Consider the following 57,487-nt stretch of genomic DNA (forward strand, 5'->3'; position numbering starts at 1 on the left):
AACCCGGACCGCCCGCCATGCACATAAATATGCGGTACAGAATGCCCACCCCGGAGGCCCCGCCCCCGGCCCACCCAACGGACAGAGCGCAGACCCGCACCAACCGTCCCCGGGGCAATCGGGCGGGCGGCGGGAAACCGCCCGCCGCAGGCGCAAACGACCCGCACACGACAACCGACCCGCACGAACAACTACCGCAGGCGCCCCAGCGCCCCCCGCACGCGCCGCACATCCCGCAGACGGCGCTCATACGTCGCCCCCACCCCCAGCAGGAGGACGCCCGCCAGGGCGAGCGGCACCCAGCGGGGGACCGCGCCGAGGGCCTGGGCGATGTAGGGCGCCAGTTCGTGCAGCGCGTCGAGCGCGAGCACGCCCGCCCCCAGCAGGAGCGGCGCCGCCAACCGGTGGCGGGCACCGACCAGCAGCACGGCGAGGGCGGACGCCCCCAGGGCGAGGGGCCGGACCCAGCCGGGGTCGCCCCAGGCGGCGGCGAGGCTGGGGAGGAGGGTCGCGGCGAGCCCGGGGGCGTAGGCGGCCCAGGACGAGAACGCGGGGTCGCGGCGCCGCCGCAGCGCGCCGACGGTGAGGGCGGCGACCGTGACGGGGAGCGTGTACGCCTCCGGTGCGTCGACGTCGGACGCCGCGAGGCGCACCCAACTGGCCGCGATCATCAGGCAGGTCGCGACGTACCCGAGCCACCGCCGGTCCGTGCGGAGCGCGGCGACGGCCGCGGCGAGGACGCCCGCGAGGGCGAGCGCCAGGGCGAGCAGTGCGGGGTCGTCGGCGGCGAGGGCGATCCCGAGGAGGGCGGCGGCGTGGCCGGGGTGCTCGAAGGGGCGTCCGGGGGTGCGGAGGGCGGCGGCCTGGGCGGCCGCGGCGATCGCGAGGAGGGCGAACGCGGCGGCGTGGACGGGCAGTCCGGTCCAGACGAGGCCCGCCGCGCAGGCGACCACGGCGGAGGCGGTCACCACGCGGGTGCGGGACGCCGCGGCGTACAGCGCGCCGAAGCAGGCCAGCAGCACGGCGAGCACGGTGAGCGTCGTCGTGCGCTCCGGGTGGGCCCAGGCGACGGCCGTCGCGGCGAGCCCGCACGCGGTCACCAGGGCGGTCCAGGTGAGCGCCCGGGCCGACAGCGCGAGCAGGGCGGCCACGACGACGAGCCGTACGGGCAGCGGACCGGGCACGCAGACGGCGACCGCGGCCTGCACCAGGGCGGCGGAGGCGGCGAGCGGGGCGTACGGGGTGCCGCGGTGCAGCCGTGCTGCCGCGGCCAGTTCGGCGGCGAGCAGGGCGGCCACCGCGACCGCGCTGTACGGGCCCTCCCACACGTCGGGCGCGACGACGCCCACGGTCAGCGAGGGCAGCGCCCACAGCAGAGCGAGGGCGTGCGCCGCGGCGGCTCCGGCCGCGAGTCCCGCGGCCACCGGGCGAGAACGGTCCGGGACGGCGAAGGCCGCGGCAGCCAGCACGACCGCCGCGCACACCAGGTACCCCGGCACGATCCAGTCGCCGGTGACACCGGTCCGGACGACCCCGCCCGCGGCGCCCACGACGGCGAGCGCCGCGACCCCGGAGAGCATCCCGGACACGGCGGCGGGCACGGCGGGGCGGAGCGCGACGGCGAGCGCCACCGCCGCGGCGCCCAGCAGCAGCGCGCCGGCGCGCAGTGCCGCTCCGCCGTCGCCGGCCGATACGGAGAGTCCGCCCGCGGTGAGCAGTCCGGCCGCCCCGACGGCCGTGCCGGCGACGGCGGCGGTGATCCGCGTCCCGCGCCCGCCGGTCAGGAGGGCGGCCGCCGCGTCGAGCGCGGCTGTGACGAGCAGGGCGGCCGCGATGCCGTACGCCGACTCCGCGGCCGACGCCCAGAGCACCAGGGGGAGCTGACCGATCGCCACGGCGAAGGGCACCGGCAGCACGAGCCGCCCGAGCGCCTTCCCGTACCCGGCCCAGAGCGCGGCGACGACGGCCAGGGACACGGCGGCGTAGCGCAGTCCGTCGGCGCCGGCGAAAGCGACGCGGTGCAGCGCGTACGCGTCGAGCAGCAGCAGGACGAGGCCGAGGCAGGCGACCACCTCGGCCGTGGCGGCCAGCGTGCGGCGCATCAGCAGCGCGGGGACGCCGGTCGCGGCGAGCGTCAGGGCGCCCAGGACGGCGGCCCGGCCGCCGATGCCCAGCCGGCCCCAGCTGATGACGGTGAACGCGACGGCGGCGACCGCCAGCAAGGCACCACCCAGGGCGAGCAGCAGGTTCTGCACCGCGCGCGGCGACGTCTCGCGCCGCGGCGGGGCACCCCACGGCGCGCCCGGCCCGGCGCCCCACGGCGCGGGCGGGTACGGCGGGCGCAGCTGGGCCAGCAACTGCCCGCGCCGCACCAGGAGGCGGCCGCGTTCGGCGTCCAGCCGCAGGAGCGCGCGGTCGGTCTCGCGCAGTTCCTCGGCGACCGCCCCGACGAGGGGCAGCGCGCAACGCGGGCACGCGGGCGGCACCGTCGCGGGCAGGTGGGCGCCGCACGCGGGGCAGCGGTCGTGCGGCGGGGGCATCGTCTCCATGGCTCGGAGTGTGGCGCGGCCCACGTGGCCGGGCATGCGCGCCGGTACTCAGATCCGGCCTGAGTACGCACACTGGCCTCATGGACTGGAGCCGTTACCGCTTCCGCAGTCTGTGGCGGATCGCCGCCCCGCCCGAGGTCGTGTACGGCCTCCTGGAGCGTCCGCACGAGTACCCGGCCTGGTGGCCCCAGGTCCGCGAGGTGCGGCAGACCGGCGAGACCGCCGGCGTCCTGCGCTTCCGCTCGGTCCTGCCGTACGACCTGTTCGTCACCGCGCACCAGACCCGCCGCGATCCGCGGGCCCGGGTCCTGGAGGCGGCGATGTACGGGGACCTGGAGGGGTGGGTGCGCTGGACGGTCGGCGCGGACGGCGCGGGCGGCGGCACCCGGCTCCTCTTCGAGGAGGACGTGGTCGTCAACAAGCCGCTGATGCGGCGGCTGGCCGTGCCGTGCCGGCCGCTGTTCCGGGCGAACCACGCCCTGATGATGCGGCAGGGGCGACGCGGCATGGCCGCCCGGCTGCGCGCGGAGGACGCACCCGGCCGGGAAGCCGTTTGAACGCAGCCGCCCGTGCCCTGTATTGTTCAGGTCGTCCCGGGCGATTAGCTCAGCGGGAGAGCACTTCGTTCACACCGAAGGGGTCACTGGTTCGATCCCAGTATCGCCCACCCTCACGAAGGGCCGGTCCATCACGGACCGGCCCTTCGTCGTGCGGCTATGCCGCCGGCTCCTCGGGGGCCCGCAGCGGCGACGGCCGCAGCGGCCAGGCCGGGTCGACGCGGTCGTCCGTGCCGCTGCGGGCGAACCACGCCTGCAGCCCCCGGGCCTGGCCCGCGTGCCAGACGGCCTGCCGGGCGTGCAGTTCGGCGGGCGGCAACCCGCCGATCCGCGCCGCGAAGCGGTGTCCCAGCGTCCGTACGAGGGCGAGCGCGGCGAGCGCGTCCGCCGCGGCGTCGTGGGCGTCGGTCAGCACCACGCCGTAGTGGGCGCACAGGTCGGTCAGGGTGCGGCGGCCCTTGCGGTAGCGGTCGAGGTGCTTGTCCAGGACCCGGGGATCGAGGACGCGCAGCGGGCCGCGGACCAGGTATGCGTCGAGCGCCATGCCGCGGTGGCGCCTCAACTCCCGGTCGAGCAGCGTCAGGTCGAAGGGCGCGTTCATCACCACCAGCGGCACGCCGGCCGCGGCCTGGTCGGCCAGGGCGCGTGCCAGTTCCTCCACCACCGGGCCGGGACGGCGTCCGTTGGCCCGGAGGTAGTCGTCGTCCAGCCCGTGCACCGCGCGGGCCCCTTCGGGCACCGGGACCCCCGGGTCCACCAGCCAGCGCGTCGTCCTGGCGGGTGTGCCGGGGGCGTCCTCGACCACCAACGCGGCCGAGACGACCCGGTCGTGCTCCACGTCGACCCCCGTGGTCTCCGTGTCGAAGGCGGCCAGCGGGCCGTCGTACCAGTGCGGCATGGCGCACCTCCCGTGCGGATCGCAGGATTTGGCGGCCGGCAGGCCGCCCTTACGGTACGTACCCGTGACCGCACGTCACCGAACCGCAACGGTTTGCGACTTGTCGCTGGTGGGGATGAAGATGGCAACGGGGATCACCAGGATTCCCGGGCCCGGAAAGGCACGGAGAGCGATGGCGCTCGAGCAGCCCGGCCCGGGTGGGCTGCTGTCCGAGCGGAACGCACCGCTGCGCGGCGGACTCGCCACCACCAGCTGCATGGAAACCCTCCAGGTGGGATACCTGCACGCGGTGGCCGCCGCCGCCGGTTGTTCGCTCGCCCAGCCCTTCCCGGACAACGGCATCGACTGGCACATAAGCCACAGTTCACACGGCCACGCCGTGGACGACGAGGTCACGATCAAGGTTCAGCTCAAGTGCACCTACCAGGTCGCCCCGCGGCCTCCCGGTCCGACCTTCGGGTTCACCCTCGAGAACGAGCACCTGGTGAAGCTGGCCCGGAACCCGGTCTCGGTGCACAAGATCCTCGTGGTGATGCTCGTGCCGCGCACCCAGGAGGAGTGGCTGCGCGCCAGCCACGACCGGCTGGAGCTGCGGCACTGCTGCTACTGGACGAACCTGGCCGGCCAGGCGGTGACCGGCCGGCGCAAGACCACCGTGCGGATACCCACCGCGCGGATCTTCGACGACCGGGCCCTGTGCGAGATCATGACGCGGGTCGGGGCGGGAGGGAGGCCCTGATGAGCCGGACGGCCGACGACGCACTCGTCCCGCCCGACCCCGAGCGGGTCGACCCCGGCGTCCTCGTCGCGCTGCTCGCCCGCCACGGCTGGCGGCTGCGCGGCGGCGCCCCGGGGCGCTACACGCGCTGGACGCCCCCCGGCGAGCCCGGGTCCGCCGCCCGGACCAGCCTCCTGGTGCCCGAGCGGCACGGCGCGGGTGCCCGCTACGCCGACCACGCCGAACTGCTGGGCGAGGCCCTGGACGCCCTCGCCCGCTGCGGCGAGCCCTCGGCGCGCGAGGTGCTGACGGCGCTGGCCGTCCCGGGCGACGAGATCCGCTGGCACCGCGAGCGGCCGCCGGCCGCGGGCGCGGCCGTGCCGTGGACGGCGGCGGAGCAGTTGCGCGCCGCCGCCCGCGCCATGCTCATGTCCGCGGCCCGCGCCGAACGCGACCGCTTCGGCTACTTCGGCGCGCGCCACACCGGGCACGCCGACGCCTTCCTGGAGCGGGTGCTGGTCGGTGACGCGCCGGGGCACCAGCTGACCGCGTACGTGCCGGTCCCCGAGGGCCGCCGCACCGTGGGCACGCTGCTGCGCGCCCTGCAGGCCACCCGGGACGCGGTGGACTACCAGCGGACCACCGGGGGCATGGAGGCCTTCGACGCGGCCGTCGGCCTCGGTGTCTGCCACGAACTGGCCGAGTCGCTGATCCGGATGGTCCGCGGCACCGAGGGCGTGGCGGTCACCCTCGCCTGGGCCCCGGCGGCCGGTCCGCCCGCGGGGTTCGCGACCGTGCCCGAGCCGGTCGAGTTCTCCCCTGGCGACCTCCCCGCGCTGGAGGCCGCCAGTGATCGTTACGTGCGCGAGGAACCCTCGGTCGACGTGCGTGTCACCGGCACCGTCACCCGGCTGCGACGGCCGCGTCCCTCCGGGGGAGGCACCATCCGGCTGCGCGTCCTGGCCGGTGCCGACGTCCGCCACGTACGCGTCCGCCTGCCGGAGGAGGGGTACCGGATCGCCGCCCAGGCGCACCTGGTCGGGTTGCCCGTCCGGCTCTCCGGCCGGCTGGAGCGGCGGACCGGGTTCCGCCATCTCACCCACCCGTCCGCGCCGGCCCCCGTCCACGTCGACGAGGCCGACCGCGACCGGCTGATGAAGGCCCTGCACGGCGGCGTCGACACTTTCGAGGACTCCTTCGGGGGCTGACCGGGCACCCGCCGGCCGGCGGCCGCGACCGCCCGGCGCTATCGCTTCGCGGGGCACCGGTGCGGCTCGGTAGGATTCAGCGGTGCAGCTTTCCGCTGCCGGACCCAGTGGGACATACGTCAGGAGAGACCGGTGTCAGACGTCCGTGTGATCATCAAACGCGATTCCGAGGAGCAGGAAGAGCGGCTGGTCACGACGGGCACGACGGCGGCCGAGCTTTTCGACGGCGACCGCACCGTCGTCGCCGCCCGCGTCGGGGGCCAGCTGAAGGACCTCGCGTACGAGGTCGCCGACGGTGACGAGGTCGAGCCCGTCGGGATCGCCAGCGAGGACGGCCTCAACATCCTGCGCCACTCCACCGCGCACGTGATGGCCCAGGCCGTGCAGGAGCTCTTCCCGGAGGCCAAGCTCGGCATCGGCCCGCCGATCAAGGACGGCTTCTACTACGACTTCGACGTCGAGAAGCCGTTCCACCCCGACGACCTCAAGCGCATCGAGAAGAAGATGCAGGAGATCGTCAAGCGCGGCCAGCGCTTCTCCCGCCGTGCCGTCGACGACGACGCGGCCCGCGAGGAACTCGCCGACGAGCCCTACAAGCTGGAGCTGATCGGCCTCAAGGGCTCCGCCGCCGAGGCCGCCGAGGGCGCCTCCGCGGAGGTCGGCGCCGGCGAACTGACCATCTACGACAACCTGGACGCCAAGACCGGCGAGCTGTGCTGGAAGGACCTCTGCCGCGGTCCCCACCTGCCCAGCACGCGGATCATCCCGGCGTTCAAGCTGATGCGCTCGGCCGCCGCCTACTGGCGCGGCAGCGAGAAGAACAAGCAGCTCCAGCGCATCTACGGCACCGCCTGGCCGTCCAGGGACGAGCTGAAGGAGTACCTGGACTTCCTCGTCGAGGCCGAGAAGCGCGACCACCGCAAGCTCGGCGCGGAGCTCGACCTGTTCTCCATCCCGGAGCAGATCGGCTCGGGCCTGGCGGTCTTCCACCCCAAGGGCGGGATCGTCCGCCGGGTCATGGAGGACTACTCGCGCCGCCGGCACGAGGAGGAGGGCTACGAGTTCGTCTACACCCCGCACGCCACCAAGGGGAAGCTCTTCGAGACCTCGGGCCACCTGGACTGGTACGCCGACGGCATGTACCCGCCCATGCAGCTCGACGAGGGCGTGGACTACTACCTCAAGCCCATGAACTGCCCGATGCACAACCTGGTCTTCGACGCGCGCGGCCGCTCGTACCGTGAACTGCCGCTGCGTCTGTTCGAGTTCGGCACCGTGTACCGCTACGAGAAGTCGGGCGTCGTGCACGGCCTCACCCGTGCCCGCGGCTTCACCCAGGACGACGCGCACATCTACTGCACCAAGGAGCAGATGGCGGACGAGCTCGACAAGACGCTCACCTTCGTCCTCAACCTGCTGCGCGACTACGGCCTGACCGACTTCTACCTGGAGCTGTCCACCAAGGACCCGGAGAAGTTCGTCGGTTCCGACGAGATCTGGGAGGAGGCCACCGAGACGCTGCGGCAGGTGGCCGAGAAGCAGGGCCTCCCGCTCGTTCCCGACCCGGGCGGCGCCGCGTTCTACGGCCCGAAGATCTCCGTCCAGGCCAAGGACGCCATCGGCCGCACCTGGCAGATGTCGACCGTACAGCTCGACTTCAACCTGCCGGAGCGCTTCGACCTGGAGTACACGGCGGCCGACGGCACCAAGCAGCGCCCGGTCATGATCCACCGTGCGCTCTTCGGTTCCATCGAGCGCTTCTTCGCGGTGCTGCTGGAGCACTACGCGGGCGCCTTCCCGGCGTGGCTGGCCCCCGTCCAGGCGGTCGGCATCCCGATCGGCGACGCGCACGTGTCCTACCTGCAGGACTTCGCCGCCGAGGCGAAGAAGAAGGGCCTGCGGGTCGAGGTGGACGCCTCCGCCGACCGGATGCAGAAGAAGATCCGCAACGCGCAGCGGAGCAAGGTGCCCTTCATGGTCATCGTCGGTGACGAGGACATGGCGGCCGGCTCGGTCTCCTTCCGCTACCGGGACGGCTCGCAGAAGAACGGCATCCCGCGCGACGAGGCGATCGCCGAGATCGCCAAGGCCGTCGAGGACCGCGTCCAGGTCTGAGCCGCCGGCACGACGCACGGCGACGGGCCCCCGGAGGTCAGCCCTCCGGGGGCCCGCCCGCGTCCGGCCGCTCGTCGGCGCGGCGGAAGCTCTTGGTGAGCCAGGCCGAGAAGGATCCGACGACCGCGCCGATCAGGACGACGCCCAGGAACATCACGCCGACCGCGATGACCCGCCCGCGCACCGTCACCGGCACCAGGTCGCCGTAGCCGGTCGTGGTGATCGTGGAGCACAACCACCACACCGACTCGCCGTAGGTGCGGATCTGCCCGCCAGGAGCGTCGTGCTCGTCCGCGTAGACCTGCAGGCTCGCGACGAAGCCGAGGAGCAGCGCGCTCAGCCCCGCGTAGGACATGACCCGGGCCTCCAGGGAGATCCGCGGCTGCATGTGACGGTCCTGGACCCTCCCGTAGATCTGCAGCAGGCGCAGCGGGCGCAGCAGCGGCAGGACGACCACGACCAGGTCGAGCCAGTGCCGGCGGACCCAACTCCAGCGGTGCGGTGCGACGGCCACCCGCACCAGGTAGTCCAGTACGAAGAACCCCCAGGTCACGACGGTGAGCAGGAGCAGCAGGTCGGACCAGCCGGGGGGCAGGTCCGGGGCGAGCACGCGCACCGCGTACGTGACGAGGAACACCAGGGACGCGATGGACAGCGGCACGCTGCCCCGGCGTTCCCACTCCCGCAGCCGCCGCTCCTCATCCATGGGCATGGGGCCAGCATCGTGCCCCGCGGCCGGGAGTGCCCCCGGCGACACGCAGGGCCGTGACGACGCCATATGCTGCAAGGCATGACGAGTGAGCCGGAACTGCAGAACGGAGTGGGGACGCAGGACGCGTTCCAGCGCCTGTGGACGCCGCACCGCATGGCGTACATCCAGGGCGAGAACAAGCCGACCGGCCCCGGGGCCGGGGACGGCTGCCCCTTCTGCGTGATTCCGGAGATGAGCGACGAGGACGGGCTGGTCATCGCGCGCGGCGACGCCGTGTACGCGGTCCTCAACCTCTACCCGTACAACGGCGGCCACCTGATGGTGGTGCCCTACCGCCACGTCGCGGACTACACCGACCTCGACGGACCGGAGACCACCGAGCTCGCCGAGTTCACCAAGCGCGCCATGGTCGCGCTGCGCTCGGCCTCGGGCGCGCACGGCTTCAACATCGGCATGAACCAGGGCACCGTGGCGGGCGCCGGGATCGCCGCGCACCTGCACCAGCACGTGGTGCCGCGCTGGGGCGGGGACACCAACTTCATGCCGGTGGTCGGCCACACCAAGGTCCTGCCGCAGCTCCTCGCCGACACCCGCAAGATGCTCGCCGACGCCTGGCCGGCCGGCTGACCCGGCCGGCAGATCCGGGCGGCAGATCCGGGCGGTCCGCCCGGGGCGCGTCAGTAGACGTCGGCCTCGCTGGGCGAGGCGTCCTGCACCACGTTGCTCAAGATGGACGAGCGGTTGTCGAACTTCGTGACGTCCACGCCGTTCTCCCTCATGACCGAGATGGCCGCGGAGTGCACCGCGCGCAGGATCGGGGTGGCTGCACGCAGCGCGTCGTCGGCCATGAAACGGTGCGTCCACGGGGTCGAGACCCAGGTGTGCCGGAGCCCGAAGGGCTCGGGCAGGGTGATCTTGCCGCCGAGGTGGTCGAGTATCTGGGGGAAGCGGGTCAGGGGGGCGCGGGCGGCGAGCCGCACCACCTCGTCGCTCGCCACGAGCGGCAGCTGGACCTTCTTCTTCTCCCAGAACTTGTAGGGGTGGGCCACCTCCTTCTCCTTGGCCTCCGGAGCGGTGGTGAACAGGGAGTGCACGGGTCCGAGGACGTGTCCGGTCACCTCGACGCGCAGGGTGCTCGCCAGCACGGTCACGGTGACCATCATGGTGATCACCAGCTGGCCGTCCCAGACCACGAACTGCACGCCCAGGTAGTGCCGGTCGCCCTTGTCGAACTGCTGCTCGTTGCAGATGCGCTGGACCTCGAAGTCCCGGACGGTGTAGCCGTCGACGTTCGAGCCGGTGGGCCGGGTGATCTTCTTGGCGCCCGCGCCGACGTGGGAGACGATCCAGTGCTGCACCAGGGGCTTGGGGAAGCCGCCGGTGTGCAGCGGGCCGCGCTGCAGGTCGCGCAGCTTGCCGTGGATCGCCTTGATGACGTCCCAGCTGCGGAACGGGTGGATCTCGCTCAGGCCCTCGCGCGGGGCCAGTTCCTCGGCCATGCGCCACGCGCCCCAGCGGGCCCCCATGCCGAGCACGCCCTTGGGGCCGGCGTAGAACACCACGTTGCTCCGCTGCTCGGCGGAGAGCTTGGCGAGGTTCTGGCGCAGGGTCTCGGCCTTGGTCTGGTTGGGGTTGCGCGGCACGGCCTCGGGGATCTTGGCGCCGACGCCGCTGCCGGAGACCAGGCCCGCCCAGCGGTCGCGCAGGTCCTTGGCGGTCTGCTCGCAGATCCGCTTCGCCCAGAACCAGCCGAGGATCGGCGCCACCATCATCACCCGCAGGTACTGCGACCAGAAACCGGTCAGCGGCGGGTTGAGGACGAACAGGACGGCGAAGAAGCCGACCACGACCAGCACCACCGAGCCGAGCAGCCCCGCCCGGGAGCCCTCGGACTTCCTCACGACGGCGCGGAGTTGGAAGGCGCCCAGCCAGACCAGCACGCCGGGCAGGAAGAGCAGGCCGAACACGGCCATGACCGCCGTCAGTCTGTTGTCGCGCTCCTGGCGGATCCGGTTGGCGGCCAGGCAGTGCTCGACCACCGTCTGCGGCTCCGCGCCGAAGGACTGCACCAGCTCGTTGCGCCCGGCGCCGAGCATCCGGTTCTGCACGGCGCGGGCGAAGGCCTCGCCCAGGTTCGCCCGCAGCAGCTTGACCTTGGCCTCCTTGACCGAGGACATGCCCTCGTCGGCCGCCGAAAGGGTCTGCAGAGGGCTGTCCCGGTACGCGGCGGACGCGAGCGCCTGGGTGGCCCCCGTCTGGCCGTCGACACCGCTCAGCGGTATCTGCGCGCCCGGGCTCAGGAAGTCGAAACCGTCGGTCACTGCCGCCCCCTTCTGGTCCCCGCCCGCGCGGAAGTGAACCCGCCCGGCCCTTTCCCCGGCCGCGGCACCGGCACACCTGCGACGCCGCCCACCCAGCGTATACGGGGCGTGTGACGTGCGTCATCGGCCCGGCGGAAGAAGATCGTCCGCCGGGCCGTCAACCTCCCCCGTCAGGGGGTCACTTACCGGACTCCTGCGCGTGCTGCTCCCTCAGCTTCTGCGCCAGCTGAGGCGGCATCGGCTCGTGCCGGGCGTAGCTGCGGCCGTACCGTCCGGTGCCGTGCGACAGCGACCGCAGGTCGACCGCGTAGCGTCCGATCTCGATCTCCGGTACCTCGGCCCGCACCAATGTGCGTCCCAGGCCGACCGGTTCGGTGCCCAGCACCCGGCCGCGGCGCCCGGACAGGTCGCTCATGACCGGACCGACGTACTCGTCCGGCACCATCACCCGGATCTCGCTGACCGGTTCCAGCAGGTGGATGCGGCACTGTGTGGCCGCCTCGCGCAGGGCGAGCGCGCCCGCCGTCTGGAAGGCGGCGTCGGAGGAGTCCACCGAGTGCGCCTTGCCGTCGACCAGGGTGATGCGGATGTCCTCGACCGGGAAGCCGAGGGCCACGCCCCTGGCGGCCTGGGCGCGGACGCCCTTCTCCACCGAGGGGATGAACTGCCGCGGTACCGCCCCGCCGACGACCTTGTCGACGAACTCGATGCCGGAGCCGACCGGCAGCGGCTCGACCTCGATGTCGCAGATGGCGTACTGGCCGTGCCCGCCGGACTGTTTGACGTGCCGTCCGCGCGCCGTCGACCGCTCGCCGAAGGTCTCGCGCAGCGCCACCTTGTGCGGCACCGCGTCGACCTGCACGCCGTAGCGCGTGCGCAGCCGCTCCAGCGCCACGTCCATGTGTGCCTCGCCCAGGCACCACAGCACGACCTGCCGGGTGTCGGGGTTCTGCTCCAGCCGCATCGTGGGGTCCTCGGCGACGAGCCGGGACAGGCCGACGGACAGCTTGTCCTCGTCGGCCTTGCTGTGCGCCTGGATCGCGACCGGCAGCAGGGGGTCCGGCATCAGCCAGGGCTCCATGAGCAGCGGGTCGTCCTTGGCGGAGAGGGTGTCGCCGGTCTCCGCCCGGGTCAGTTTGGCGACGCAGGCCAGGTCGCCCGCGACGCAGTGCGGAACCGTCCGCTGCTGCTTGCCGAACGGCGAGGACAGGGCGCCCACGCGCTCGTCGACGTCGTGGTCCTCGTGGCCGCGGTCCTCCAGGCCGTGACCGGAGACGTGGACCGTCTCGTCGGGGCGCAGGGTGCCGGAGAAGACCCGCACGAGGCTGATCCGCCCCACGTACGGGTCGGAGGAGGTCTTCACGACCTCGGCGGCCAGCGGCCCGTCCGGGTCGCAGGTGAGCTGCGTGTGCGAGGTGCCCTGGGGCGTGGTGACCTGCGGGACCTCGCGTTCCAGCGGCGTCGGGAAGCCACCGGTGACCAGCTCCAGCAGCTCCACGGTGCCGATGCCCTGCTTGCAGCCCTCGGCGGCCGGCGCGGCGGCCAGCACGGGGTGGAAGGAGCCGCGTGCCACGGCCCGCTCCAGGTCCTGGACCAGCGTCTTGAGGTCGAGCTCCTCGCCGCCGAGGTAGCGGTCCATGAGGGTCTCGTCCTCGCTCTCGGCGATGATCCCCTCGATCAGCCGGGCGCGTGCCTCGTCCAGCTCCGGCAGCTGCCCGTCGTCCGGCGGGCGCTCCTCGCGCTTGCCGGAGGAGTAGTCGTAGACCCGCTGCGACAGCAGGCCGATGAGTCCGGTCACGGGTGCGTGGCCGTCCGCGGTCTCCTCGCCGTGCAGCGGGAGGTACAGCGGCAGCACCGAGTCGGCGGAGTCGCCCCCGAAGGCCTCACGGCAGGTCTCGGTCATCTCGTCGAAGTCGGCCCGCGCCGCCTCCAGGTGCGTGACGACGACCGCGCGCGGCATGCCGACCGCCGCGCACTCCTCCCAGACCATGCGGGTGGCGCCGTCGACGCCGTCGGCCGCCGAGACGACGAAGAGGGCCGCGTCCGCTGCCCGCAGACCGGCCCTGAGCTCCCCCACGAAGTCGGCGTACCCGGGGGTGTCCAGCAGATTGACCTTGATCCCGTCCCACTCCACCGGTACCAGCGAGAGCTGTACCGAGCGTTGCTGACGGTGCTCGATCTCGTCGTGGTCGGAGACGGTAGCGCCGTCGGCCACGTGCCCGGCGCGGTTCACCGCCCCTGTCGCCAGGGCGAGCGCCTCGACCAGTGTCGTCTTCCCGGAGCCACTGTGGCCGACCAGCACCACGTTGCGCACGTCCTCGGGCCGGCCGGCCGCCAATGCCCTTCCGGCGGCTCCCGGACCTGCATCTCTCCTGTCGCCCATGTGCCTCGCCTCCCGGTCCGTCACGGCATGGGGACTGGCGCCACGGGAGACCACCCGCCCAGGGCGGTCTGCAGTGACGCCCGCGGTAATTCGACCTTCCCACGCCCGTCACGGTGCGTCCATACGTCGTACGTGCCGCGGCAGGACGGGAGCCACGGAGCCGTGCCGGATCGCGCCTGGCTACGATGGGCCAGCCGGGCGGCCGACGGGGCCGCGCCGGGGCACCCTCGAACCCCTCCGGGAAGGCCATGCTGAACAAGTACGCGCGTGCTTTCTTCACGCGTGTCCTCACACCGTTCGCCGCGTTCCTGCTGCGCCGGGGCGTCAGCCCCGACACGGTCACGCTGATCGGCACGGGAGGCGTGGTCGCGGGAGCGCTGGTCTTTTACCCCAGGGGCGAGTTCTTCTGGGGCACGGTCGTCATCACGCTCTTCGTCTTCTCCGACCTGGTCGACGGCAACATGGCCCGCCAGGCGGGCGTCTCCAGCCGCTGGGGCGCCTTCCTGGACTCCACCCTGGACCGGGTCGCCGACGCGGCCATCTTCGGCGGGCTGGCGCTGTGGTACGCCGGGGGCGGGAACGACCTCGTGCTGTGCGCGGTGACGATCTTCTGCCTGGCCAGCGGCCAGGTGGTCTCGTACACCAAGGCGCGCGGTGAGAGCATCGGACTGCCGGTCGCGGTGAACGGCCTGGTCGAGCGGGCCGAGCGACTGGTGATCTCACTGGTGGCCTGCGGTTTCGCCGGGCTCCACAAGTTCGGCGTCCCCGGCATCCAGTGGCTGCTGCCGATCGCCCTGTGGATCGTGGCCGTCGGCAGCCTGGTGACGCTGGTGCAGCGGGTGATCACCGTGCGCCGCGAGGCCTTCGAGGCCGACGCGGCGGCGCACGAAGGGAGCGGGACGGCGTGAAGGACGGGCTGACCGACGCGCTGTACGGACTGGGCTGGGGCGCGGTCAAACGACTGCCGGAACCCGTCGCCGCACGCCTCGGGCGGTCCATCGCCGACCTGGCCTGGAGCAGGCGGGGCAAGGGCGTGCAGCGCCTGGAGTCCAATCTCGCCAGGGTCGTGCCCGGCGCCGACGAGGCGCGGCTGCGCGAGCTGTCCAAGGCCGGCATGCGCTCGTACCTGCGCTACTGGATGGAGTCCTTCCGGCTGCCGGCCTGGAGCAAGGAGCGTGTCCGCACCGCGTTCGAACCCAAGGACCTGCACAACCTGGAGGACGGCCTGGCCTCCGGCCGCGGTGTCGTCCTCGCCCTGCCGCACATGGCCAACTGGGATCTCGCGGGCGCCTGGGTCACCACCCGGCTCGGGGTGCCCTTCGCCACGGTCGCCGAGCGGCTGAAGCCCGAGAGCCTGTACGACCGCTTCGTCGCCTACCGCGAGGGCCTGGGCATGGAGGTGCTGCCGCACACCGGCGGCGCCGCCTTCGGCGCGCTGGCCCGGCGGCTGCGCGGCGGCGGCCTGGTGTGCCTGGTCGCCGACCGGGACCTGTCCTCCTCCGGCGTCGAGGTGGAGTTCTTCGGCGAGGCCACGCGGATGCCCGCGGGTCCCGCCCTCCTCGCCCAGCAGACCGGGGCACTGCTGCTGCCGGTCACCCTCTGGTACGACGACTCGCCCAACCTCCAGGGCCAGGTGCATGCCCCGATCGAGGTGCCGGAGGACGGCACGCGGGCGGAGCGGACCGCCGTCATGACGCAGCGCCTGGCGGACGTCTTCGCCGCCGGCATCGCCGAGCACCCCGAGGACTGGCACATGCTGCAGCGCCTGTGGCTCGCCGACCTCGAACCGCGGCCGGACGCGTCGGCCGGGCAACCCGGGGGGCGCGGCGCGGCGTCCTCCCCGGAGTCCGGCGACCCCATCGACCGCTCCGGAACGGAGAAGCCTTGAGGATCGGGATCGTCAGCCCGTACTCGTGGGACGTCCCCGGCGGCGTCCAGTTCCACATCCGCGACCTCGCCGAGCACCTCATCGCGCTCGGCCACGAGGTCTCCGTCCTGGCGCCGGCCGACGACGACACCCCGCTGCCGCCGTACGTCGTCTCCTCCGGACGCGCCGTGCCCGTGCCGTACAACGGCTCGGTCGCGCGGCTCAACTTCGGCTTCCTGTCGGCCGCGCGGGTGCGCCGCTGGCTCCACGAGGGCGCCTTCAACGTCATCCACGTCCACGAACCCTCCTCGCCCTCGCTCGGCCTGCTGACCTGCTGGGCGGCGCAGGGGCCGATCGTGGCCACCTTCCACACCTCCAACCCGCGCTCCCGGGCGATGATCGCCGCCTACCCGATCCTGCAGGCCGCGCTGGAGAAGATCAGCGCCCGGATCGCGGTCAGCGAGTACGCCCGCCGCACCCTGGTCGAGCACCTGGGCGGCGACGCCGTCGTCATCCCGAACGGCGTCGACGTGGGCTTCTTCGCCGGCGCCGAGCCCAAGACGGAGTGGCAGGGCGGGGACGACCCCGGTGCGGAAGGTGAGCGGACCATCGGCTTCATCGGGCGCATCGACGAGCCCCGCAAGGGCCTGCCCGTGCTGATGAGGGCCCTGCCGAAGATCCTCGCCGAGCGGCCGCGCACCCGGCTGCTGGTCGCCGGACGGGGCGACGAGGCCGAGGCCGTGGAGGACCTGCCCGAGGAGATGCGCGACCGGGTCGAGTTCCTCGGCATGGTCAGCGACGAGGACAAGGCGCGGCTGCTGCGCAGCGTCGACCTGTACGTGGCGCCCAACACCGGCGGCGAGAGCTTCGGGATCATCCTGGTCGAGGCCATGTCGGCGGGGGCGCCGGTGCTCGCCAGCGACCTGGACGCCTTCCGCCAGGTGCTCGACGGGGGCGCGGCCGGTGAGCTCTTCCCCAACGAGGACCCGGACGCGCTGGCGGCCTCCGCCGTGCGGCTGCTGGGCGACACCGAGCGCCGAGCGCAGCTGCGCGAGCTGGGCTCGCGGCACGTCCGGCGCTTCGACTGGTCGGTCGTGGCCGCCGACATCCTCGCGGTGTACGAGACCGTCACCGCGGGCGCCGCGTCGGTCGCCGCCGACGAGCGGGTGGGCCTGCGGGCCCGATTCGGCTTCGCCCGCGACTGAGGCCCCCGGCGGTACGCGCCGGGTGCCGCGGCGGTTCCGGTGCGCCCGGTGCGTGCGGGTGCCCCGGTTGCGTGGCGGTCCGTGGTTCGGGCTGTGACCCGCCCAATGGGTGCGGCGGGCGCGCAGGCTGCCCTGCGGTTCGTGGCTGCACCGGTGATCGTGGCGCCGCAGTGGTCCGGTGCTCGCACGGCGGTCCCAATGGTCCGACCCCGCTTGGGCTGGGTGGTCCGGTGCCCGGTCGGCCCGGCCCGTGGTGCTCCGGTGCCCTGCGGTCCGTGACCGCGGCGGTGCCCGCGCGGCGGGCCGTCGTTCCCGTGCCCCGTGGACCGGCGACCGCGAGGGTGCCCCGCGCAGCGGTCCGGCGGCGGCCGGGGGACCGTACCGCGCGCACCGGTAGCCTTGCGGCCCGTGACCACCTTCATCTGGGTCGCCGTGGCGCTGGTCGCCGTCGGCCTCTACCTGAGCTGGACCGCGGGGCGGCTGGACCGCCTGCACGCCCGCATCGACGCCGCCCGGGCCGCGCTGGACGCGCAGCTGCTGCGCAGGGCCTCCGTGGCGCAGGAGCTGGCCACCGCGGGGGTGCTGGACCCGGCCGCGAGCATCGTGCTCTACGAGGCGGCACACTCCGCCCGGCAGGCGCAGGACGAGCAGCGCGAGGTGGCCGAGAGCGAACTGAGCCAGGCGCTGCGCGCCGTCTTCGCCGAGTCCGACGCGGTCGACGCCGTCCGGGCCGCGCCCGGTGGCCAGGAGGCCGCCCACGAGCTCACCCAGGCGGTGCGCCGGGTGCCGATGGCACGGCGCTTCCACAACGACGCCGTACGTGCCGCCAGGGCGCTGCGCGCGCACCGCAAGGTGCGCTGGTTCCGGCTCGCCGGGCACGCGCCGCGGCCGATGACCTTCGAGATGGACGACGAGCCCCCGGTCGTGCTGACCGTCGAGGGCGTGGCAGGCCACTGAGGATCGATTGGCCCTTTTGCGGTGCACTTCGTGCGGTCCACCATGAAACACAGAGCAGCCATCGGTGTTCCGCCGGTCACCCGTGAGGAGGCCGGCGGACGCCGCGGGCCGCCGCCAACCCGCAGTTGAGTCTCCGAGTGAGGTCCCCGTGTCCACCACGCTTCCCAGCACCCCCGAGTCCCCCGAGACCGGCACCGCCCGCGTCAAGCGCGGCATGGCCGAGCAGCTCAAGGGCGGCGTGATCATGGACGTCGTCACCCCCGAGCAGGCCAAGATCGCCGAGGACGCGGGCGCCGTCGCGGTCATGGCGCTGGAGCGGGTCCCGGCCGACATCCGCAAGGACGGCGGCGTGGCCCGCATGTCCGACCCGGACATGATCGAGGGCATCATCGACGCCGTCTCGATCCCGGTCATGGCCAAGTCCCGCATCGGCCACTTCGTCGAGGCCCAGGTCCTGCAGTCGCTCGGCGTCGACTACATCGACGAGTCCGAGGTCCTCACCCCGGCCGACGAGGTCAACCACTCCGACAAGTGGTCCTTCACCACCCCGTTCGTCTGCGGCGCCACCAACCTGGGCGAGGCCCTGCGCCGCATCGCCGAGGGCGCGGCCATGATCCGCTCCAAGGGCGAGGCCGGTACCGGCAACGTGGTCGAGGCCGTCCGCCACCTGCGCCAGATCAAGAACGAGATCGCCCGCCTGCGCGGCTACGACAACCACGAGCTGTACGCCGCCGCCAAGGAGCTGCGCGCCCCGTACGAGCTCGTCAAGGAGGTCGCCGAGCTCGGCAAGCTGCCCGTGGTGCTGTTCTCCGCCGGTGGTGTCGCCACCCCGGCCGACGCCGCGCTGATGCGCCAGCTCGGCGCCGAGGGCGTCTTCGTCGGCTCCGGCATCTTCAAGTCCGGCGACCCGGCCAAGCGCGCCGCCGCCATCGTGAAGGCCACCACCTTCTACGACGACCCCAAGATCATCGCGGACGCCTCCCGCAACCTGGGCGAGGCCATGGTCGGCATCAACTGCGACACCCTCCCCGAGGCCGAGCGCTACGCCAACCGCGGCTGGTAAGCGCCCCGAGCCCCCGATGGGCAGGCCGGCGACGGCCTGCCCGTCGTCCGTCGCCCCACCCACGTTCCGGAAGGTCCCGCACCGTGTCCAGCAGCACCCCGACCATCGGAGTCCTCGCCCTCCAGGGCGACGTCCGCGAGCACTTGGTCGCACTCGCCGAGGCCGACGCCCTGGCCCGCCCCGTGCGGCGGCCCGAGGAACTGGCCGAGGTGGACGGCCTGGTGGTCCCCGGCGGCGAGTCGACCACGATGTCCAAGCTCGCCACGCTCTTCGGCCTGATGGAACCGCTGCGCGACCGCATCCGGGACGGGCTGCCGGTCTACGGCACCTGCGCCGGCATGATCATGCTCGCCGACAAGATCCTGGACGGCCGGGACGACCAGGAGACCTTCGGCGGGATCGACATGATCGTGCGCCGCAACGCCTTCGGCCGGCAGAACGAGTCCTTCGAGACCACGGTCGAGGTCGAGGGCGTCGAAGGCGGCCCGGTCGAGGGCGTCTTCATCCGCGCCCCCTGGGTCGAGTCCACCGGCAGCGCGGTCGCCACGCTGGCCCGTCTCGACGACGGAACGATCGTCGCCGTCCGCCAGGGCAACCTGCTGGCCACCTCGTTCCACCCCGAACTGACCGGGGACCACCGCGTGCACCGCTACTTCGTGGACATGGTGCGCGCCGCCCGGTGACGTGATCCCGGTAGGATCGCAGTGTTCGTGAAGCAATCGGTGACGTGAAGGAGACAGGCTGATGTCCGGCCACTCTAAATGGGCTACGACGAAGCACAAGAAGGCCGTGATTGACGCCAAGCGCGGCAAGCTCTTCGCGAAGCTGATCAAGAACATCGAGGTCGCCGCCCGTGCCGGCGGTGCCGACGTGTCCGGCAACCCGACCCTCTTCGACGCCATCCAGAAGGCCAAGAAGAGCTCGGTGCCCAACAAGAACATCGACAGCGCGGTCAAGCGCGGCGCCGGTCTCGAGGCGGGCGGCGCCGACTACGAGACGATCATGTACGAGGGTTACGGCCCCAACGGTGTCGCGGTGCTCATCGAGTGCCTCACCGACAACCGCAACCGCGCCGCCTCCGACGTGCGCGTCGCCATGACCCGCAACGGCGGCTCCATGGCCGACCCGGGCTCGGTGTCGTACCTGTTCAACCGCAAGGGCGTCGTGATCGTCCCCAAGGGCGAGCTCGGCGAGGACGACGTGCTCGGTGCCGTCCTGGAGGCCGGCGCGGAGGAGGTCAACGACCTCGGCGAGTCCTTCGAGGTGCTCAGCGAGGCCACCGACCTCGTCGCGGTGCGCTCGGCGCTGCAGGAGGCCGGCATCGACTACGACTCCGCGGAGGCCAACTTCGTGCCCACCATGCAGGTGGAGCTCGACGAGGAGGGCGCCCGCAAGATCTTCAAGCTCATCGACGCGCTCGAGGACAGCGACGACGTGCAGAACGTCTTCGCCAACTTCGACGTCTCCGACGAGATCATGGAGAAGGTCGAGGCCTGATCCGTCCGACAGGACGCACGGCAGGACGGCGGCCCGTGGGGATGACACACCCCCACCGGGCCGCCGTCGTTGTCGGTGGCACCCGATAGCCTCCAGGAACCCGCTGAACGGCTGTCCGAGGGAGGGAGGGGCGCGGTGCGTGTGCTGGGCGTGGACCCGGGGCTGACCCGGTGCGGCGTCGGTGTGGTGGACGGGACTCCGGGCAGGCCGCTGCGCATGGCGGGGGTCGGCGTCGTCCGTACCCCGGCGGAGGCCGACATCGGCCACCGCCTCGTGCTGGTCGAGCGCGGCATCGAGGCCTGGCTGGACGAGTACGCGCCCCAGGCGGTCGCCGTGGAACGGGTGTTCAGCCAGCACAACGTGCGCACCGTGATGGGCACCGCCCAGGCCAGCGCGGTCGCCATCCTGTGCGCGTCCCGCCGCGGGCTGCCGGTGCACCTGCACACCCCCAGCGAGGTCAAGGCCGCCGTCACCGGCAGCGGCCGGGCCGACAAGGCCCAGGTGGGCGCCATGGTCACCCGGCTGCTGCGGCTCGACGCCCCGCCGAAACCCGCCGACGCCGCCGACGCGCTGGCGCTCGCCATCTGTCACATCTGGCGCGGCACCGCGACCAACCGCCTCCAGCAGGCCGTCGCCCGAGCACGAACCCAGGAGCCCAGCACATGATCGCCTTCGTCAGCGGGCCGGTGGCCGCCCTCGCCCCCGACACGGCCGTGATCGAGGTCGGCGGCATCGGGATGGCCGTCCAGTGCTCCCCGGGCACCCTTGCCGCACTGCGCGTGGGGGAGCCGGCCCGGCTCGCCACCTCCCTCGTCGTCCGCGAGGACTCCCTCACCCTGTACGGCTTCGCCGACGACGACGAGCGCCAGGTCTTCGAACTGCTCCAGACCGCCAGCGGGGTGGGCCCCCGGCTCGCCCAGGCCATGCTCGCCGTGCACAGCCCGGACGCGCTGCGCATGGCCGTCGCCACCGGTGACGAGAAGGCGCTCACCGCCGTCCCGGGCATCGGCAAGAAGGGGGCCCAGCGGCTGCTGCTGGAACTCAAGGACCGCCTCGGCGCCCCCGTCGGCGGGGCGGGCGCCGCACGCCCCGCGGTGGCCGCCGGACCCGCTTCGTGGCGCGAGCAGCTGCACGCCGCGCTCATCAGCCTGGGCTACCAGCCGCGCGAGGCCGAGGAGGCCGTCGCCGCCGTGGCCCCGCAGGCCGAGGCGAGCACCGATCCGCAGGTCGGGGCCCTCCTGCGGGCCGCCCTGCAGACCCTGAACCGAGCCCGCTGACCGTAGCCCGCCGACCGTAAGGCGCACCGAAGTGAACTGGGACGACGAGTCCGTACCGACCACCGCCGACCGTCTCGTCGGCGCCGCCGCCGACGGCGAGGACCAGGCCGTCGAGGCGGCGCTGCGGCCCAAGGCGCTGGAGGAGTTCGTCGGTCAGGAGCGGGTGCGCGAGCAGCTCGACCTGGTGCTGAAGGCCGCACGCCAGCGCGGCGGCACCGCGGACCACGTACTGCTCTCCGGGGCCCCCGGACTCGGCAAGACGACCCTGTCGATGATCATCGCGGCCGAGATGGGCGCCCCGATCCGCATCACCTCCGGCCCCGCGATCCAGCACGCCGGGGACCTCGCGGCGATCCTCTCCTCACTCGCCGAGGGGGAAGTGCTCTTCCTCGACGAGATCCACCGGATGTCCCGGCCCGCCGAGGAGATGCTCTACATGGCGATGGAGGACTTCCGGGTCGACGTCATCGTCGGCAAGGGGCCCGGAGCCACCGCCATCCCCCTCGAACTGCCACCGTTCACCCTGGTCGGCGCCACCACCAGGGCGGGCCTGCTGCCGCCGCCGCTGCGCGACCGCTTCGGCTTCACCGGCCACATGGAGTTCTACGCACCGGCCGAGTTGGAGCGGGTCATCCACCGGTCCGCGCGGCTGCTGGACGTCGACATCGAGTCCGAGGGCGCCGCGGAGATCGCCGGCCGCTCCCGCGGCACCCCGCGCATCGCCAACCGACTCCTGCGCCGCGTACGGGACTTCGCGCAGGTGAAGGCCGACGGCGTGATCACGCGCGAGGTCGCCGCGCAGGCACTGGACGTGTACGAGGTCGACGGCCGCGGGCTGGACCGGCTCGACCGCGCCGTGCTGCGGGCCCTGCTGGGGCTCTTCGGCGGCGGCCCGGTGGGGCTGTCGACACTGGCGGTGGCCGTGGGGGAGGAGCGGGAGACGGTGGAGGAGGTGGCCGAGCCGTTCCTGGTGCGCGAGGGGCTCCTGGCGCGCACGCCCCGCGGCCGGGTGGCCACTCCCGCCGCGTGGGCACACCTCGGACTCGTGCCGCCACAGGGCGGCGGACCCGGGCAAGACGGGCTGTTCGGCCCTTGACGGCGGGGAGACTCGCCGCCGCAGGAACCTCGGTGTAATGCTTGGCGTTGTTCCACCGGCGAACGAACGCTTAGACTCCGCCGACGTCGTACCTCCGGGAGCGACGCCCACAATCCCGTAGACCAGGCCCCAGCGGCCGTGCGAAGGATCGTCAAGACACCATGAATCTGGTTCAAATCCTGCCTTTCGTCCTGATCATCGGTGTCATGCTGCTGATGACCCGCTCCGCGAAGAACCGGCAGCGCCAGGCCACGCAGATGCGTGACCAGATGGCCCCCGGTTCGGGCGTCCGGACGATCGGCGGCATGTACGCCGTCGTCAAGGAGGTCAACGAGGACACGGTCCTGCTGGAGCTGGCCGACGGCGTCCACGCGCACTTCGCGAAGAACGCCATCGCCGCGGTCCTCGACCAGGCCGAGTACGACCGCATCGTCCACGGCATCGACCCGGAGCCCGAGCTCGAGGCGCACGGCGCCGAGGACGTCGAGGACGCCGGGAAGGACGACGAAGCCGTCGACCTGAGCAAGTCCGCCGACGAGGCCGCGGCCGCGGACGCCCCCAAGACGGACGGCACCGACAAGAAGTAACGGCCCGCCCGGTACTTTTCCAGGGTCGGCAAGTCCGTACTACTCATCGTGCCGCCCCGCTGCGCGCAGGTCGCAGGGCGGTTGGACAGGGAGAATCGAGAAGGTGGCAGCACCGAAGAGGGGCCGTAGGCCCTCGGGGAGCCAGGGATACCCCGGGCGGGCGCTGGCAGTGATCCTGCTGGCCATCGTGGCGCTCACCGGAGGGATGTTCCTCTCCGGCCACACCACCCCCCGGCTGGGCATCGACCTCGCCGGCGGTACGAGCATCACGCTGACGGCCAAGAGCGACCAGGCCGGCGCGATCAACAAGACCAACATGGAGACCGCCAAGTCGATCATCGACCGGCGTGTCAACGGTCTTGGTGTCTCGGAAGCCGAAAGCCAGATCCAGGGCGACCGGAACATCATCGTCAACATCCCCAAGGGCACCAACGCCGCGCAGGCCGAGCAGCAGGTCGGCACCACCGCCCAGCTCTACTTCCGGCCCGTGCTCGCCGAGGTGGCCAACACCCCGCCGGCCCCGGCCTCGCCCAGCGGCAGCCCCTCGGGTTCGCCCTCGTCGCCGGCCTCGCCGTCCGCGAGCGCCTCGACCGGCGCCAAGGTCTCCGGCTCCCCGTCCGCCAGCGCCTCGACGCAGGGCCGCGCCGTCACCGACGCGCTGAAGGCCTCGCCGACGCCGTCCGCCCCCGCCTCGGGCGCTCCCGCGCCGAGCCCGTCGCCCTCGGCCGCGGCCCCGGGCAGCGCGCTGGACACCTCGATCCCCGAGGACCTGCAGGCGAAGCTCGCCGCGCTGGACTGCTCCGACGCGAAGACGCGCGCCAACCTGAACCTCAAGGCCAAGCCGACCGACAAGATCGTCGCGTGCAGCCAGGACGGCAACGCCAAGTACGCCCTCGGCCCCGCCGCGGTCGACGGCAAGAACGTCAGCAAGGCCGCCGCGCAGTTCGACACCCAGGGCGGCAACGGCTGGGTCGTCACCCTGAACTTCGACGGCACCGGCTCCAAGGCCTTCTCGAAGATCACCTCGCAGCTATCCCAGCAGCAGCCGCCGAACAACCAGTTCGCGATCGTGCTGGACAACGAGGTCGTCTCCGCCCCCTCGGTGAACCAGACCCTGAGCGGCAGCGCCGAGATCTACGGCAGCTTCACCCAGGAGAGCTCCGAGGAACTGGCGAACGTCCTGTCCTACGGCTCCCTGCCGCTGACCTTCGACAAGTCGGACGTCACCAAGGTGTCGGCGGCGGTCGGCGGCGAGCAGCTGCACGGCGGCCTCATCGCCGGCGGCGTCGGCCTCGCCCTGGTCGTGCTCTACCTGGTCGCGTACTACCGCGGCCTGAGCTTCGTGGCGATCCTGAGCCTCATCGTCTCGGCGATCCTCACCTACGAGATCATGACGCTGCTCGGCCCGGCCATCGGCTTCGCGCTGAACCTGCCGGCGGTCTGCGGCGCCATCGTCGCCATCGGCATCACCGCCGACTCGTTCATCGTCTTCTTCGAACGCATCCGTGACGAGCTGCGCGAGGGCCGCTCCCTGCAGCCGGCCGTGGCCCGCGGCTGGCCGCGCGCCCGCCGCACGATCCTCGTCTCGGACTTCGTGTCGTTCCTGTCCGCCGCCGTGCTCTTCGTGGTCTCGGTCGGCAAGGTCCAGGGCTTCGCGTTCACCCTCGGCCTGACGACGCTGCTCGACGTGGCCGTGGTGTTCCTCTTCACCAAGCCGCTGATGACGATCCTGGCCCGCAAGAAGTTCTACGCCAGCGGACACCCCTGGTCCGGGCTCGACCCGCGCGCCCTGGGCGTCAACCCCCCGCTGCGCCGCACCCGCCGCCCCGCGGCCCGTACCGACGTCAAGGAGGCCTGATGTCCCGGCTCGGCAACCTCGGGCACCGCCTGCACCGAGGCGAGATCGCCTACGACTTCGTCGGCCACCGCAAGCTCTGGTACGGCGTCTCGGTCCTCATCACCGTGGCGGCGATCATCGGTCTCGCCGTGAACGGCCTCAAGCTCGGCATCGAGTTCTCCGGCGGCGCGGTCTTCACCACCCCGAAGACCGAGATGTCGGTCAGCCAGGTCCAGGACAAGGTCGCCGACAACACCGGCGGGCACCAGGCCATCGTGCAGAAGCTCGGCTCCGGCGCCGTCCGCATCCAGATCAGCGACATCTCGCTCAACGAGGCGAAGGAGATCCAGGGCGAGATCGCCACGGATCTGAACGTCAAGGCGAACGACATCGACCCGCAGATCATCGGGCCGAGCTGGGGCGACGAGATCTCCAAGAAGGCCTTCCAGGGCCTGGTGATCTTCATGGTCCTGGTGACGATCTACCTGGCGATCGCCTTCGAGTGGCGCAAGGCCGTGGCCGCCCTGATCGCCCTCATCCACGACCTCACGATCACCATCGGCGTCTACGCGATCGTGGGCTTCGAGGTCACCCCGGGCACGGTGATCGGTCTGCTGACCGTCCTCGGCTACTCCCTCTACGACACCGTCGTCGTCTTCGACGGTCTGAAGGAGTCCACCAAGGACATCACCAAGCAGAACCGCTACACGTACAGCGAGCTGGCCAACCGCAGCCTCAACCAGACCCTGGTGCGTTCCATCAACACCACGGTCGTGGCGCTGCTGCCGGTGGCGGGCCTGCTCTTCGTCGGTGGCGGCCTGCTCGGCGCGGGCATGCTCAACGACATCGCCCTGTCGCTCTTCGTCGGCCTCACCGCCGGTGCGTACTCCTCGATCTTCATCGCGACCCCGCTGGTCGCAGACCTCAAGGAGCGCGACCCGGAGATGAAGGCGCTGCGCAAGCGGGTGCTCGCCAAGCGCGCCGCCGACGCCCGCCGCGGCGGCGACGCCGCGGACGAGCCGCAGGACGCGTCCCCCGCGGACGAGGGCGACCCCGAGGAGGACGACGCCCACGCGGGCGCCGTCGTCGGCAGCCAGCGCACCCAGCCGGCCCGCAACAACCGCGGCCGCAACCGTCCCTCCGGCAAGCGCCGCTGAGGACGGGGCGGACGACGGACGACACGCAGCGACGAAGCACCGAGGAACACAGTCGATGACCACGACGGACGCCACCCCGGAGGGGCTGCGCAGCCTGCTGCTCAGCCGCATCCGGGACGTGCCCGACCACCCGCAGCCGGGCGTGATGTTCAAGGACATCACCCCGCTGCTGGCCGACCCCGCGGCGTTCAACGCGCTGATCGACGCACTGGCCGGGCTCTGCGTCCGGCACGGCGCCGACAAGGTCGTCGGCCTCGAGGCGCGCGGGTTCATCCTCGCCGCCCCGGCGGCCGCCCGCGCCGGCCTCGGGTTCGTGCCCGTGCGCAAGGCGGGCAAGCTGCCCGGTGCGACGCTGGGCCAGGCGTACGAGCTGGAGTACGGCACCGCCGAGATCGAGGTCCACCAGGACGCCTTCTCGGCCGGCGACCGGGTCCTGGTCATCGACGACGTGCTCGCCACCGGCGGCACGGCCGAGGCGTCCCTGGAGCTGATCCGCCGCACCGGTGCCGAGGTCGCGGGTCTCGCGGTCCTCCTGGAACTGGGCTTCCTCGGCGGGCGTGCCCGCCTGGCCCCGTCCCTGGCCGGCGCGCCCCTGGAGGCGCTGATCGCCGTCTGAGCCCCTGGCTCGCCGGAGGCGGGCTCCCGGCCGCGCAAGCGGTGCGGGAGCCCGCCTCCGTACGTTGCGGGGGGCCACGGGGCGGACGGGACGCGGTTCACCCGATCAGATCGCTACCATGGTGTCTCGGAACCTCCCTCCTCGCCCGTCTCCGGCCGGGAGGGGACCAGAAGGAGTGCCCTTGCAAGAAGAGGCCAGGCAGGCTCAGCCGATGACCGCCGCAGACGGGAAGCAGGCGGCTTCCCTCTCCGCGGCTCCTCCCGTCGCGCCCGCCGCACCCCCCGCAGCCGCGGAGGGCAAGGCCGCCAAGCCCGCTCCCGCCGCCCCGGCGGCTCCCGCCCGGCCCGTACGCACTCCCGGCAGCGTGGCCCCGAACCGGCCGGCCACCTCGTCCAACCGTGTCCGCGCCCGCCTCGCCCGGCTCGGTGTGCAGCGGTCCAGCCCGTACAACCCCGTCCTGGAGCCCCTGCTGCGCATAGTCCGCAGCAACGACCCCAAGGGCGACCCGTCGCAGCTGCGCCAGATCGAGCGCGCCTACCAGGTCGCCGAGCGGTGGCACCGGGGCCAGAAGCGCAAGAGCGGCGACCCCTACATCACGCACCCGCTCGCGGTCACCACGATCCTGGCCGAGCTCGGCATGGACCCGGCGACGCTGATGGCCGGGCTGCTGCACGACACCGTCGAGGACACCGAGTACGGTCTCGACGCGCTGCGCCGCGACTTCGGCGACTCCGTCGCCCTGCTGGTGGACGGCGTCACCAAGCTGGACAAGGTCAAGTTCGGCGAGGCCGCGCAGGCCGAGACGGTGCGCAAGATGGTCGTCGCCATGGCGAAGGACCCGCGGGTGCTGGTCATCAAGCTCGCCGACCGCCTGCACAACATGCGCACCATGCGTTACCTGAAGCGGGAGAAGCAGGAGAAGAAGGCCCGCGAGACGCTGGAGATCTACGCCCCGCTGGCGCACCGGCTGGGCATGAACACCATCAAGTGGGAGCTGGAGGACCTCGCCTTCGCGATCCTCTACCCCAAGATGTACGACGAGATCGTCCGGCTCGTCGCCGAGCGCGCCCCCAAGCGGGACGAGTACCTGGCGGTCGTCACCGACCAGGTGCAGCAGGACCTGCGGGCCGCCCGGATCAAGGCGACCGTCACCGGGCGCCCGAAGCACTACTACAGCGTCTACCAGAAGATGATCGTGCGGGGCCGCGACTTCGCCGAGATCTACGACCTGGTGGGGATCCGCGTCCTCGTCGACACCGTCCGCGACTGCTACGCGGCGCTGGGCACCATCCACGCGCGGTGGAACCCGGTGCCGGGGCGGTTCAAGGACTACATCGCGATGCCCAAGTTCAACATGTACCAGTCGCTCCACACGACGGTCATCGGGCCCAGCGGCAAGCCGGTCGAGATCCAGATCCGCACCTTCGACATGCACCGCCGCGCCGAGTACGGCATCGCGGCGCACTGGAAGTACAAGCAGGAGGCCGTCGCCGGCGCTTCCAAGGTGCGCACCGACAGCCCCAAGTCCGCGAAGAAGGACGACGCCGTCAACGACATGGCGTGGCTGCGGCAGTTGCTCGACTGGCAGAAGGAGACCGAGGACCCGGGCGAGTTCCTGGAGTCGCTGCGCTTCGACCTGTCCCGCAACGAGGTCTTCGTCTTCACCCCCAAGGGCGATGTCATCGCACTGCCCGCCGGTGCGACCCCCGTCGACTTCGCGTACGCCGTCCACACCGAGGTCGGCCACCGCACGATAGGGGCGCGGGTCAACGGCCGCCTGGTGCCGCTGGAGTCGACCCTCGACAACGGCGACACGGTGGAGGTCTTCACCTCCAAGGCGGCGGGCGCCGGCCCGTCCCGCGACTGGCTCGGCTTCGTCAAGTCCCCGCGCGCCCGCAACAAGATCCGCGCCTGGTTCTCCAAGGAGCGCCGCGAGGAGGCCGTCGAGCAGGGCAAGGAAGCCATCGCCCGCGCGATGCGCAAGCAGAACCTGCCGATCCAGCGCGTGCTCACCGGCGACTCGCTGGTCACGCTCGCGCACGAGATGCGCTACCCCGACATCTCCGCGCTCTACGCGGCGATCGGCGAGGGGCACATCACCGCGCAGTCCGTCGTGCACAAGCTCGTCGAGGCCCTGGGCGGGGAGGAGGGCGCGACCGAGGACATCGCCGAGGTCACGACCCCGTCGCGCAGCCGCACCAAGCGCCGCTCGGCCGCCGATCCGGGCGTGATCGTCAAGGGCGAGAAGGACGTCTGGGTCAAGCTGTCCCGCTGCTGCACCCCGGTGCCGGGCGACCCGATCATCGGCTTCGTCACCCGCGGCAACGGCGTCTCCGTGCACCGGGCCGACTGCGTGAACGTCGAGTCGCTCTCGCAGCAGCCCGAGCGGATCATCGACGTCGAGTGGGCGCCGACCCAGTCCTCGGTCTTCCTGGTCGCCATCCAGGTCGAGGCACTGGACCGGTCCCGCCTGCTGTCGGACGTCACACGCGTCCTGTCCGACCAGCACGTCAACATCCTGTCCGCCGCCGTGCAGACCTCCCGCGACCGGGTGGCCACCTCGCGCTTCACCTTCGAGATGGGCGACCCCAAGCACCTCGGACACGTCCTGAAGGCCGTCCGCGGCGTCGAGGGCGTCTACGACGTGTACCGCGTGACGTCGGCGCGCCAGCGCTGACGCAGTCACGGCGAAGGGCCCGTACGCCTCGCGTACGGGCCCTTCGCGATGCTCCGGGCCGTGCCCGGCGGAGCCTCAGCCGCCGAACTCGTCCAGGGACTTGAGCGCCTGGTCGAGCAGCGCCTGCCGCCCGTCCAGCTCCCGCTGCAGCTTGTCGGCCCTGGAGGTGTTCCCCGCCGCCCTTGCCGTCTCGATCTGCTCACGCAGCTTGTCGACGGCCGCCTGCAGCTGGCCGGTCAGGCCCGCGGCACGAGCCCTCGCCTCGGGGTTGGTGCGGCGCCACTCGGACTCCTCGGCCTCCTGGATCGCGCGCTCCACCGCGTGCATGCGGCCCTCGATGCGCGGCCGGGCGTCGCGCGGCACGTGGCCGATCGCCTCCCAGCGCTCGTTGATCCCGCGGAAGGCGGCGCGTGCCCCCTTCAGGTCGGTGACCGGGAGCAGCTTCTCGGCCTCGATGGCCAGCTCCTCCTTGAGCGCGAGGTTCTCGCGCTGCTCGGTGTCGCGCTCGGCGAAGACCTCGGAGCGGGCCGCGAAGAAGACGTCCTGGGCGCCGCGGAAGCGGTTCCACAGGTCGTCCTCCGCCTCGCGCTGGGCGCGGCCGGCGGCCTTCCAGTCGGTCATCAGCTCGCGGTAGCGCGCCGCGGTCGGGCCCCAGTCGGTGGAGCCGGAGAGCGCCTGCGCCTCCTCCACCAGCTTCTCCTTGCGCCGGCGGGCGTCCTCGCGCTGCGCGTCGAGCGCCGCGAAATGGGCCTTGCGCCGCTTGGAGAAGACCGAACGGGCGTGGCTGAAGCGGTGCCACAGCTCGTCGTCGGTCTTGCGGTCCAGCCGGGGCAGGCCCTTCCAGGTGTCGACCAGAGCGCGCAGCCGCTCGCCGGCCGCCCGCCACTGCTCGCTCTGCGCCAGCTGCTCGGCCTCGGTGACCAGGTCCTCCTTGGCCGTCCTGGCCTCCTCGGAGGCCTTGGCCTTGGCCACCTTCCGCTCCTCGCGGCGCGCGTCGACCTGCTCGGTCAGCGCGTCCAGCCGCTTGGCGAGGGCGGCCAGGTCGCCGACGGCGTGGGCCTCGGTCACCGCGGTGCGCAGGTGATCGATGGCGGTCAACGCGTCCTTGGGGGCCAGGTCGGTGGTCTTCACCCGGCGTTCGAGGAGGCCGATCTCGACGACGAGGCCCTCGTATTTCCGCTCGAAGTAGGCCAGCGCCTCCTCAGGGGAGCCCGCCTGCCACGAGCCGACTTCGCGCTCGCCATCGGCCGTACGCACGTACACGGTCCCCGTCTCGTCGACGCGGCCCCACGGGTCGCTGCTCACAGCGCCTCCTCCACGTGATGCCCGGCCGTCGCACGGCTCGCGGGCATCGTCCACAGTTCCATTCGGCCGGGCCGTGCCCGGACCGGTCCGACGGTCCGCTCACATCCATGGTGCAGCCGTCGGAGCAGGCACCCTACACAACGCCAACATAGGCGACCGGTGCCCCGGCTGTCCGCATCCCGCACCCGCGAAATTAACCCGCGGGTGCGGGACACGGGGGTCAGGACTTCGCGACCGTCGCCTTGTCGATCACCACGGTGGCGTTCGGGGCGCCGTCCCCGGCGCCGGTCGACTCGCCCGCGGCGGCGATCTTGTCCAGCACCTTCATGCCGGCCGCGCCGATCGTCCCGAACGGGGTGTAGTTCGGCGGCAGCGGGCTGTCCTTGTAGACCAGGAAGAACTGGCTGCCGCCGGTGTGCGCCTGGCCGGTGTTGGCCATGGCCACCGTGCCCGCCGGGTAGCTGCCCCCGGCGATCTCCTTGGCCTTCAGGTTCTCGTCCGGGATGGTGTAGCCGGGGCCGCCGGTGCCCTGACCGGTCGGGTCGCCGCACTGCAGCACGTAGATGCCGCTGGTGGTGAGCCGGTGGCACTTGGTGTGGTCGAAGTAGCCCTTGCCGGCCAGGAACGCGAAGGAGTTGACCGTGTGCGGGGCGTTCTTCGCGTCGAGGTCCAGCGCGATGTCGCCGCAGGTCGTCTTCAGCGAGAGGGTGTACTTCGCCGCGGTGTCGACGGTGACCGCCGGCTCCTTCTTCCACTGCTCCGTGCCGGGGCTGCCCTCGGCGGGCTTGGCGCAGGGGTCGGGCGCCTTGCTCGGCTCCGCGGGGCTGGGGGAGGTGCCCGCGGCCGCGGCGTCGTCCTTCTTGGCGTTGTCCGTGCTGAAGGCGCCGGCCGCCCACGCCGTGGCGCCCGCCGCCAGGACGACCGCGAGCACGGCGGCGACCACCGCGTTGCGCCGCACGGTCTTGCGGTGGGCCTGCACACGGCGCTCATGCTGCCGCTCGAACTTATCCCGGGCGAGCTGGCGCCGCCGCTGATCCTTGGTGACCACTGAGCCGTCTCCCGATGACTTCTGCTCGTCGCGTCCGAATGTGAGTACGCCGCCGATCTTCGCGTCCGGCGCGCCCCCCGTCCAGCGACGTTACTGGTTCGCGATGGCCGCGTTCGCGCCGGTAGGCTCGTGGGGCCGCCATCGTGCGGCACGACCTGCCGAGAACGACAGCCGACAGAAGGACGAACGTGCTCATTGCCGGGTTCCCCGCCGGGGCCTGGGGCACCAACTGCTACGTGGTCGCCCCCGCCGCCGGTGAGGAGTGCGTGATCATCGACCCGGGCCACGAAGCGGCCCAGGGCGTCGCGGACACGCTCGCCAAACACCGTCTCAAGCCCGTCGCCGTCATCCTCACCCACGGCCATCTCGACCACACGGCCTCGGTCGTCCCGGTCTGCGGGGCCCACGGCGTCCCGGCCTGGATCCACCCCCGGGACCGCTACATGCTGAACGACCCGGAGAAGGCCCTCGGCCGCTCCATCGGCGCGCAGCTGCTCGGCGAACTCACCATCGGCGAGCCCGACGACCTGAGGGAACTCACCGACGGCAGCACGCTGGAACTCGCCGGTCTCGAGCTGTCCGTGGCGCACGCGCCCGGCCATACCGAGGGGTCGGTGACGTTCAGGCTCCCGGAGACGTCCGAGATCCCCTCGGTGTTCTTCTCGGGCGACCTGCTGTTCGCCGGCTCCGTAGGCCGCACCGATCTGCCCGGCGGTTCCATGGACGAGCTGTACGCGTCGCTGGCCCGTGTGTGCCTGCCGCTCGACGACTCGACCGTGGTGTTGTCCGGCCACGGACCCCAGACGACCATCGGCCGTGAGCGCGCCACCAATCCGTACCTGACGGAGGTGGCCCGCGGCCTCGGCGGGGACGACCACCCGTCCCCGCCGCGACGAGGAATGTGACGAGAGACCTCACAGTGAGCACCTTCAAGGCCCCCAAGGGCACCTACGACCTCCTGCCGCCCGATTCCGCCGTGTTCCTGGCGGTCCGCGAGGCTTTCTCCGCCCCGCTGCGGCGGGCCGGTTACGGCTACGTCGAGACCCCCGGCTTCGAGCAGGTCGAGCTCTTCTCCCGCGGTGTCGGTGAGTCCACCGACATCGTGACCAAGGAGATGTACACCCTCACCACCAAGGGCGGCACGCACCTCGCGCTGCGCCCCGAGGGCACCGCCTCCGTGCTGCGCGCCGCGCTGGAGGCCAACCTGCACAAGGCGGGCAACCTCCCGGTCAAGCTCTGGTACTCCGGCTCGTACTACCGCTACGAGCGGCCGCAGGCCGGGCGTTACCGGCACTTCTCCCAGGTCGGCGCGGAGGCGATCGGCGCCGAGGACCCGGTGCTGGACGCCGAGTTGATCATCCTGGCCGTGGACGCCTACCGCTCGCTCGGGCTGCGCAACTTCCGTCTGCTGCTCAACTCGCTGGGCGACCGCGAGTGCCGTCCGGTCTACCGGGCCGCACTCCAGGACTTCCTGCGCGGCCTCGACCTCGACGAGGACACCCGCCGGCGGATCGAGATCAACCCGCTGCGCGTCCTGGACGACAAGCGCGAGAGCGTGCAGAAGCAGCTCGTCGGCGCGCCCATGATGCGCGACCACCTGTGCGAGGCGTGCAAGGCCTACCACGAGCAGGTGCGCGAGCTGCTGACGGCGGCGGGCGTGGAGTTCGAGGACGACCCCAAGCTGGTCCGCGGTCTGGACTACTACACCCGCACCACCTTCGAGTTCGTCCACGGCGGCCTCGGCTCGCAGTCCGCGGTCGGCGGCGGCGGCCGCTACGACGGCCTGTCCGAGATGATCGGCGGCCCCGAGCTGCCGTCGGTGGGCTGGGCGCTGGGTGTGGACCGTACGGTGCTGGCCCTGAAGGCCGAGGGCATCGAGCTCGAACTGCCCGCTCCCACCCAGGTGTTCGCGGTGCCGATGGGCGAGGAGGCGCGCCGGGTGCTGTTCGGCGTGGTCACCGAGCTGCGCCGGACGGGTGTCGCCACGGACTTCGCCTTCGGCGGCAGGGGCCTGAAGAACGCGATGAAGTCGGCCAACCGGTCGGGTGCCCGCTTCGCGATCGTCGCGGGCGAACGCGACCTCGCCGAGGGCGTCGTGCAGCTGAAGGACCTGGAGAGCGGCGAGCAGGCCGCCGTGCCGGTCGACGGCGTCGTCGCGGCCGTGCGCGAACGCCTCGTCTGAACCGTCCGCGCTCACGCGGCCGGCCGGTGCTTCCACCGGCCGGCTGCGCGCGGTGGGTACGTCCGCTCCCGGCCACGGGTCAGTCGGGGCGGCCCCGCTCGATCCACCGGGCGATCCGCTCGGGCCGCACCGGCCGCCCGAAGTACCAGCCCTGGCCCCAGTCGCAGCCCAGTGAGCGCAGCCGCCGGGCGTGCTGGGAGTTCTCCACCCCCTCGGCGGTGACCGTGAGTCCGAGCGCGTGCGCCAGCGACACCAGTCCGCCGACGATCCGCCAGCCGACCGGGTCGTCCGTCCCGGCGCGGTGGGGGTCCCTGACGAACGCTCCGGCGATCTTCAGTCCGGACACCGGGAGGTCCCTCAGGTAGGCGAGGTTCGACCAGCCGGTGCCGAAGTCGTCGACGGCCAGGGAGACCCCGGCGTCGGCGATGGCCTGCAGGGCGCGCAGCGACTCGTCCTCGGGTCCGATCACCGCGCTCTCGGTGATCTCCAGCTCCAGCCGTCCGGGTTCGAGGCCGGTGCTGTCCAGGATCGACGTGACGTCGTGCACCAGGCCCGGGTTGCGGATCTGACGTACCGCCAGGTTGACGTTGATCTGCGGGGCCGCCTCCCCGTAGCGCCGCACCCACGCGGCCGCCTGCCCGACCGCGCGTTCCAGGATCCACCGGCCCAGCGGCATGATCAGCCCGGTCTCCTCCGCCGTCCCCACGAACTCGTCCGGTCCCAGCACCCCGAACTGGGGGTGCCGCCACCGCACCAGGGCCTCCACCGCCACCAGGGAGCCGTCGGCGAGCGAGCACAGCGGCTGGTAGTCGACGAAGAACTCCCCGCGGTCCAGTGCCACCGGCAGCCGTACGGAGATGGCGTAGCGGCTCACGGCACGCGCGTTGTGCGTGGGGTCGAAGAGTGTCCAGCGGCCCCGTCCGGCCTCCTTGGAGCGGTACAGCGTCAGATCCGCCGCCCGCACGGCCGCACCCGGGGTCGTGGCGGCGATCCGCTGCGCCAGCACCCCGACGCTCGCGCCGATCGTCAGCTGCTGGCCGCCCACGAGGAAGGGCCGCGCGAGCGTGGTCAGGACGAGCTTGGCGACCGCCACCGCCTCCTGGTCGCCCCGGCACTCCTCCAGCAGCACCACGAACTCGTCCCCGCCCAGCCGGGCCACCAGATGCCCCAGGGGGGCGAGCGCCGCGTCCAGCCGCTCCGCCACGGCCGTCAGCAACCGGTCCCCGGTCCCGTGCCCGAGGCTGTCGTTGACGACCTTGAAACCGTCGAGGTCGACGTAGCACAGTCCGAAGCGCGCGCCGGGCTGCGGCTGCTCGAAGAGGCCCTCCAGCCGCTCGAAGAAAGCCGTGCGGTTGGGCAGCCCGGTCAGCGGGTCGTGGGTGGCCTGGTGGCGCAGCCGTTCCTGCAGGCGGTAGCGGTCGGTGATGTCCTCGACCATCGCCACCTGGTAGCGGGGCTCGCCGTGCTCGTCGCGGATCAGCGAGACGGTCAGGTGCGTCCAGACCACCTCGCCGTCGCGCCGGTAGTACGGCTTGTCGCACTGGAACCGCTCGCGGCGCCCCCTGACCAGGTCCTCGTACGCCTCCCAGATCCCCGGGGCGTCCTCGGGATGCACCAGCTCGGTGACCCGGCGGCCCCGCAGATCCTCCGGACGGGCCCCGAGCAGCTCCCGCAGCGCCTGGTTGACCTGCACGATCGTGCCGTCCACGTCGGCGATGCCGATGCCGATGGCGGCGTGCTCGAACAGTGCGCGGAAGCGCGCCTCCGAGGCGTTGCGGGCCCGCTCGGCGTCCTCACGCGCCCGGAACGCGGCGCGCTGGATCGCCTCCTGTTCGCGCAATGTCCGCTCGCGCAGCGCCGCCGCCCAGCCGGAGGCGAAGGCACCCGCCACCGCCGGGACCCGCTCCGGACCGGCCGGCTGGATCTGCAGCAACGCCACGGCGGCCGCCAGGATCTCCGGATCCGTGAAGTGGGCCTCCACCAGCAGCGCGCCGGCCTGTTCCGCGAGCGCGGTGTCGCACGTGCGGTCGCCGAGCGCCCGGCCGAGCAGGTCGGCGGTCGTGGCCGCCACCCGGCGCAGGGTCAGCGGGGGCAGTGCGAGCCCCGGGCCGGAACGCAGCAGGTGCGACCAGGCGTCCGCGAAGTCCGGGGCGGGTCCGGCGACGGTCGGCGGCGACTCCCTCACGGCCGCCGCCCCACACCGGCCAGGCCGGACATCCGCTCGGGGTGGGGGCCCACGGACTCCGGGTCCTCGGGCCGCCACTGGGACAGCCAGACCACACCCGGGGGCAGGAGCTCCCAGCCGTCGAAGAAGGCCGTCACCTCCCTCCTGGTCCGCATGACCAGCGGGGTCGTGGTGCGCCGGGCGTACAGCTCCGCCAGAGAGTCCGCCTGCTCGGGACGGCTCTCCCCCGAAGCGTGGGTGAGCACCAGGTGGCTGCCGGGCGGTACGGCGTCGCGCAGCGCGCCCACGATCTTGCCGGGGTCCTCGGCGTCGGTCACGAAGTGGAGCATCGCCACCAGCAGTACGGCGACCGGTTCCCCGTCCGCGAGGAGGCCGGTGACCTCGGGCCGGGAGAGCAGGTCGCCGGTGTCGGTCATGTCGGCCATCACCATCGCGCTCAGCGGGTCGTCCTGGAGCAGCAGGCGGCTGTGCGCGACCGCGATCGGGTCGAGGTCCACGTACACCACGCGCGCCCGCGGGCGGACGGCCCGCGCGACCTCGTGCACGGCGCCGAAGGTCGGGATCCCGGAACCGATGTCCAGGAAGCGGGTGATGCCCAGTGCGGCGAGGTGCTGGACCGCGCGGCGCAGGAAGGCGCGGTTGGCGCGCATGATCACCGGCAGGTCGGGCCAGAGCGCCATGGCCTGGCGCGCCATGTCGCGATCGGCCTCGAAATTGTGGGAGCCGCCCAGGTAGTAGTCGTAGACCCGGGCGGCGTTGGGCGTTTCCAGGTCCGTCCCCGCGGGCACCCACTCGGGTCGACGCATCGGGCACCTCCCCCCGCCGGAGCGAATCCTGGGTTGTACGGGTCCACTTAGAATCCTATATGCCTGATATCTGTGCATTTTCGAACGGTGTGGCCGCCTGGAAGGCACCGCACGGACCGGTAACACAGAGCGATCGTGTGGACGCGAAGAGCTGTGGAATTCCGCCCTCCCGTCCGGCCGTTGTCGCTCGCGCGGGTGACACGGCACCATGGGACCCGGCACTTCCGGCGGGTACGGCGCGTTGGGCAGTGCGGCACATCCCCGACCCACGGAAACGGCGACATGGTGACTACGGCGGTTGACACGGCTCGCACCGACAGCGGGAGCCAGGAGTCCGCGGACGGGCTCATCGGCGCGGGGAAGGCCTTCACCTGGCTGCTCGTGGTCTGCGGTGCGCTCGGCCTGCTCGCCTCGTGGGTCATCACGATCGACAAGTTCAAGCTGCTGGAGGACCCGAACTTCGTCCCCGGCTGCAGCCTGAACCCGATCATCTCCTGCGGCAACATCATGAAGAGCGAGCAAGCGCACGCCTTCGGCTTCCCCAACCCGATGATCGGCATGGTCGCCTACCCCGTCGTCATCGCCCTCGCCGTGGGGATGTTCGCCGGCGCCCGCTACCGCCGCTGGTTCTGGCTCGGCCTGCAGGCCGGCACGCTCTTCGGCGTCTGCTTCGTGACGTGGCTGCAGTACCAGTCGCTGTACAGCATCGGCTCGCTGTGCCTGTGGTGCTCGCTGGCCTGGGTCGTCACCATCGCGCTGTTCTGGTACACCCTCGTCCACAACCTCAAGCACGAGATCATCCCGGCGCCCGCCCGGGTCCGGGACCTCGTCCTGGAGTTCCACTGGGTCGTCCCCGTCCTCTGGTACGGAGCGATCGCCGTGGCGATCCTGACCCGCTGGTGGACGTACTGGAGCACCCTGATCTGACGGCGGCGCCGCACTGTCGGTGCGGTGACATAGGCTTCCTTGCCGTGGAGCCCGACCTGTTCACCGCCGCCGCAGAGGAACGCCAGTCGAGGGAGCCCGGAGGCAGCCCCCTGGCCGTACGGATGCGCCCGCGCACCCTCGACGAGGTCGTGGGGCAGGGCCATCTGCTCCGCCCCGGGTCGCCGCTGCGGCGCCTGGTCGGCGAGGGCGGCGGCGGACCGGCGGGACCGTCCTCGGTGATCCTGTGGGGCCCGCCGGGCATCGGCAAGACGACCCTCGCCTACGTGGTCAGCCACGCCACCAACAAGCGCTTCGTCGAGCTGTCGGCGATCACCGCGGGCGTCAAGGAGGTCCGCGCGGTCATCGAGAGCGCCAAGCGCGAGTCCGGGGGCTACGGCCGTGACACCGTGCTCTTCCTGGACGAGATCCACCGGTTCAGCAAGGCCCAGCAGGACTCGCTGCTGCCCGCCGTCGAGAACCGCTGGGTCACCCTGATCGCCGCCACCACCGAGAACCCCTACTTCTCGATCATCTCCCCGCTGCTGTCCCGGTCCCTGCTGCTCACACTGGAGCCGCTGACCGACGACGACCTGCGCGGCCTGCTGCGCCGGGCGCTCACCGACGAGCGCGGCCTGAAGGGCTCGGTCACGCTGCCCGAGGACACCGAGGAGCACCTGCTGCGGATCGCGGGCGGGGACGCCCGCCGGGCGCTGACGGCCCTGGAGGCGGGTGCGGGCGCGGCCCTGGCGAAGGGCGAGCCGGAGATCTTTCTGGGCACCCTCGAGGAGACCGTCGACCGCGCCGCCGTGAAGTACGACCGCGACGGCGACCAGCACTACGACGTGGCCAGCGCGCTGATCAAGTCCATCCGCGGTTCGGACGTGGACGCCGCCCTGCACTACCTGGCCCGCATGATCGAGGCCGGCGAGGACCCGAGGTTCATCGCCCGCCGGCTGATGATCTCCGCCAGCGAGGACATCGGCCTCGCCGACCCGACCGCGCTGCCCACGGCGGTCGCCGCGGCCCAGGCGGTGGCGATGATCGGCTTCCCCGAGGCCGCGCTGACCCTCAGCCACGCCACGATCGCACTCGCACTGGCCCCCAAGTCCAACGCGGCGACGACGGCCATCGGGGCCGCCCTGGCCGACGTGCGGGCCGGCAAGGCCGGCCCGGTCCCGGCCCATCTGCGCGACAGCCACTACAAGGGCGCCGCCAAGCTCGGCCACGGCAAGGGCTACCAGTACCCGCACGATCTGCCCGGCGCCATCGCCGCCCAGCAATACGCACCGGACGAGATCCACGGCCGGCGTTACTACGAACCGACCCGCTACGGGGCCGAGGCCCGCTACGCCGACGTGCTGGAGCGGGTCAGGGAGCGGCTGGCGGGCGAGTAGCGCGCGGCGCGCGGGCGGTCAGCGCTCCTGTGCGTCCGCCGCCTCCTGCGCGGCGTCGAAGAGCGCGTGCATCGCCCGGTGCAGGTCGGCGTGGCCCCGTACCGGCTCCGGGAACTCGAAGCGGGCGTCGAAGGTGCCGTCCTCGCCGGTGAAGCGCACCCGCAGCCCGAAGCGGTCCAGGGCGAGCGGCACCGCGGTGGCCGGCGTGCTGCGGCAGCCACCGGCGCCGCCGGCGAGCGCGCACAGCCAGCCCACCTGGTCGGCGTGGGCGGCCGCGAGGTGCTGCAGCAGCTCCGCCTCGTGGTCGACGAGCGGATCGGGGAGGGCCGCGGCGAACTCGTCCGGCTCCACCTGCTCCGCGCCCCACAGGTCGTCCAGCGAGGCCTCGCCCGCCTCCAGCCGCAGCCGTACCTTCCCGGCCGGGGCCGGCAGGTCGCGCGCGACGGTGATCCAGCCCGCGATCCAGGCACGGCCGCGGATGCGTCCGGGCACCGCGACCGGGGCGACGTCAGTGATGTCGAGCACAGCCGTGAGATCGTCGTCCCCGGCATGGGTCGCGGCCCGTACGGCCGGGGATTCCGCGGGGAACAGCAGGAACAGGTCACCGTCGGTGCCCACGATCCGCTCCTCGGGGACCATGAGCTCGGGCAGGTCGGGGACCAGGCCGGGAATCACCAGGATGGCGGAGGCGGTACTCTGTACGAGAGTTCGTGTGCGCTCGGCTGCTGACGGCAGTCGGGCGATTTCATGCCCGCTGGGACGCGGCTGACCATGAGCTGATCGGACCCCCGTCAAGTCGGCGCCCGCGATGGCGTCGGCGGCGCCCTGTGCGGCGTCCGTTACGTCCGTGATGCGCGTGGTGTTCCCAGGGCGAGACATACGATCTCCTTCGCTAAGGTAAGGCTTACCTAACTTACATGGAGGTCCGGGAAACGTGAACCAGTCGCGTCCCAAGGTCAAGAAGTCGCGCGCCCTCGGCATCGCCCTGACGCCGAAGGCCGTCAAGTACTTCGAGGCCCGTCCCTACCCGCCGGGCGAGCACGGCCGTGGCCGCAAGCAGAACAGTGACTACAAGGTCCGACTGCTGGAGAAGCAGCGTCTGCGCGCGCAGTACGACATCTCCGAGCGCCAGATGGCCCGCGCCTACGACCGCGCCCGCAAGGTCAGCGGCAAGACCGGTGAGGCCCTGATCGTCGAGCTCGAGCGCCGCCTGGACGCCCTCGTCCTGCGCGCCGGCCTGGCCCGCACCATCTACCAGGCCCGCCAGATGGTCGTCCACGGCCACATCGAGGTCAACGGCCACAAGGTCGACAAGCCGTCGTTCCGCGTCACCCCCGACGACGTCGTGATGGTCCGCGAGCGCTCGCGCTCCAAGACCCCGTTCCAGGTCGCCCGCGAGGGCGGCTGGGCCGGCGAGGGCGAGACCCCGAAGTACCTGCAGGTCAACCTGCAGGCGCTGGCGTTCCGCCTGGACCGTCTGCCGAACCGTCGCGAGGTCCCCGTGATCTGCGACGAGCAGCTCGTCGTCGAGTACTACGCTCGCTGACGCCTGCCGCACCCGGCACGCACGTCAGCCCCGGCGCCCCGCCCCTCCGGCGGGGCGCCGGGGTTTTCGCGTACTCCGGGCCGGGCCGCCGCGCGGCGGTCAGTCCAGCGCGGACCGGCCGAGCGGCGCGCGGGCGGGCAGCGGATCGGCGGGCGGCACGGGACCGCGCGGCGGAGGCGGTCCGGGACGCGTCGGGGGCAGCCCGGCCAGGGCCCTGGCGACCGCGGCGTCCAGGTCCAGCACGTCGCCCTCGGCGTACGCCGCCTCGTAGCCGGCCCGGCCCAGCTCGGCGCGGGCCAGTTCCTCGCAGCGGTGGTGGGGGGCGCCGAAGTGGCGCGAGCCGAACACCGGAAGCCCGACCAGCCGCCAGATGCCGCCCGCCGCGCCCTGCAGCACCGCCGCCTCCCGGGCGTCCCCCGGGACCCGCAGGAGCGCGAGCAGTTCGATGCCGAGCACGATGCCCACCATGTCGCGGAAGGTGTGGTTGATCCGTACACACTCGGCCGCGAGCCCGGCGGCGAGCACCGGGTCGTCCTGCCACCACGCGATGACCGCCCGCGTGTAGAGGGCGTACGCCAGCGCCCAGCGCTCCCCGTGGTCCTCGCAGACCTCGCGGATGCGCTCGCACAGCTCGATCCCGCCCTCCAGGTCGCCGTCGAAGGCCACGGCCATCGCCAGCTCCACCTCGGCCATGATCACATTGCTGTTGAGCTCGCCCAGTGTCCGGTAGTGCCCCAGCGCCTCCTCGAACAGCGCCCTGGCCCGCGGCAGGTCGTCGCTGAGCAGCGCACCGCAGCCCATGCGGTGCACCGCGTAGGCCACCGCCGTCGCGTCGCCGGTGGCCAGTGCCTGCTCGCGGCACTCGTAGAGCATGCCCAGTGCCGCGGTGCCGTCGCCCTGGAGCATCGAGACGTAACCGCACACCCACAGCGCCTTGGCCCGCTGGCCCGTCGGCTCGTGGTCGGCCGCCAGCGCCCGCTCCAGCCAGTAGCGGCCCTCGGCGAGCCGGCCGCAGCCGACCCAGAAGAACCACAGGCTCGCCGCCAGGTACTGCCCGGTCCGCAGTTCCTCGGGGTCCTCCAGGGAGAACTCCAGCGCGGCCCGCAGATTGGCCAGTTCCCGCTCGGTGCCGACCGAGATCTCCTCCTGCCGGGCGCCGAACCACTCCATCTCGCCCCAGGTGGCGAAACCCAGGTACCAGTCGCGGTGCCGGGTCCGCAGCCGCCGTTCCTCGCCCAGTCCGCGCAGCCAGCCCAACCCGTACTCGCGCACGGTGTCCAGCAGCAGGTAGCGCACCGCGCCCGCGACCTCGCGGCGCAGCACCACCGACTTGTCCACCAGGTCGGCCAGCAGGTCCACCATCGCGTCGGCGGACACCTCGCCGCCCGCGCACACGTACTCCGCCGCCTCGAGGTCGAAGTCCCCGGCGAACACCGACAGCCTTGCCCACAGCAGCCGTTCGCGCGGGGTGCACAGCTCATGGCTCCACCCGATCGTCGTGCGCAGCGCGCGGTGCCGTTCGGGACCGCCGGTGCCGCGGTGCCGGGTGAGCAGCCGGAAGCGGTCGTCCAGGCGGCCGGTGATCTGCCGCACCGACAGCGCCCGCACGCGGCCGGCCGCCAGTTCCAGCGCCAGCGGGATGCCGTCCAGGCGGCGGCACAACTCCTCCACCTCGGCCCGGTTGCCCTCGTCCACGGTGAAACCCGGCAGCGCCGCGGCGGCCCGGTCGGCGAACAGCTCCACCGCCTCGTCGGCGTCGCCCAGCGGCTCCAGCGCCACGATGTGCTCGCCGGTCACCCCCAGCGGCTGCCGGCTGGTGGCCAGCACCCGCAGTCCCGGTGCCCGCCGCAGCATGGCGTCGGCCAGCTGCGCCGCCGCCTCCACCTGCGGTTCGCAGCAGTCCAGGACGAGCAGCAGCTCGCGGTGGGCCAGGAAGGCGCCGAGCGCGGCCCGGGGGCCGCGCGTGGTGTGGTCGGTGAGGCCGAGCGCGTCGGCCACCGCGTGGTCCACCACCTCCGGGTCCCGTACGCTCCCCAGTTCGGCCAGCCGGACCCCGTCGGCGAACCCGGCGCGCAGAGCGGCCGCCGCGCGCAGCGCGAGCCGGGTCTTGCCGACCCCGCCCACGCCGGTCACCGTCACCATCCGGGCCCGCTCCAGCAGGCGGGCCACGTCGTCGAGCTCGCGCCGCCGGCCGACGAAGTGGTTCAGCTCGTACGGCAGGTCGCCGGGCGTCGTCTCATGGCGCATGGGTCACGGAGGGTATCGTCAAATAAGCGGAACGTACAGTCCGGGCCCGTCCCCCGGGGGTGGTCGCGGGCGGCACCGGCCCGCAATGCGGTACGGAGCGCGCGGCCCGTCGCGATAAGGTCGGTATCTGATCGGTACCTGGTAGGCGCGGTGGATCCGAGGGAGTGGCAACGTGTCCGGTGGAGAGGTGGCCGGCCTCATCGTGGCCGTCTTCTGGGCGATCCTGGTGTCGTTCCTCGCCGTGGCACTGGTACGGCTCGCGCAGGCGCTGCGTCAGGCCACCCGCCTGGTGGCGGAGGTGACCGACCAGGCCGTGCCGCTGCTCGGCGAGGCCTCCGAGGCGGTCCGCGAGGCGCACGCCCAGCTGGCCCGCGTCGACACCATCACCTCCGACGTGGCCGAGGTGACCGCCAACGCCTCCGCCCTGTCCACGACCGTCGCCTCCACCTTCGGAGGCCCCCTCGTGAAGGTCGCGGCCTTCGGCTACGGCGTGCGGCGTGCGGTCACCCTCCAGACCAAGGGCGCCGGCAAGAAGCGCACCGTGGTCGTCGGCCGGACGCTCCCGTCCGCCCGCAGCCGTAAACCAAGGGGCTGACCTGCATGTTCCGCCGTGCCTTCTGGTTCACCGCCGGTGCCGCCGCCGGGGTGTGGGCCACCAACAAGGTCCATCGCAAGATCCGCAGCCTGACCCCGGAGAGCCTCGCGGCGAAGGCGGCCGACAAGGCCCTCGAGGCCGGGGACCGGCTGCGCACCTTCGCGCAGGACGTCCGCGCCGGCATGGCCGAGCGCGAGGGACAGCTCAACGACGCACTCGGCCGCACGGCCGGAGAACTCGACATGCCGGCCCCGCGGCCGGCGATCACGTACCACCACCGGAAGGACGAACACTGATGGAGTCGGCAGAAATCCGCCGCCGCTGGCTGCGTTTCTTCGAGGAGCGCGGGCACACCGTCGTGCCCTCGGCGTCGCTCATCGCCGACGACCCGACGCTCCTTCTGGTGCCCGCGGGCATGGTCCCGTTCAAGCCCTACTTCCTGGGTGAGGTCAAGCCGCCCTTCCCGCGCGCCACCAGCGTGCAGAAGTGCGTCCGCACGCCCGACATCGAAGAGGTCGGCAAGACGACGCGCCACGGCACGTTCTTCCAGATGTGCGGCAACTTCTCCTTCGGCGACTACTTCAAGGAAGGCGCCATCAAGTTCGCCTGGGAGCTGCTCACCACTCCCGTGGCGGACGGCGGTTACGGCCTCGACCCCGAGCGGCTGTGGATCACCGTCTACAAGGACGACGACGAGGCCGAGCGGATCTGGCGCGACGTCGTGGGCGTGCCCGCCGAGCGCATCCAGCGCCTGGGCATGAAGGACAACTTCTGGTCCATGGGCGTCCCCGGTCCCTGCGGGCCGTGCTCCGAGATCAACTACGACCGCGGCCCCGAGTTCGGCGTCGAGGGCGGCCCGGCCGTCAACGACGAGCGGTACGTGGAGATCTGGAACCTGGTCTTCATGCAGTACGAGCGCGGGGAGGGCAGCGGCAAGGAGGAGTTCCCGATCCTCGGCGACCTGCCCGCCAAGAACATCGACACCGGCCTCGGCCTCGAGCGTCTCGCCATGATCCTGCAGGACGTGCAGAACATGTACGAGACCGACACCCTGCGTGCCGTCATCGACAAGGCCACCGAGCTCACGGGCGTCGCCTATGGCGCGGCCCACGAGTCCGACGTCTCGCTGCGCGTCGTCGCGGACCACATGCGCACCTCCGTGATGCTCATCGGCGACGGCGTCACCCCCGGCAACGAGGGCCGCGGCTACGTGCTGCGCCGCATCATGCGACGCGCCATCCGCAAGATGCGGCTGCTCGGTGCCACGGACGCCGTGGTCGGCGACCTCGTGGACACCGTCATCAAGACGATGGGCCAGCAGTACCCGGAGCTCGTCGAGGACCGCAAGCGCATCGAGACGGTCGCCCTCGCCGAGGAGGCCCGCTTCCTCAAGACGCTGAAGGCCGGCACCAATGTGCTGGACACCGCCGTCACCGAGGCCAAGTCCGCCGGTTCCGGCGTGCTCTCCGGCGACAAGGCGTTCCTGCTCCACGACACCTGGGGCTTCCCGATCGACCTCACCCTCGAGATGGCCGCCGAACAGGGCCTGTCGGTGGACGAGGACGGCTTCCGCCGCCTGATGAAGGAGCAGCGGGACCGCGCCAAGGCGGACGCCCTGGTGAAGAAGAGCGGCCATGTCGACATGTCGGCGTACCGCTCCATCGCCGACACGGCCGGCAGCACCGTCTTCACCGGCTACACCGACAACGAGGGCGAGGCCAGCGTGGTCGGCCTGCTGGTCGACGGTGTGCCGTCGCCGGCCGCCAACGAGGGCGACGAGGTCGAGGTCATCCTGGACCGCACCCCCTTCTACGCCGAGGGCGGCGGCCAGCTCGCCGACACCGGCCGGATCCGCACCGACTCGGGCGCCGTCATCGAGATCCGTGACGTGCAGCAGCCCGTACCGGGCGTGACCGTGCACAAGGGCAGCGTCCAGGTGGGCGAGGTGACGGTCGGCTCCGGCGCCTTCGCCAGGATCGACCTCGGCCGCCGCCGGGCCATCGCCCGCGCCCACAGCGCCACCCACCTGACCCACCAGGCGCTGCGCGACGCCCTCGGCCCCACGGCCGCCCAGGCCGGCTCGGAGAACTCCCCGGGCCGCTTCCGCTTCGACTTCGGCTCGCCGGCCGCCGTGCCAGGCAGCGTGCTGACCGACGTCGAGCAGAAGATCAACGCGGTGCTCTCCCGTGAACTCGACGTCACCGCCGAGATCATGAGCATCGACGAGGCCAAGAAGCAGGGCGCCATCGCCGAGTTCGGCGAGAAGTACGGCGAGCGGGTGCGCGTCGTGACGATCGGCGACTACTCCAAGGAGCTCTGCGGCGGCACGCACGTCCACAACACCGCCCAGCTGGGCCTGGTGAAGCTGCTCGGCGAGTCCTCGATCGGCTCCGGCGTGCGCCGGGTCGAGGCCCTGGTCGGCGTGGACGCATACAACTTCCTCGCCCGCGAGCACACGGTCGTCGCCCAGCTCCAGCAGCTGGTCAAGGGCCGTCCGGAGGAGCTCCCGGAGAAGATCTCCGGCATGCTCGCCAAGCTCAAGGACGCCGAGAAGGAGATCGAGCGCTTCCGCGCCGAGAAGGTCCTGCAGGCGGCCGCCGGGCTCGCCGACTCCGCCCAGGACGTCAAGGGCGTGGCCCTGGTCACCGGCCAGGTGCCGGACGGCACCGGCGCCGACGACCTGCGCAAGCTCGTGCTCGACGTCCGCCAGCGGATCAGCGGCGGCCGCGCCGCCGTCGTGGCCCTGTTCACCGTGGCGAACGACCGCCCGCTGACCGTCATCGCCACCAACGAGGCGGCCCGCGAGCGCGGCCTGAAGGCCGGCGACCTGGTGCGTACCGCCGCCAAGACCCTCGGCGGCGGCGGTGGCGGCAAGCCGGACGTCGCCCAGGGCGGCGGCCAGAACGCCGACGCGGTCGGCGAGGCCATCGCCGCCGTGCAGCGACTGGTCGCCGAGACGGCCTGAGGACGATGATGCGCAGGGGTCGCAGGATCGCGATCGACGTCGGGGACGCCCGTATCGGGGTCGCCTCTTGCGACCCCGACGGGCTGATCGCCACGCCCGTCGAGACGGTGCCCGGCCGGGATGTCCCGGCCGCGCGCCGTCGCATCGCTCAGATCATCGAGGAGTACGAGCCGATCGAGGTGCTGGTCGGCCTGCCCCGCTCGCTCAGCGGGCGGGAAGGGCCGGCCGCGGCCAAGGCCCGCGACTTCGCCCAGGATGTGGCGAAGATCATTTCCCCCGTCCCGGTGCGCCTGGTTGACGAGCGGATGACCACCGTCACGGCGACGCAGGGCCTGCGCGCATCGGGCGTCAAGGCCAAGAAGGGACGTTCCGTCGTCGACCAGGCCGCTGCGGTGGTCATCCTGCAGAGCGCCCTCGAGACCGAACGGGTGTCTGGTAAAGAGCCGGGCGAGAGCGTCGAACCGTTTATCTGATCGCGGTACGGTAACGTTCCGCGCAGCACGGCGGCTCCACAGCTGGACCCGTGGGTGCCGACGGGCCGGGACCGTCCCGCCCGCGCCACAAGCGCCGGCCTGCTGCCGCCTCGCGAACCGAACCGTAGGGGATCGATGACTGACTATGGCCGGAGCCCGGGCTCCGAAGCATGGCACCCCGAAGACCCTCTCTTCGGCGACCAATGGGGACAGCAACAGGGCGCGCAGCAACAACAGCACCAGCAGCATCAGCAGTATTCCCAGTACCAGCAGAACCCCCAGTACCAGCAGCACGCCCAGCAGCCGCAGAACCAGCAGCAGCAGCCGCAGAACCCCCAGTACCAGCAGCAGGGCGGTTGGGACCCCTACGGCAACACCGGTCAGCAGCAGCAGTACCCGTACGACCCCCAGCAGCAGTACGACTCCTGGGGCGCCCCGGCGGGCTACGGCCACGACGGCTACGGCGGCCAGCAGCAGCCCGACTACTACGGGCAGGGCGGCTACCCGCCCCCGCAGCGGCCCGACCAGCGCTACCCGGAACAGCAGCCCCAGTACCAGCAGCAGCAACAGCATCCGCAGCAGTTGCAGCAGCAACCCCAGCCGCAGCAACCCCAGCCGCAGCAACAGCGCCCCCAGCGCTCACGGCCGGCCGAGCAGGACGCCCCGCTCTGGGACGACGAGGAAGCGGGCGCCGCGGACGACCACTCCTTCTTCTCCGGAGCGGACGACGACGAGGACGACGAGCCGCAGCAGGGCCGCAACGACCGGCGCGGCCGCGCGGGCAAGGGCGGCGGCGCCGGGAAGGCCGGGAAGGGCGGCAAGAAGCGCCGCTCCGGCATGGCGTGCCTGGTCGTGCTGGTCGTCCTCGGCGGCGGCATCGCCGGCGTCGGCTGGTTCGGCTACCAGTACTACCAGAGCAACTTCGGCCCGCCGCCGGACTTCGCGGGGGAGGGCAGCGGCGAGGTCCAGGTCGAGGTCCCGCAGGGCGCGAGCGGCATCCAGATCGGCAACATCCTCAAGAAGGCCGGCGTGGTCAAGAGCGTCGACGCCTTCACCGCGGCCGTCAGCAAGGACCCCAAGGGCAACTCCATCCAGGCGGGCGTCTACGTCCTGCACAAGGAGATGGCCGCGTCCAGCGCCGTCACGATGATGCTCGACCCGAAGTCGCAGAACGTCCTGGTCATCGCCGAAGGCCTGCGCGACGTGCAGATCTACGCGATCGTCGACGCCAAACTGGGGCTCGACAAGGGCACCACCGCCAAGGTCGCCGAGGACCAGGTCGGCAAGCTCGGGCTGCCCGACTGGGCGAACGACAGCGACGACATCAAGGATCCGCTGGAGGGCTTCCTCTGGCCGAGCCGCTACAGCGTTGGCAAGGACACCAAGCCCGTCGACCTGCTGCGCAGCATGGTCACCAACGCCAAGAAGCAGTACACCAAGTTCGACGTGGAGGGGAAGGCCGACAAACTGGGGCTGGAGTCGCCGCTGCAGGTCGTCACCCTGGCCAGCCTGGTGCAGGCCGAGGGCAAGTCGGACGAGGACTTCCGGAAGATGGCGCGGGTCGTCTACAACCGCCTCAAGCCGAACACCGAGACCAACGGCAAGCTCGAGTTCGACTCGACGTACAACTACCTGAAGAACCAGAGCGAGATCAATCTCTCGCTCAAGGAGCTCCGGACGTACGACGACGCCTACAACACGTACTACTACCGGGGCCTCCCGCCGGGACCGATCGGCAATCCAGGCGCGAAGGCGCTCGCCGCGGCCATGGATCCCGAAAAGGGCAACTGGTACTACTTCATCTCCCTCGACGGGCACACGACCAAGTTCACCGAGACGCTCGCGGAGCACGACAAGCTCGCCAGGGAGTTCGACAAGAAGCACAACGGCTGAGCCGCCACCTGGGCGCCGTGCGGGGAACCTCTTCCGTGCGGCGCCCTGGTGCTGCCCGGCCCGGGCGGATCTTGAGGCCCTAGACTCGACCGGGCCGCCCCGGCCGCACAGGGGTGGCCCGGACCGCCGGACACCACCCAGCCGAGGGGACCAGCCCATGACGAAGAGCCCGCGGAGGGCCGCGCGTGCCTAGGGCAGCGGTCCTCGGATCGCCGATCGCGCACTCCCTCTCCCCGGTGCTGCACCGCGCCGCCTACGCGGAACTGGGCCTGACCGGCTGGACTTACGACCGCTTCGAGGTAGACGAGGTCGCGCTGCCCGGTTTCCTGGCCGGGCTGGGCGACCTGCCGGGCGGCGGGGACTGGGCGGGGCTCTCGCTGACCATGCCGCTCAAGCGGGCGGTCATCCCGCTGCTGGACGAGGTCAGCGACACGGCCTCCGCCGTCGAGGCCGTCAACACGCTGGTCCTCACCGAGGACGGACGCCGCCTGGGCGACAACACCGACATCCCCGGGATGGTGGCGGCGCTGCGCGAGCGCGGCGTCGGACGCGTCGGCGCCGCCGCCGTCCTCGGCGCCGGGGCGACCGCCTCCTCCGCGCTGGCCGCGCTGGCACAGATCTGCGACGGCGAGGTCACCGCCTACGTGCGCAGCGACACCCGCGCCGACGAGATGCGGCAGTGGGGCGAGCGGCTCGGCGTGGCCGTGCGGACGGCCGCCTGGGAGGACGCCGCCGACGCCCTTTCCGCACCCCTGGTGATCTCCACGACCCCGGCCGGCACCGCGGACGTGCTCGCCGCCGCCGTGCCGGAGCGGCCCGGCACTCTCTTCGACGTGCTGTACGACCCGTGGCCCACGGCCCTGGCGTCCGCCTGGGCGGGGCGCGGCGGGGCCGTCGTCGGGGGCCTCGACCTGCTGGTGCACCAGGCGGTGCTGCAGGTGGAGCTGATGACCGGCCGCGAACCGGCCCCCCTGGCGGCCATGCGGGCGGCCGGCGAGGCGGCCCTGCACCGCTCCTGAACGGTCCGGAGGTGTCCACGGAGCTGTCCGCCCAGCGGACCGCGCCCCGCCTTCGCCGCCGGACGTGAAAGGATCGGTTTACGCACGGATGGTCCGGTCCGCCTCGCCGCGGTCCGGGCGATGATGAAGGAGCGAGCACCGTTGAGCAGGTTGCGCTGGCTGACCGCGGGGGAGTCGCACGGCCCCGCACTCGTCGCGACGCTGGAGGGTCTGCCCTCCGGTGTCCCGATCACCACGGAGATGGTGGCGGACCACCTCGCGCGGCGGCGGCTCGGCTATGGCCGCGGTGCCCGGATGAAGTTCGAGCAGGACCAGGTCACCTTCCTCGGCGGGGTGCGCCACGGGCTCACCCTCGGCTCCCCGGTCGCGATCATGGTGGGGAACACCGAGTGGCCCAAGTGGGAGCAGGTCATGGCGGCCGATCCGGTGGACCCCGAGATCCTCGCCGGGCTCGCCCGCAACGCCCCGCTGACCCGGCCGCGTCCCGGCCACGCCGACCTCGCCGGCATGCAGAAGTACGGCTTCGACGAGGCCCGGCCGATCCTGGAGCGCGCCTCCGCCCGTGAGACCGCAGCGCGTGTCGCGCTCGGCGCCGTGGCCCGCTCCTACCTCAAGGAGACGGCCGGCATCGAGATCGTCTCCCATGTGGTGGAGCTCGCCGCGGCCAAGGCCCCGTACGGCGTCCTCCCCACGCCCGCCGACGTCGACAAGCTCGACGCCGACCCCGTGCGCTGCCTGGACGCGGACGCGAGCAAGCGGATGGTCGCCGAGATCGACCAGGCCCACAAGGACGGCGACACCCTCGGCGGCGTCGTCGAGGTGCTGGCCTACGGCGTGCCGGTCGGCCTCGGCAGCCATGTGCACTGGGACCGCCGGCTGGACGCCCGGCTGGCCGCCGCCCTCATGGGCATCCAGGCCATCAAGGGCGTCGAGGTCGGGGACGGCTTCGAGCTCGCCCGCGTCCCCGGCTCCAAGGCGCACGACGAGATCGTCTCCACCGAGGACGGCATCCGCCGCTCCACCGGCCGCTCCGGCGGCACCGAGGGCGGCCTGAGCACCGGCGAGCTGCTGCGGGTTCGGGCCGCGATGAAGCCCATCGCCACCGTGCCGCGCGCCCTGGCCACCGTGGACGTGGCCACCGGCGAGGCCACCGCGGCCCACCACCAGCGTTCCGACGTCTGCGCCGTCCCGGCCGCTGGCATCGTCGCCGAGGCGATGGTCGCCTTGGTCCTGGCGGACGCGGTCGCGGAGAAGTTCGGCGGCGACAGCGTCACCGAGACCCGCCGCAACGTGCGCGGCTACCTCGACAACCTGGCGATCCGATGAGCGGCCCGGTCGTTGTCCTGGTGGGCCCCATGGGGGTCGGCAAGACCACCGTCGGAGAGCTGCTCGCCCAGCGGCTCGGCACCACCTGCCGCGACACCGACGCCGACATCGTGGAGGCCGAGGGCCGGCCGATCGCGGACATCTTCGTCGAGGACGGCGAGGAGCACTTCCGCGCGCTGGAGGCGGCCGCCGTCCGGGTCGCGCTCGCCGAGCACCCGGGCGTGCTCGCGCTCGGCGGCGGGGCGATCCTCGACGAGGACACCCGCGAGCTGCTGGCCGGCCTGCCCGTGGTCTTCCTCGACATGGACGTCGCCGAGGCGGTCAAGCGGGTCGGCCTCGATGCCGCCCGCCCGCTGCTCGCCGTCAACCCGCGGCGGCAGTGGCGCGAGCTGATGGAGGCCCGCCGCCCGCTGTACACCGAGGTCGCCCGCGCCGTGGTCGGCACGGAGGGACGGACCCCCGAGGACGTCGCGGACGCCGTCCTGGACGCACTGGAGCTGAAGAACGCATGACGGAGCACGCCGCACACGCCCCCATCCGCATCCGGGTCGGAGGCAGTGAGGGCACCGAGCCGTACGAGGTGCTGGTCGGCCGGCAGCTGCTCGGCGAGCTGCCGGGCCTGATCGGCGACAAGGCGGCGCGGGTCGCCGTCATCCACCCCGAGGCCCTGGAGGCCACCGGCCAGGCGCTGCGCGAGGACCTGGCGGAGCAGGGCTACGAGGCCGTCGCCATCCAGGTGCCCAACGCCGAGGAGGCCAAGACCACCGAGGTCGCGGCGTACTGCTGGCGGGCGCTCGGCCAGTCGGGATTCACCCGTACGGATGTCGTCGTCGGCGTCGGCGGCGGTGCCACCACCGACCTCGCCGGCTTCGTCGCGGCGACGTGGCTGCGCGGGGTCCGCTGGGTCGCCGTGCCGACCACCGTGCTCGGCATGGTGGACGCCGCGGTCGGCGGCAAGACCGGCATCAACACCGCCGAGGGCAAGAACCTCGTCGGCGCCTTCCACCCGCCCGCCGGGGTGCTCTGCGACCTCGCGGCGCTGGAGTCGCTGCCGGTCAACGACTACGTCAGCGGTCTCGCCGAGATCATCAAGGCCGGCTTCATCGCCGACCCCGTGATCCTGGACCTGATCGAGCGGGACCCGGCCGCCGCCCGCGGCCCCGGCGGCCCGCACACCGCCGAACTCCTCGAGCGCGCCATCCGCGTCAAGGCCGAGGTGGTCTCCGCGGACCTCAAGGAGGCGGGGCTGCGCGAGATCCTCAACTACGGCCACACCCTCGGCCACGCCATCGAGAAGAACGAGCGCTACAACTGGCGGCACGGCGCGGCCGTCTCCATCGGCATGGTCTTCGCCGCCGAACTCGGCCGCCTGGCCGGCCGGCTGGACGACGCCACTGCCGACCGCCACCGTTCCGTGCTGGAGTCCGTCGGCCTGCCGCTGACCTACCGCGGCGACCAGTGGCCGCGGCTGCTGGAGACGATGAAGGTGGACAAGAAGTCCCGCGGCGACCGGCTGCGCTTCATCGTCCTCGACGGCCTCGCCAAGCCGACCGTCCTGGAGGCCCCCGACCCCGGGGTGCTCCTCGCCGCCTACGCGGAGATCTCCAAGTAGGCGCGCACGCGTGACGGGACGGCGGATCCCGAACGGCCGGGCACCCCGTGGGCTGCCCGGCCGTTCACACAACTGCGGCCGTTGACGGTAGCGTTCGGTCGAACCTGAAAGCTCTTGTACGGACGGAGTGGCCTCGATGCAGCATGCCGTGGGTGCGCCGCTGCCACCGCCGCACGGTGGGCAGCAGGCCGGGCAGCCAGGGCCGCCGCCGCAGCCCCCGGGCACCACCGGCCACTTCCCGATCGCCCACGGTGCCCCCGTACAGCACCCGGTCCCGCCGCCCCCGCAGTCCGCCGGCAGCGGCGGCGCCCCTCTCCCGCACACCACGCACGGCCCCGTAGCCGTCCTGCTGATCGGCGCGGCCGGCGCGGGCAAGACGACCATCGCGCGGCACTGGGCCGACCACCGGGGCGTGCCGACCGCCCACATCAGCCTGGACGACGTCCGCGAGTGGGTCCGCTCCGGCTTCGCCGACCCGCAGTCCGGATGGAACGACAACTCCGAGGCGCAGTACCGCCTCGCCCGCCGCACCTGCGGCTTCGCGGCCCGCAACTTCCTTGCGAACGGCATCTCCTGCATCATCGACGACGCGGTCTTCCCCGACCGCCCCGTCGTCGGCCTGGGCGGCTGGAAGCGCCACGTCGGGCCCGGTCTGCTGCCCGTGGTCCTCCTGCCGGGCCTCGACATCGTGCTGGCCCGCAATGCCCAGCGCAGCGGCAACCGGCGGCTGTCGGACGAGGAGGTCGCCCGGATCCACGGCCGCATGGCCGGCTGGTACGGCTCCGGGCTGCCGATCATCGACAACTCCCACCTCGACGTGGCCGCGGCCGCCGCCGCGCTCGACAGCGTCGTCACCCGCAGCGTCCAGGGACCGCCCGCCTGGTAGCCGCCGCCCGGCAGCTCTCGAGAGGCCGACCGGCGGCACGCGACGTACGCTCGCCACATGTCCGAGGTGCACGCTGCCCGCAGGGAACGCCTCCGGGACCGGTGCGCGGCGGCCGGATCGGCGGCGGCGCTCGTCTCCCGACCCGCCAACGTCCGCTACCTGACCGGGTGCGCCCCGCCAGGGACCGTGCTGCTGGTGGGGCCGGGGCCGGAGGACGTGCTGGTCCACCACCGTCATCCGTCCGGCGACCTGGCCGAGGGCCGGCTCCCGGACGACGTGCGGGGCGTCGTCCTGTCCGGCCCCGAGGGCGATCCGGCGGTCACCGCCGCCGCGCTGGCCGCCGACCGCAAGGCGGACGCCCTGGCGGTGGAGGAGCACCACCTCACCGTCGCGCGGCACCGCGCCGTCGGCAGCGCGGCCCCCGGGGTGCGCCTGTCCGACCTGGGTTCGGCCGTGGAACAGCTCCGCCTGGTCAAGGACGAGCAGGAGATCTCCGCACTGCGGATCGCCGCCGAGATCGCCGACCAGGCGCTCAGCGAGCTCCTGGAGTCGATCCTGGTGGGCCGCACCGAACGCCACCTCGCCCTGGAGCTGGAGCGCCGTCTCATCGACCACGGGGCCGACGGGCCGGCCTTCCCCACCTGCGTGGGCACCGGCCCCCATTCGGGTGCCGCCCGCCATCTGCCCACCGACCGGCGCGTGGAGGAGGGCGACTTCCTCACCGTCTGCCTCGGCGCCTGCTACCGCGGCTACCGCTGCGAGGTGGGGCGCACCTTCGTCATCGGCACCACGCCGGCGGACTGGCAGATCGAGCTGTACGACCTGGTCTTCGCGGCCCAGCGGGCCGGCCGGGAGGCCCTCGCGCCCGGTGCCGCCTGCCGTGACGTGGACCACGCGGCGCGCCATGTGCTGGAGTCCGGGGGCCATGGCGAGGCGCTGGGGGAGACCACCGGACACGGCGTCGGACTGGAGATCGGCGAGGACCCTCGGTTGTCCCCCTCGGCCATGGGTAAACTGGACGCTTGCGTGCCGGTCACCGTCGAACCGGGAGTCCACATCCCGGGCCGCGGCGGTGTCCGCATCGACGACACACTCGTCGTGCGTCCCCCGACGGACGGCGGGCCCGAGCTACTCACCATCACGACCAAGGAGCTGCTCGCCCTGTAGAGGGCGGCCGCGGCTCCGGGTCCCCGAAGCAGCAGTGCAGGAGATTCCGCAACCGTGGCCACCACGAACGACCTCAAGAACGGCCTCGTGCTCAAGCTCGACGGCGGCCAGCTCTGGTCCGTCGTCGAGTTCCAGCACGTCAAGCCCGGCAAGGGCCCCGCCTTCGTCCGTACGAAGCTCAAGAACGTGCTCTCCGGCAAGGTCGTCGACAAGACCTTCAACGCCGGCGTGAAGGTCGAGACGGCCAACGTCGACAAGCGCGGGATGCAGTTCTCCTACAAGGACGGCGAGAGCTTCGTGTTCATGGACATGGACACGTACGACCAGGTCTACATCACCCCCGAGGTCGTCGGCGACGCCGCCCACTTCCTCCTGGAGGGCTTCGAGGCCGTCGTCGCCATGTACGAGGGCTCGCCGCTCTACATCGAGCTCCCGGCCGCCGTCGAGCTGGTCATCGAATACACCGAGCCCGGGGTCCAGGGCGACCGCTCCACCGGTGGCACCAAGCCCGCCAAGCTGGAGACCGGTTACGAGATCGGCGTCCCGCTCTTCATCACCACCGGTGAGAAGATCAAGGTCGACACCCGCTCGGGTGAGTACCTCGGCCGGGTGACCAGCTAACCGTGGCCGCTCGTAACAAGGCCCGCAAGCGCGCCTTCCAGATCCTCTTCGAGGCGGAGCAGCGGGGTGTCAGCCCCAAGACCGCCATGGCGGACTGGATCAGGCTCGCCCGGACCGACGACCGGCAGCCGCCGGTCAGCGAATACACGATGCAGCTCGTCGAGGGCTACGCCGAACGGGCGAGGCGCATCGACGAACTGCTGTCGAAGCACGCCGTCGGCTGGACCCTCGACCGGATGCCGGTGACCGACCGGAACATCCTGCGGCTCGGCGCCTACGAGCTGATCTGGGAGGACGACGTCCCCGACGCCGTCGTCCTGGACGAGGCCGTGCAGCTCGCCAAGGAGTTCTCCACGGACGAGTCGCCCTCGTTCGTGAACGGCCTGCTGGCCCGCCTGAAGGAGCTGAAGCCCTCCCTCCGGGAGGAGTAGGCCCACACGGCTCACCGGGCCCGGAACGCGCTGCGTTCCGGGCCCGCGGTGTGTCCGGGCGGCGTGCGGCGAACCGCGCCGGGGCATGCCGCGGCGGGAAACACAACCGCCCCTCGAACGCGGCCTGGGCGGCCGCGCCCAAGGGGCGGGACGTTTCTGCTTCCCGAGGGCGTCAGCCCTCCTCGTGCTGCACCGCGCGCCGTGCGTCCGCGTCGAGGACGCCCCAGCTGATCAGCTGCTCGGTCAGGACCGAGGGCGACTGGTCGTAGATGACGGCGAGGGTGCGCAGGTCGTCCTGGCGGATCGACAGCACCTTGCCGTTGTAGTCGCCACGCTGGCTCTGGATCGTGGCGGCGTAGCGCTGCAGCGGACCGGCCTTGTCGGACGGCACCTGGCTCAGCCGCTCGAGGTCGAGGACGAGCTTCGGCGGCGGCTCGGCGGCACCACCGGGCGCGGAACCGGGCAGCAGCTCCTGGACCGGAACGCCGTAGAAGTCGGCGAGCTCGGCGAGGCGCTGCACGGTCACGGCGCGGTCGCCGCGCTCGTAGGAACCGACCACCACGGCCTTCCAGCGGCCCTGGGACTTCTCCTCGACGCCGTGGAGGGAGAGTCCCTGCTGCGTGCGGATGGCGCGGAGCTTTGCTCCGAGCTGCTTGGCGTAATCGCTGGACATATGGCTCCCCGGACGGAAACTCAGTAACTCACTGTGAGGTTACGCAGCGTAATTGGAATCCGTCAAGCCGAATGGTCCACACCGGTCCCCCGGAAGAGCGAGGAATGGCCGGTCACCGGCCTTTCGGCCGGGATCCGCGGTCGATCGTGGTACGGGCGGCGGACCCGCCCCGAGGGCCGCGCCAGGCCGCCGCCAGACCCCGCCAGGGAGCACGCCAGGGTGCCTGATACGGTTGAGCCGTACGTTTTGGCGTCCTTTAAGGCCCGTCCCGTGAGGCGGGGAAGGAGGTCCTTCTTTCATGACCACCATCGGTTCCGATCCGGCCCGGCCCGTCCTCGAGGCCCCGGACATCGCGCGGGTGCTGACCCGCATCGCCCACGAGATCGTCGAACGCGCCAAGGGCGCCGACGACGTGGTGCTCCTCGGCATCCCGACCCGCGGTGTCCACCTGGCCCGCAGGCTCGCCGACAAGCTCGACGAGATCACTGCCGGCAAGATCCCGGTCGGCTCGCTCGACATCACCATGTACCGCGACGACCTGCGGCTCCGCCCGGCCCGCGCGCTCGCCCGCACCGAGATCCCGGCCGACGGGGTGGACGGCCGACTGGTCGTCCTCGTCGACGACGTGCTCTTCTCCGGCCGCACGATCCGCGCCGCGCTCGACGCGCTGGGCGACATCGGCCGTCCCCGCGCGGTGCAGCTGGCCGTCCTGGTCGACCGCGGCCACCGCGAGCTGCCCATCAGGGCCGACTACGTCGGCAAGAACATCCCCACCTCGCTGCGCGAGACCGTCAAGGTCCACCTGACCGAGGAGGACGGGCGCGACTGCGTCCTGCTCGGCGTACGCGACGGCTCCCCGGCGGACGAGTAGCGCGGGCGCCGCCCCGGC

Annotated in this window: 51 protein-coding genes and 1 tRNA gene; 40 read left to right on the forward strand and 12 right to left on the reverse strand. The window is 72.3% G+C overall.

Features of this window, described 5'->3' with window-relative positions:
- Positions 1-191: 191 nt before the first annotated feature.
- Entirely contained in the window at positions 192-2,549 is a 2,358-nt protein-coding gene (locus tag ACFW3D_RS14140) for an SCO7613 C-terminal domain-containing membrane protein (RefSeq protein WP_500504402.1), read from the reverse strand.
- 80 nt (positions 2,550-2,629) lie between these two features.
- On the opposite strand from ACFW3D_RS14140, the gene ACFW3D_RS14145 reads away from it, so the two are divergent.
- Together ACFW3D_RS14145 and ACFW3D_RS14150 are read left to right on the forward strand one after the other, a co-directional pair.
- Complete coding sequence (locus ACFW3D_RS14145; protein WP_500504403.1) at positions 2,630-3,106, forward strand: SRPBCC family protein; 477 nt, start codon at positions 2,630-2,632, stop codon at positions 3,104-3,106.
- 38 nt (positions 3,107-3,144) lie between these two features.
- Positions 3,145-3,216, forward strand: a tRNA-Val gene (locus ACFW3D_RS14150).
- Positions 3,217-3,263: 47 nt separating this feature from the next.
- On the opposite strand, the gene ACFW3D_RS14155 is transcribed toward ACFW3D_RS14150, so the two are convergent.
- Positions 3,264-4,004 carry an exonuclease domain-containing protein gene (locus ACFW3D_RS14155; protein ID WP_500504404.1) on the reverse strand — a complete coding sequence of 247 codons (741 nt, stop codon included), beginning with the start codon at positions 4,002-4,004 and terminating at the stop codon, positions 3,264-3,266.
- Positions 4,005-4,176: 172 nt separating this feature from the next.
- Between ACFW3D_RS14155 and ACFW3D_RS14160 the strand changes: the two genes are divergently transcribed.
- The 3 genes from ACFW3D_RS14160 to thrS all read left to right on the forward strand — a co-directional run bounded on the left by ACFW3D_RS14160 (position 4,177) and on the right by thrS (position 8,045).
- Entirely contained in the window at positions 4,177-4,743 is a 567-nt protein-coding gene (locus ACFW3D_RS14160) for a DUF4365 domain-containing protein (protein ID WP_500504405.1), read from the forward strand.
- On the forward strand, positions 4,743-5,930 hold the full coding sequence (locus ACFW3D_RS14165; protein ID WP_500504406.1) for a hypothetical protein: 1,188 nt from the start codon (positions 4,743-4,745) through the stop codon (positions 5,928-5,930). Before ACFW3D_RS14160 ends, ACFW3D_RS14165 begins: the two co-directional genes overlap by 1 nt.
- Before the next feature lie 132 nt (positions 5,931-6,062).
- Positions 6,063-8,045: a threonine--tRNA ligase gene (gene thrS / locus ACFW3D_RS14170; protein ID WP_500504407.1), complete on the forward strand. Its 1,983-nt coding sequence runs from the start codon at positions 6,063-6,065 to the stop codon at positions 8,043-8,045.
- Positions 8,046-8,082: 37 nt separating this feature from the next.
- Here the strand turns inward: thrS and ACFW3D_RS14175 are convergent, their stop codons facing one another.
- Positions 8,083-8,757, reverse strand: a complete 675-nt coding sequence (locus ACFW3D_RS14175) for a potassium channel family protein (protein ID WP_500504408.1) — start codon at positions 8,755-8,757, stop codon at positions 8,083-8,085.
- A 66-nt stretch (positions 8,758-8,823) separates the two neighbouring features.
- Here ACFW3D_RS14175 and ACFW3D_RS14180 point away from each other — a divergent pair, with 66 nt between their 5' ends.
- Entirely contained in the window at positions 8,824-9,384 is a 561-nt protein-coding gene (locus ACFW3D_RS14180) for an HIT family protein (protein WP_499603387.1), read from the forward strand.
- Positions 9,385-9,434: 50 nt separating this feature from the next.
- Here the strand turns inward: ACFW3D_RS14180 and ACFW3D_RS14185 are convergent, their stop codons facing one another.
- The gene (locus tag ACFW3D_RS14185; protein WP_500504409.1) at positions 9,435-11,078 is read right to left on the reverse strand and encodes an AbeC-like domain-containing protein; all 1,644 of its coding nucleotides are present in this window, start codon (positions 11,076-11,078) and stop codon (positions 9,435-9,437) included.
- Between the two features lie 178 nt (positions 11,079-11,256).
- Positions 11,257-13,461, reverse strand: coding sequence for an elongation factor G-like protein EF-G2 (locus ACFW3D_RS14190; protein WP_500504410.1), 2,205 nt, complete (start codon positions 13,459-13,461; stop codon positions 11,257-11,259).
- A gap of 185 nt (positions 13,462-13,646) precedes the next feature.
- On the opposite strand from ACFW3D_RS14190, the gene pgsA reads away from it, so the two are divergent.
- The 15 genes from pgsA to ACFW3D_RS14265 all read left to right on the forward strand — a co-directional run bounded on the left by pgsA (position 13,647) and on the right by ACFW3D_RS14265 (position 29,297).
- Positions 13,647-14,369, forward strand: a complete 723-nt coding sequence (gene pgsA / locus ACFW3D_RS14195) for a phosphatidylinositol phosphate synthase (protein WP_500504411.1) — start codon at positions 13,647-13,649, stop codon at positions 14,367-14,369.
- Positions 14,366-15,349 carry a phosphatidylinositol mannoside acyltransferase gene (locus ACFW3D_RS14200; RefSeq protein WP_500504412.1) on the forward strand — a complete coding sequence of 328 codons (984 nt, stop codon included), beginning with the start codon at positions 14,366-14,368 and terminating at the stop codon, positions 15,347-15,349. Before pgsA ends, ACFW3D_RS14200 begins: the two co-directional genes overlap by 4 nt.
- Complete coding sequence (locus ACFW3D_RS14205) at positions 15,346-16,533, forward strand: glycosyltransferase family 4 protein (RefSeq protein ID WP_500504413.1); 1,188 nt, start codon at positions 15,346-15,348, stop codon at positions 16,531-16,533. The genes ACFW3D_RS14200 and ACFW3D_RS14205 overlap by 4 nt, the downstream gene beginning before the upstream one ends.
- A gap of 399 nt (positions 16,534-16,932) precedes the next feature.
- Positions 16,933-17,490 carry a LemA family protein gene (locus tag ACFW3D_RS14210; protein ID WP_500504414.1) on the forward strand — a complete coding sequence of 186 codons (558 nt, stop codon included), beginning with the start codon at positions 16,933-16,935 and terminating at the stop codon, positions 17,488-17,490.
- A gap of 148 nt (positions 17,491-17,638) precedes the next feature.
- Positions 17,639-18,553 (forward strand): pyridoxal 5'-phosphate synthase lyase subunit PdxS, encoded by a 915-nt coding sequence (gene pdxS, locus ACFW3D_RS14215; RefSeq protein ID WP_089227750.1) that lies wholly within the window; start codon positions 17,639-17,641, stop codon positions 18,551-18,553.
- Between the two features lie 83 nt (positions 18,554-18,636).
- Complete coding sequence (pdxT, locus tag ACFW3D_RS14220) at positions 18,637-19,236, forward strand: pyridoxal 5'-phosphate synthase glutaminase subunit PdxT (protein WP_500504415.1); 600 nt, start codon at positions 18,637-18,639, stop codon at positions 19,234-19,236.
- A 61-nt stretch (positions 19,237-19,297) separates the two neighbouring features.
- Entirely contained in the window at positions 19,298-20,050 is a 753-nt protein-coding gene (locus ACFW3D_RS14225; protein ID WP_500504416.1) for a YebC/PmpR family DNA-binding transcriptional regulator, read from the forward strand.
- Between the two features lie 135 nt (positions 20,051-20,185).
- Complete coding sequence (ruvC, locus tag ACFW3D_RS14230; protein WP_500504417.1) at positions 20,186-20,716, forward strand: crossover junction endodeoxyribonuclease RuvC; 531 nt, start codon at positions 20,186-20,188, stop codon at positions 20,714-20,716.
- Positions 20,713-21,327 carry a Holliday junction branch migration protein RuvA gene (ruvA, locus tag ACFW3D_RS14235; protein ID WP_500504418.1) on the forward strand — a complete coding sequence of 205 codons (615 nt, stop codon included), beginning with the start codon at positions 20,713-20,715 and terminating at the stop codon, positions 21,325-21,327. Before ruvC ends, ruvA begins: the two co-directional genes overlap by 4 nt.
- 31 nt (positions 21,328-21,358) lie before the next feature.
- Positions 21,359-22,423: a Holliday junction branch migration DNA helicase RuvB gene (gene ruvB / locus ACFW3D_RS14240; protein WP_500504419.1), complete on the forward strand. Its 1,065-nt coding sequence runs from the start codon at positions 21,359-21,361 to the stop codon at positions 22,421-22,423.
- Positions 22,424-22,584: 161 nt separating this feature from the next.
- The gene (gene yajC / locus ACFW3D_RS14245; protein ID WP_500504420.1) at positions 22,585-23,010 is read left to right on the forward strand and encodes a preprotein translocase subunit YajC; all 426 of its coding nucleotides are present in this window, start codon (positions 22,585-22,587) and stop codon (positions 23,008-23,010) included.
- Positions 23,011-23,113: 103 nt separating this feature from the next.
- Positions 23,114-24,868, forward strand: a complete 1,755-nt coding sequence (gene secD / locus ACFW3D_RS14250; RefSeq protein ID WP_500504421.1) for a protein translocase subunit SecD — start codon at positions 23,114-23,116, stop codon at positions 24,866-24,868.
- Positions 24,868-26,004, forward strand: a complete 1,137-nt coding sequence (gene secF, locus ACFW3D_RS14255; protein ID WP_500504422.1) for a protein translocase subunit SecF — start codon at positions 24,868-24,870, stop codon at positions 26,002-26,004. The genes secD and secF overlap by 1 nt, the downstream gene beginning before the upstream one ends.
- 55 nt (positions 26,005-26,059) lie before the next feature.
- Positions 26,060-26,620: an adenine phosphoribosyltransferase gene (locus ACFW3D_RS14260; protein WP_500504423.1), complete on the forward strand. Its 561-nt coding sequence runs from the start codon at positions 26,060-26,062 to the stop codon at positions 26,618-26,620.
- A 211-nt stretch (positions 26,621-26,831) separates the two neighbouring features.
- Entirely contained in the window at positions 26,832-29,297 is a 2,466-nt protein-coding gene (locus ACFW3D_RS14265; RefSeq protein WP_500504424.1) for a RelA/SpoT family protein, read from the forward strand.
- Between the two features lie 75 nt (positions 29,298-29,372).
- On the opposite strand, the gene ACFW3D_RS14270 is transcribed toward ACFW3D_RS14265, so the two are convergent.
- Together ACFW3D_RS14270 and ACFW3D_RS14275 are read right to left on the reverse strand one after the other, a co-directional pair.
- On the reverse strand, positions 29,373-30,602 hold the full coding sequence (locus tag ACFW3D_RS14270; protein ID WP_500504425.1) for a DUF349 domain-containing protein: 1,230 nt from the start codon (positions 30,600-30,602) through the stop codon (positions 29,373-29,375).
- Between the two features lie 220 nt (positions 30,603-30,822).
- Positions 30,823-31,650, reverse strand: a complete 828-nt coding sequence (locus ACFW3D_RS14275; protein WP_500504426.1) for a peptidylprolyl isomerase — start codon at positions 31,648-31,650, stop codon at positions 30,823-30,825.
- A 188-nt stretch (positions 31,651-31,838) separates the two neighbouring features.
- On the opposite strand from ACFW3D_RS14275, the gene ACFW3D_RS14280 reads away from it, so the two are divergent.
- Both ACFW3D_RS14280 and hisS read left to right on the forward strand, forming a co-directional pair.
- On the forward strand, positions 31,839-32,555 hold the full coding sequence (locus ACFW3D_RS14280) for an MBL fold metallo-hydrolase (RefSeq protein ID WP_500504427.1): 717 nt from the start codon (positions 31,839-31,841) through the stop codon (positions 32,553-32,555).
- 14 nt (positions 32,556-32,569) lie between these two features.
- The gene (gene hisS / locus ACFW3D_RS14285; protein ID WP_500504428.1) at positions 32,570-33,832 is read left to right on the forward strand and encodes a histidine--tRNA ligase; all 1,263 of its coding nucleotides are present in this window, start codon (positions 32,570-32,572) and stop codon (positions 33,830-33,832) included.
- A 79-nt stretch (positions 33,833-33,911) separates the two neighbouring features.
- Here the strand turns inward: hisS and ACFW3D_RS14290 are convergent, their stop codons facing one another.
- Together ACFW3D_RS14290 and ACFW3D_RS14295 are read right to left on the reverse strand one after the other, a co-directional pair.
- On the reverse strand, positions 33,912-36,017 hold the full coding sequence (locus tag ACFW3D_RS14290) for a putative bifunctional diguanylate cyclase/phosphodiesterase (RefSeq protein WP_500504429.1): 2,106 nt from the start codon (positions 36,015-36,017) through the stop codon (positions 33,912-33,914).
- Complete coding sequence (locus tag ACFW3D_RS14295; RefSeq protein WP_500504430.1) at positions 36,014-36,823, reverse strand: SAM-dependent methyltransferase; 810 nt, start codon at positions 36,821-36,823, stop codon at positions 36,014-36,016. The genes ACFW3D_RS14290 and ACFW3D_RS14295 overlap by 4 nt, the downstream gene beginning before the upstream one ends.
- 282 nt (positions 36,824-37,105) lie before the next feature.
- Between ACFW3D_RS14295 and ACFW3D_RS14300 the strand changes: the two genes are divergently transcribed.
- Together ACFW3D_RS14300 and ACFW3D_RS14305 are read left to right on the forward strand one after the other, a co-directional pair.
- Positions 37,106-37,750, forward strand: a complete 645-nt coding sequence (locus ACFW3D_RS14300; RefSeq protein WP_500504431.1) for a vitamin K epoxide reductase family protein — start codon at positions 37,106-37,108, stop codon at positions 37,748-37,750.
- Positions 37,751-37,794: 44 nt separating this feature from the next.
- Entirely contained in the window at positions 37,795-39,144 is a 1,350-nt protein-coding gene (locus ACFW3D_RS14305) for a replication-associated recombination protein A (protein ID WP_500504432.1), read from the forward strand.
- Positions 39,145-39,162: 18 nt separating this feature from the next.
- Here ACFW3D_RS14305 and ACFW3D_RS14310 read toward each other — a convergent pair whose 3' ends face one another.
- On the reverse strand, positions 39,163-39,879 hold the full coding sequence (locus ACFW3D_RS14310; protein ID WP_500504534.1) for a DUF2470 domain-containing protein: 717 nt from the start codon (positions 39,877-39,879) through the stop codon (positions 39,163-39,165).
- A gap of 199 nt (positions 39,880-40,078) precedes the next feature.
- On the opposite strand from ACFW3D_RS14310, the gene rpsD reads away from it, so the two are divergent.
- Positions 40,079-40,690, forward strand: coding sequence for a 30S ribosomal protein S4 (gene rpsD, locus ACFW3D_RS14315; RefSeq protein WP_361802669.1), 612 nt, complete (start codon positions 40,079-40,081; stop codon positions 40,688-40,690).
- 99 nt (positions 40,691-40,789) lie between these two features.
- Here the strand turns inward: rpsD and ACFW3D_RS14320 are convergent, their stop codons facing one another.
- On the reverse strand, positions 40,790-42,937 hold the full coding sequence (locus ACFW3D_RS14320) for an ATP-binding protein (protein ID WP_500504433.1): 2,148 nt from the start codon (positions 42,935-42,937) through the stop codon (positions 40,790-40,792).
- Between the two features lie 172 nt (positions 42,938-43,109).
- Between ACFW3D_RS14320 and ACFW3D_RS14325 the strand changes: the two genes are divergently transcribed.
- From ACFW3D_RS14325 to nusB, 13 genes are all read left to right on the forward strand, one after another.
- Positions 43,110-43,532 (forward strand): DUF948 domain-containing protein, encoded by a 423-nt coding sequence (locus ACFW3D_RS14325; protein ID WP_500504434.1) that lies wholly within the window; start codon positions 43,110-43,112, stop codon positions 43,530-43,532.
- A 5-nt stretch (positions 43,533-43,537) separates the two neighbouring features.
- Positions 43,538-43,828: a DUF6167 family protein gene (locus tag ACFW3D_RS14330; RefSeq protein ID WP_500504435.1), complete on the forward strand. Its 291-nt coding sequence runs from the start codon at positions 43,538-43,540 to the stop codon at positions 43,826-43,828.
- The gene (gene alaS, locus ACFW3D_RS14335; protein WP_500504436.1) at positions 43,828-46,497 is read left to right on the forward strand and encodes an alanine--tRNA ligase; all 2,670 of its coding nucleotides are present in this window, start codon (positions 43,828-43,830) and stop codon (positions 46,495-46,497) included. The genes ACFW3D_RS14330 and alaS overlap by 1 nt, the downstream gene beginning before the upstream one ends.
- 8 nt (positions 46,498-46,505) lie before the next feature.
- Complete coding sequence (ruvX, locus tag ACFW3D_RS14340) at positions 46,506-46,970, forward strand: Holliday junction resolvase RuvX (protein ID WP_500504535.1); 465 nt, start codon at positions 46,506-46,508, stop codon at positions 46,968-46,970.
- 135 nt (positions 46,971-47,105) lie between these two features.
- A complete protein-coding gene (gene mltG / locus ACFW3D_RS14345; RefSeq protein ID WP_500504437.1) occupies positions 47,106-48,863 on the forward strand; it encodes an endolytic transglycosylase MltG in 1,758 nt (585 codons plus the stop codon).
- Between the two features lie 185 nt (positions 48,864-49,048).
- Positions 49,049-49,882 carry a shikimate dehydrogenase gene (locus tag ACFW3D_RS14350; protein WP_500504438.1) on the forward strand — a complete coding sequence of 278 codons (834 nt, stop codon included), beginning with the start codon at positions 49,049-49,051 and terminating at the stop codon, positions 49,880-49,882.
- 141 nt (positions 49,883-50,023) lie between these two features.
- Entirely contained in the window at positions 50,024-51,208 is a 1,185-nt protein-coding gene (gene aroC / locus ACFW3D_RS14355; RefSeq protein ID WP_500504439.1) for a chorismate synthase, read from the forward strand.
- Positions 51,205-51,720, forward strand: a complete 516-nt coding sequence (locus ACFW3D_RS14360; protein ID WP_500504440.1) for a shikimate kinase — start codon at positions 51,205-51,207, stop codon at positions 51,718-51,720. Before aroC ends, ACFW3D_RS14360 begins: the two co-directional genes overlap by 4 nt.
- A complete protein-coding gene (gene aroB, locus ACFW3D_RS14365) occupies positions 51,717-52,820 on the forward strand; it encodes a 3-dehydroquinate synthase (protein ID WP_500504441.1) in 1,104 nt (367 codons plus the stop codon). The genes ACFW3D_RS14360 and aroB overlap by 4 nt, the downstream gene beginning before the upstream one ends.
- Before the next feature lie 136 nt (positions 52,821-52,956).
- Positions 52,957-53,706, forward strand: a complete 750-nt coding sequence (locus ACFW3D_RS14370; RefSeq protein WP_500504442.1) for an AAA family ATPase — start codon at positions 52,957-52,959, stop codon at positions 53,704-53,706.
- 57 nt (positions 53,707-53,763) lie between these two features.
- Positions 53,764-54,873 (forward strand): M24 family metallopeptidase, encoded by a 1,110-nt coding sequence (locus tag ACFW3D_RS14375; RefSeq protein WP_500504443.1) that lies wholly within the window; start codon positions 53,764-53,766, stop codon positions 54,871-54,873.
- Positions 54,874-54,927: 54 nt separating this feature from the next.
- Positions 54,928-55,494: an elongation factor P gene (gene efp, locus ACFW3D_RS14380; protein WP_319134977.1), complete on the forward strand. Its 567-nt coding sequence runs from the start codon at positions 54,928-54,930 to the stop codon at positions 55,492-55,494.
- 2 nt (positions 55,495-55,496) lie between these two features.
- Positions 55,497-55,925: a transcription antitermination factor NusB gene (gene nusB / locus ACFW3D_RS14385; RefSeq protein WP_499603347.1), complete on the forward strand. Its 429-nt coding sequence runs from the start codon at positions 55,497-55,499 to the stop codon at positions 55,923-55,925.
- A gap of 172 nt (positions 55,926-56,097) precedes the next feature.
- On the opposite strand, the gene bldD is transcribed toward nusB, so the two are convergent.
- Complete coding sequence (gene bldD / locus ACFW3D_RS14390) at positions 56,098-56,598, reverse strand: transcriptional regulator BldD (RefSeq protein ID WP_018564185.1); 501 nt, start codon at positions 56,596-56,598, stop codon at positions 56,098-56,100.
- Positions 56,599-56,896: 298 nt separating this feature from the next.
- Between bldD and pyrR the strand changes: the two genes are divergently transcribed.
- The gene (gene pyrR / locus ACFW3D_RS14395; protein WP_500504444.1) at positions 56,897-57,469 is read left to right on the forward strand and encodes a bifunctional pyr operon transcriptional regulator/uracil phosphoribosyltransferase PyrR; all 573 of its coding nucleotides are present in this window, start codon (positions 56,897-56,899) and stop codon (positions 57,467-57,469) included.
- Positions 57,470-57,487 lie beyond the last annotated feature (18 nt).

It is taken from the genome of Streptomyces sp. NPDC058864 (assembly GCF_042742985.1).
In the GTDB taxonomy this organism is placed as follows: Bacteria; Actinomycetota; Actinomycetes; order Streptomycetales; family Streptomycetaceae; genus Actinacidiphila.

Excerpts from the sequence above, each read along its gene's own strand:
- secF (WP_500504422.1), top strand. The coding sequence starts at position 24,868 with ATGTCCCGGCTCGGCAACCTCGGGCACCGCCTGCACCGAGGCGAGATC.
- ACFW3D_RS14145 (WP_500504403.1), top strand. The coding sequence starts at position 2,630 with ATGGACTGGAGCCGTTACCGCTTCCGCAGTCTGTGGCGGATCGCCGCC.
- ACFW3D_RS14360 (WP_500504440.1), top strand. The coding sequence starts at position 51,205 with ATGAGCGGCCCGGTCGTTGTCCTGGTGGGCCCCATGGGGGTCGGCAAG.
- ACFW3D_RS14175 (WP_500504408.1), bottom strand. The coding sequence starts at position 8,757 with ATGCCCATGGATGAGGAGCGGCGGCTGCGGGAGTGGGAACGCCGGGGC.
- ACFW3D_RS14295 (WP_500504430.1), bottom strand. The coding sequence starts at position 36,823 with ATGCGTCGACCCGAGTGGGTGCCCGCGGGGACGGACCTGGAAACGCCC.
- alaS (WP_500504436.1), top strand. The coding sequence starts at position 43,828 with ATGGAGTCGGCAGAAATCCGCCGCCGCTGGCTGCGTTTCTTCGAGGAG.
- ACFW3D_RS14180 (WP_499603387.1), top strand. The coding sequence starts at position 8,824 with ATGCTGCAAGGCATGACGAGTGAGCCGGAACTGCAGAACGGAGTGGGG.
- yajC (WP_500504420.1), top strand. The coding sequence starts at position 22,585 with ATGAATCTGGTTCAAATCCTGCCTTTCGTCCTGATCATCGGTGTCATG.
- ACFW3D_RS14330 (WP_500504435.1), top strand. The coding sequence starts at position 43,538 with ATGTTCCGCCGTGCCTTCTGGTTCACCGCCGGTGCCGCCGCCGGGGTG.
- ruvX (WP_500504535.1), top strand. The coding sequence starts at position 46,506 with ATGCGCAGGGGTCGCAGGATCGCGATCGACGTCGGGGACGCCCGTATC.
- ACFW3D_RS14370 (WP_500504442.1), top strand. The coding sequence starts at position 52,957 with ATGCAGCATGCCGTGGGTGCGCCGCTGCCACCGCCGCACGGTGGGCAG.
- ACFW3D_RS14190 (WP_500504410.1), bottom strand. The coding sequence starts at position 13,461 with ATGGGCGACAGGAGAGATGCAGGTCCGGGAGCCGCCGGAAGGGCATTG.
- pgsA (WP_500504411.1), top strand. The coding sequence starts at position 13,647 with ATGGGCCAGCCGGGCGGCCGACGGGGCCGCGCCGGGGCACCCTCGAAC.
- ACFW3D_RS14225 (WP_500504416.1), top strand. The coding sequence starts at position 19,298 with ATGTCCGGCCACTCTAAATGGGCTACGACGAAGCACAAGAAGGCCGTG.
- ACFW3D_RS14265 (WP_500504424.1), top strand. The coding sequence starts at position 26,832 with ATGACCGCCGCAGACGGGAAGCAGGCGGCTTCCCTCTCCGCGGCTCCT.
- ACFW3D_RS14260 (WP_500504423.1), top strand. The coding sequence starts at position 26,060 with ATGACCACGACGGACGCCACCCCGGAGGGGCTGCGCAGCCTGCTGCTC.
- ACFW3D_RS14320 (WP_500504433.1), bottom strand. The coding sequence starts at position 42,937 with ATGCGCCATGAGACGACGCCCGGCGACCTGCCGTACGAGCTGAACCAC.
- ACFW3D_RS14375 (WP_500504443.1), top strand. The coding sequence starts at position 53,764 with ATGTCCGAGGTGCACGCTGCCCGCAGGGAACGCCTCCGGGACCGGTGC.
- pyrR (WP_500504444.1), top strand. The coding sequence starts at position 56,897 with ATGACCACCATCGGTTCCGATCCGGCCCGGCCCGTCCTCGAGGCCCCG.
- ACFW3D_RS14160 (WP_500504405.1), top strand. The coding sequence starts at position 4,177 with ATGGCGCTCGAGCAGCCCGGCCCGGGTGGGCTGCTGTCCGAGCGGAAC.
- mltG (WP_500504437.1), top strand. The coding sequence starts at position 47,106 with ATGACTGACTATGGCCGGAGCCCGGGCTCCGAAGCATGGCACCCCGAA.
- ruvA (WP_500504418.1), top strand. The coding sequence starts at position 20,713 with ATGATCGCCTTCGTCAGCGGGCCGGTGGCCGCCCTCGCCCCCGACACG.
- ACFW3D_RS14140 (WP_500504402.1), bottom strand. The coding sequence starts at position 2,549 with ATGGAGACGATGCCCCCGCCGCACGACCGCTGCCCCGCGTGCGGCGCC.
- ACFW3D_RS14300 (WP_500504431.1), top strand. The coding sequence starts at position 37,106 with ATGGTGACTACGGCGGTTGACACGGCTCGCACCGACAGCGGGAGCCAG.
- bldD (WP_018564185.1), bottom strand. The coding sequence starts at position 56,598 with ATGTCCAGCGATTACGCCAAGCAGCTCGGAGCAAAGCTCCGCGCCATC.
- ACFW3D_RS14165 (WP_500504406.1), top strand. The coding sequence starts at position 4,743 with ATGAGCCGGACGGCCGACGACGCACTCGTCCCGCCCGACCCCGAGCGG.
- aroB (WP_500504441.1), top strand. The coding sequence starts at position 51,717 with ATGACGGAGCACGCCGCACACGCCCCCATCCGCATCCGGGTCGGAGGC.
- ACFW3D_RS14155 (WP_500504404.1), bottom strand. The coding sequence starts at position 4,004 with ATGCCGCACTGGTACGACGGCCCGCTGGCCGCCTTCGACACGGAGACC.